43 protein-coding genes and 5 pseudogenes (1 of these 48 running past the window's edge) are annotated in these 57,671 nt (G+C 70.8%); 33 read left to right on the top strand and 15 right to left on the bottom strand.

Annotated features, from left to right (window positions below; translation table 11 throughout):
- The 3 genes in view from ACZ6D7_RS42945 to ACZ6D7_RS42935 are tightly spaced (each overlapping or abutting the next) and all read right to left on the bottom strand, a layout consistent with a single transcriptional unit that may run on beyond the window.
- Positions 1–650, bottom strand: the 5' portion of a protein-coding gene (locus ACZ6D7_RS42945; RefSeq protein ID WP_469503223.1) for an ATP-binding cassette domain-containing protein. It extends 7 nt beyond the left edge of the window; only the first 650 of its 657 coding nucleotides appear in the window; the start codon lies at positions 648–650; the stop codon falls past the left edge of the window.
- On the bottom strand, positions 647–3,325 hold the full coding sequence (locus ACZ6D7_RS42940) for an ABC transporter permease subunit (RefSeq protein WP_469503236.1): 2,679 nt from the start codon (positions 3,323–3,325) through the stop codon (positions 647–649). Before ACZ6D7_RS42940 ends, ACZ6D7_RS42945 begins: the two co-directional genes overlap by 4 nt.
- A complete protein-coding gene (locus ACZ6D7_RS42935; RefSeq protein WP_469503220.1) occupies positions 3,325–3,801 on the bottom strand; it encodes a hypothetical protein in 477 nt (158 codons plus the stop codon). The genes ACZ6D7_RS42940 and ACZ6D7_RS42935 overlap by 1 nt, the downstream gene beginning before the upstream one ends.
- 119 nt (positions 3,802–3,920) lie before the next feature.
- On the opposite strand from ACZ6D7_RS42935, the gene ACZ6D7_RS42930 reads away from it, so the two are divergent.
- The 4 genes and pseudogenes from ACZ6D7_RS42930 to ACZ6D7_RS42915 form a co-directional block, all read left to right on the top strand.
- On the top strand, positions 3,921–4,460 hold the full coding sequence (locus ACZ6D7_RS42930; RefSeq protein WP_469503217.1) for an MTB12 C-terminal domain-containing protein: 540 nt from the start codon (positions 3,921–3,923) through the stop codon (positions 4,458–4,460).
- The gene (locus tag ACZ6D7_RS42925; RefSeq protein ID WP_469503216.1) at positions 4,435–5,709 is read left to right on the top strand and encodes an ABC transporter substrate-binding protein; all 1,275 of its coding nucleotides are present in this window, start codon (positions 4,435–4,437) and stop codon (positions 5,707–5,709) included. Before ACZ6D7_RS42930 ends, ACZ6D7_RS42925 begins: the two co-directional genes overlap by 26 nt.
- A gap of 184 nt (positions 5,710–5,893) precedes the next feature.
- Positions 5,894–6,256: pseudogene (locus tag ACZ6D7_RS42920) on the top strand (helix-turn-helix transcriptional regulator); the annotation flags it as partial.
- A pseudogene (locus tag ACZ6D7_RS42915) lies at positions 6,235–6,564 on the top strand (hypothetical protein); the annotation flags it as partial. The pseudogenes ACZ6D7_RS42920 and ACZ6D7_RS42915, both read left to right, overlap by 22 nt.
- A 52-nt stretch (positions 6,565–6,616) precedes the next feature.
- On the opposite strand, the gene ctaD reads toward ACZ6D7_RS42915, so the two are convergent.
- Positions 6,617–8,308 carry an aa3-type cytochrome oxidase subunit I gene (gene ctaD, locus ACZ6D7_RS42910; RefSeq protein WP_469503213.1) on the bottom strand — a complete coding sequence of 564 codons (1,692 nt, stop codon included), beginning with the start codon at positions 8,306–8,308 and terminating at the stop codon, positions 6,617–6,619.
- A gap of 386 nt (positions 8,309–8,694) precedes the next feature.
- Between ctaD and ACZ6D7_RS42905 the strand changes: the two genes are divergently transcribed.
- Positions 8,695–8,910: an I78 family peptidase inhibitor gene (locus ACZ6D7_RS42905; RefSeq protein WP_469503209.1), complete on the top strand. Its 216-nt coding sequence runs from the start codon at positions 8,695–8,697 to the stop codon at positions 8,908–8,910.
- Between the two features lie 111 nt (positions 8,911–9,021).
- Here the strand turns inward: ACZ6D7_RS42905 and ACZ6D7_RS42900 are convergent, their stop codons facing one another.
- Together ACZ6D7_RS42900 and ACZ6D7_RS42895 are read right to left on the bottom strand one after the other, a co-directional pair.
- Positions 9,022–10,056, bottom strand: coding sequence for a phosphatase PAP2 family protein (locus tag ACZ6D7_RS42900; protein ID WP_469503206.1), 1,035 nt, complete (start codon positions 10,054–10,056; stop codon positions 9,022–9,024).
- Positions 10,057–10,283: 227 nt separating this feature from the next.
- A complete protein-coding gene (locus ACZ6D7_RS42895) occupies positions 10,284–11,558 on the bottom strand; it encodes a mannosyltransferase family protein (RefSeq protein ID WP_469503204.1) in 1,275 nt (424 codons plus the stop codon).
- A gap of 256 nt (positions 11,559–11,814) precedes the next feature.
- Between ACZ6D7_RS42895 and ACZ6D7_RS42890 the strand changes: the two genes are divergently transcribed.
- Positions 11,815–13,416, top strand: coding sequence for an MFS transporter (locus tag ACZ6D7_RS42890; RefSeq protein ID WP_469503201.1), 1,602 nt, complete (start codon positions 11,815–11,817; stop codon positions 13,414–13,416).
- Positions 13,417–13,556: 140 nt separating this feature from the next.
- Positions 13,557–14,747 carry an acyl-CoA dehydrogenase family protein gene (locus ACZ6D7_RS42885; protein WP_469503198.1) on the top strand — a complete coding sequence of 397 codons (1,191 nt, stop codon included), beginning with the start codon at positions 13,557–13,559 and terminating at the stop codon, positions 14,745–14,747.
- Positions 14,748–14,782: 35 nt separating this feature from the next.
- Here ACZ6D7_RS42885 and ACZ6D7_RS42880 read toward each other — a convergent pair whose 3' ends face one another.
- Positions 14,783–15,220 carry a cell division protein SepF gene (locus ACZ6D7_RS42880; protein ID WP_469503196.1) on the bottom strand — a complete coding sequence of 146 codons (438 nt, stop codon included), beginning with the start codon at positions 15,218–15,220 and terminating at the stop codon, positions 14,783–14,785.
- Positions 15,221–15,566: 346 nt separating this feature from the next.
- Between ACZ6D7_RS42880 and ACZ6D7_RS42875 the strand changes: the two genes are divergently transcribed.
- Together ACZ6D7_RS42875 and ACZ6D7_RS42870 are read left to right on the top strand one after the other, a co-directional pair.
- Positions 15,567–16,769 carry a DUF5685 family protein gene (locus ACZ6D7_RS42875; protein WP_469503191.1) on the top strand — a complete coding sequence of 401 codons (1,203 nt, stop codon included), beginning with the start codon at positions 15,567–15,569 and terminating at the stop codon, positions 16,767–16,769.
- Between the two features lie 121 nt (positions 16,770–16,890).
- A complete protein-coding gene (locus tag ACZ6D7_RS42870) occupies positions 16,891–17,487 on the top strand; it encodes a GTP-binding protein (RefSeq protein WP_469503188.1) in 597 nt (198 codons plus the stop codon).
- A 31-nt stretch (positions 17,488–17,518) separates the two neighbouring features.
- Here the strand turns inward: ACZ6D7_RS42870 and ACZ6D7_RS42865 are convergent, their stop codons facing one another.
- The gene (locus ACZ6D7_RS42865; RefSeq protein WP_469503185.1) at positions 17,519–18,475 is read right to left on the bottom strand and encodes an ABC transporter substrate-binding protein; all 957 of its coding nucleotides are present in this window, start codon (positions 18,473–18,475) and stop codon (positions 17,519–17,521) included.
- Positions 18,476–18,924: 449 nt separating this feature from the next.
- Here ACZ6D7_RS42865 and ACZ6D7_RS42860 point away from each other — a divergent pair, with 449 nt between their 5' ends.
- From ACZ6D7_RS42860 to ACZ6D7_RS42825, 8 genes are all read left to right on the top strand, one after another.
- The gene (locus ACZ6D7_RS42860) at positions 18,925–19,782 is read left to right on the top strand and encodes an amino acid ABC transporter permease (protein WP_469503182.1); all 858 of its coding nucleotides are present in this window, start codon (positions 18,925–18,927) and stop codon (positions 19,780–19,782) included.
- The gene (locus tag ACZ6D7_RS42855) at positions 19,779–21,575 is read left to right on the top strand and encodes an FAD/NAD(P)-binding protein (RefSeq protein ID WP_469503180.1); all 1,797 of its coding nucleotides are present in this window, start codon (positions 19,779–19,781) and stop codon (positions 21,573–21,575) included. Before ACZ6D7_RS42860 ends, ACZ6D7_RS42855 begins: the two co-directional genes overlap by 4 nt.
- Positions 21,576–21,609: 34 nt before the next feature.
- Complete coding sequence (locus ACZ6D7_RS42850) at positions 21,610–22,371, top strand: amino acid ABC transporter ATP-binding protein (protein ID WP_469503174.1); 762 nt, start codon at positions 21,610–21,612, stop codon at positions 22,369–22,371.
- A 21-nt stretch (positions 22,372–22,392) separates the two neighbouring features.
- Positions 22,393–23,412: an LLM class flavin-dependent oxidoreductase gene (locus tag ACZ6D7_RS42845; RefSeq protein WP_469503171.1), complete on the top strand. Its 1,020-nt coding sequence runs from the start codon at positions 22,393–22,395 to the stop codon at positions 23,410–23,412.
- A gap of 92 nt (positions 23,413–23,504) precedes the next feature.
- A complete protein-coding gene (locus tag ACZ6D7_RS42840) occupies positions 23,505–24,287 on the top strand; it encodes a DUF1684 domain-containing protein (RefSeq protein ID WP_469503168.1) in 783 nt (260 codons plus the stop codon).
- A 212-nt stretch (positions 24,288–24,499) separates the two neighbouring features.
- On the top strand, positions 24,500–25,402 hold the full coding sequence (locus ACZ6D7_RS42835; RefSeq protein ID WP_469503165.1) for a S1 family peptidase: 903 nt from the start codon (positions 24,500–24,502) through the stop codon (positions 25,400–25,402).
- Positions 25,403–25,544: 142 nt separating this feature from the next.
- A complete protein-coding gene (locus tag ACZ6D7_RS42830) occupies positions 25,545–26,351 on the top strand; it encodes a slipin family protein (RefSeq protein WP_469503162.1) in 807 nt (268 codons plus the stop codon).
- Between the two features lie 265 nt (positions 26,352–26,616).
- Positions 26,617–27,699 (top strand): S1 family peptidase, encoded by a 1,083-nt coding sequence (locus ACZ6D7_RS42825; RefSeq protein ID WP_469503160.1) that lies wholly within the window; start codon positions 26,617–26,619, stop codon positions 27,697–27,699.
- A 400-nt stretch (positions 27,700–28,099) separates the two neighbouring features.
- On the opposite strand, the pseudogene ACZ6D7_RS42820 reads toward ACZ6D7_RS42825, so the two are convergent.
- Positions 28,100–28,291 (bottom strand): annotated as a pseudogene (locus ACZ6D7_RS42820) (beta-galactosidase); the annotation flags it as partial.
- Positions 28,292–28,350: 59 nt separating this feature from the next.
- Here ACZ6D7_RS42820 and ACZ6D7_RS42815 point away from each other — a divergent pair.
- The 12 genes and pseudogenes from ACZ6D7_RS42815 to ACZ6D7_RS42760 form a co-directional block, all read left to right on the top strand.
- Positions 28,351–28,470, top strand: a pseudogene (locus tag ACZ6D7_RS42815) (IS5/IS1182 family transposase); the annotation flags it as partial.
- A 290-nt stretch (positions 28,471–28,760) separates the two neighbouring features.
- Positions 28,761–30,071, top strand: a complete 1,311-nt coding sequence (locus tag ACZ6D7_RS42810) for an ABC transporter substrate-binding protein (protein ID WP_469503158.1) — start codon at positions 28,761–28,763, stop codon at positions 30,069–30,071.
- The gene (locus ACZ6D7_RS42805) at positions 30,068–31,093 is read left to right on the top strand and encodes a carbohydrate ABC transporter permease (RefSeq protein WP_469503156.1); all 1,026 of its coding nucleotides are present in this window, start codon (positions 30,068–30,070) and stop codon (positions 31,091–31,093) included. Before ACZ6D7_RS42810 ends, ACZ6D7_RS42805 begins: the two co-directional genes overlap by 4 nt.
- Entirely contained in the window at positions 31,090–31,980 is an 891-nt protein-coding gene (locus ACZ6D7_RS42800) for a carbohydrate ABC transporter permease (protein WP_469503153.1), read from the top strand. Before ACZ6D7_RS42805 ends, ACZ6D7_RS42800 begins: the two co-directional genes overlap by 4 nt.
- A gap of 636 nt (positions 31,981–32,616) precedes the next feature.
- A complete protein-coding gene (locus ACZ6D7_RS42795; protein ID WP_469503150.1) occupies positions 32,617–34,101 on the top strand; it encodes an RICIN domain-containing protein in 1,485 nt (494 codons plus the stop codon).
- A gap of 192 nt (positions 34,102–34,293) precedes the next feature.
- On the top strand, positions 34,294–34,614 hold the full coding sequence (locus ACZ6D7_RS42790; protein ID WP_469503147.1) for a ricin-type beta-trefoil lectin domain protein: 321 nt from the start codon (positions 34,294–34,296) through the stop codon (positions 34,612–34,614).
- Positions 34,615–35,155: 541 nt separating this feature from the next.
- The gene (locus ACZ6D7_RS42785) at positions 35,156–36,814 is read left to right on the top strand and encodes an RICIN domain-containing protein (protein ID WP_469503145.1); all 1,659 of its coding nucleotides are present in this window, start codon (positions 35,156–35,158) and stop codon (positions 36,812–36,814) included.
- A gap of 39 nt (positions 36,815–36,853) precedes the next feature.
- A complete protein-coding gene (locus ACZ6D7_RS42780) occupies positions 36,854–38,845 on the top strand; it encodes a ricin-type beta-trefoil lectin domain protein (protein WP_469503142.1) in 1,992 nt (663 codons plus the stop codon).
- Positions 38,846–38,955: 110 nt separating this feature from the next.
- Positions 38,956–39,564, top strand: coding sequence for a (2Fe-2S)-binding protein (locus ACZ6D7_RS42775; RefSeq protein WP_469503139.1), 609 nt, complete (start codon positions 38,956–38,958; stop codon positions 39,562–39,564).
- Positions 39,495–40,547, top strand: a complete 1,053-nt coding sequence (locus ACZ6D7_RS42770; protein WP_469503137.1) for an FAD binding domain-containing protein — start codon at positions 39,495–39,497, stop codon at positions 40,545–40,547. The genes ACZ6D7_RS42775 and ACZ6D7_RS42770 overlap by 70 nt, the downstream gene beginning before the upstream one ends.
- Positions 40,544–42,778, top strand: a complete 2,235-nt coding sequence (locus ACZ6D7_RS42765) for a xanthine dehydrogenase family protein molybdopterin-binding subunit (RefSeq protein WP_469503134.1) — start codon at positions 40,544–40,546, stop codon at positions 42,776–42,778. Before ACZ6D7_RS42770 ends, ACZ6D7_RS42765 begins: the two co-directional genes overlap by 4 nt.
- A gap of 4 nt (positions 42,779–42,782) precedes the next feature.
- Complete coding sequence (locus ACZ6D7_RS42760) at positions 42,783–43,865, top strand: XdhC family protein (protein WP_469503133.1); 1,083 nt, start codon at positions 42,783–42,785, stop codon at positions 43,863–43,865.
- Here ACZ6D7_RS42760 and ACZ6D7_RS42755 read toward each other — a convergent pair.
- Entirely contained in the window at positions 43,816–46,554 is a 2,739-nt protein-coding gene (locus ACZ6D7_RS42755; protein ID WP_469503131.1) for a helix-turn-helix transcriptional regulator, read from the bottom strand. The two genes, ACZ6D7_RS42760 and ACZ6D7_RS42755, sit on opposite strands and share 50 nt — an antisense overlap.
- A gap of 597 nt (positions 46,555–47,151) precedes the next feature.
- On the opposite strand from ACZ6D7_RS42755, the gene ACZ6D7_RS42750 reads away from it, so the two are divergent.
- Entirely contained in the window at positions 47,152–49,419 is a 2,268-nt protein-coding gene (locus ACZ6D7_RS42750) for an MMPL family transporter (protein WP_469503129.1), read from the top strand.
- 328 nt (positions 49,420–49,747) lie between these two features.
- Here the strand turns inward: ACZ6D7_RS42750 and ACZ6D7_RS42745 are convergent, their stop codons facing one another.
- From ACZ6D7_RS42745 to ACZ6D7_RS42725, 5 genes are all read right to left on the bottom strand, one after another.
- Positions 49,748–50,122 carry a GntR family transcriptional regulator gene (locus ACZ6D7_RS42745; protein WP_469503126.1) on the bottom strand — a complete coding sequence of 125 codons (375 nt, stop codon included), beginning with the start codon at positions 50,120–50,122 and terminating at the stop codon, positions 49,748–49,750.
- 742 nt (positions 50,123–50,864) lie between these two features.
- Positions 50,865–51,389, bottom strand: coding sequence for a GtrA domain-containing protein (locus tag ACZ6D7_RS42740; protein WP_469503124.1), 525 nt, complete (start codon positions 51,387–51,389; stop codon positions 50,865–50,867).
- A 59-nt stretch (positions 51,390–51,448) separates the two neighbouring features.
- On the bottom strand, positions 51,449–51,829 hold the full coding sequence (locus ACZ6D7_RS42735) for a PPOX class F420-dependent oxidoreductase (protein ID WP_469503233.1): 381 nt from the start codon (positions 51,827–51,829) through the stop codon (positions 51,449–51,451).
- An 88-nt stretch (positions 51,830–51,917) separates the two neighbouring features.
- Positions 51,918–53,270 (bottom strand): aldehyde dehydrogenase family protein, encoded by a 1,353-nt coding sequence (locus ACZ6D7_RS42730; protein WP_469503122.1) that lies wholly within the window; start codon positions 53,268–53,270, stop codon positions 51,918–51,920.
- 77 nt (positions 53,271–53,347) lie between these two features.
- Positions 53,348–54,928 carry an MFS transporter gene (locus ACZ6D7_RS42725; protein WP_469503120.1) on the bottom strand — a complete coding sequence of 527 codons (1,581 nt, stop codon included), beginning with the start codon at positions 54,926–54,928 and terminating at the stop codon, positions 53,348–53,350.
- A gap of 114 nt (positions 54,929–55,042) precedes the next feature.
- On the opposite strand from ACZ6D7_RS42725, the gene ACZ6D7_RS42720 reads away from it, so the two are divergent.
- The 3 genes and pseudogenes from ACZ6D7_RS42720 to ACZ6D7_RS42710 form a co-directional block, all read left to right on the top strand.
- A complete protein-coding gene (locus ACZ6D7_RS42720) occupies positions 55,043–55,459 on the top strand; it encodes a MarR family winged helix-turn-helix transcriptional regulator (protein ID WP_469503118.1) in 417 nt (138 codons plus the stop codon).
- Between the two features lie 195 nt (positions 55,460–55,654).
- Positions 55,655–56,499 (top strand): annotated as a pseudogene (locus ACZ6D7_RS42715) (IS5 family transposase).
- Positions 56,500–56,919: 420 nt separating this feature from the next.
- On the top strand, positions 56,920–57,671 hold a 752-nt coding region (locus tag ACZ6D7_RS42710; RefSeq protein WP_469503116.1), incomplete at its 3' end, for a hypothetical protein.

The raw sequence follows: 57,671 nt of genomic DNA, 5'->3' as shown, positions 1-57,671 counted from the left end.
CCGGACGGGGCGGCGCCGTCCCGGGCCCGGCCCGTCCACTCGGCCGCCTCGCCGCTGAACACCACACCACCGCGCCGCAGTTCGTGCACGAGCACCCGGTGGCCGTGCAGCGCGGGCGGCAGCCGCTGCTCGGCGACGACCACACACGCGTCGAGCCCGGCCAGCAGCTCGTAGGTACGGGCCGCGACCGCCGCGGACAGGCCCTGCGCGGGCTCGTCGACGAGCACCACGCGCGCGTGCGCCAGCAGGGCCCGGGACAGGGCGAGCATGCGCTGCTCACCGCCGGACAGGGTCCCCGCCCGCCGGTCGAGCAGCGGCTCCAGCTGCGGGTACGGCAGCCGGTCCGCCGCGACGAGGTCGAGATGCTCCCGGACCGTCAGCGAGCCGAACACCGCCCGCCGTTCGGGCACCAGGCACAGTCCGCGCCGCGCCCGCTCGAACGCCGGCGTCCGCGTCACGTCCGCCCCGTCCCAGACCACCGCGCCGCCCGACAGCGGCACGATCCCGGCCAGCGCCCGCAGCACCGTCGTCCGCCCGGAGCCGTTGCGGCCCAGCAGGACGGTGAGGCCCGGGGCGGGGGCGGAGAGGGTGACGCCGTGCAGGGCCTCCAGGGGGCCGTAGCGCACGCGCGCATGCCGCAGGGAGATCACGCGGGGGCCTCCCGTGCGGCGAGGGCGTCGAGGACGCGGTCGGGCGGGCCCGAGGCGACGATCCGGCCCGCCGCCATGACGTGCACGACGTCGGCGAGGTCCGCGACCAGGTCGAGGTCGTGCTCGACGACAAGCAGCGCGGTGCCGTCGGCGGCCAGCGCCCCCAGGATCCGGGCCAGCGCGGTCACCTCGGCGGTGTCGAGACCGGCGGCCGGCTCGTCGAGCAGCAGCACACGCGGGTCGCCCGCGAACGCCCGGGCCAGCTCGACCCTGCGCAGCGTGCCCGTGGGCAGCCCGGCGGCGGGCCGCGCCCGGACCGGACCGGCCAGCCCGAACAGCGCCAACGCCCGCTCCACGGCCGCTGGTCCGCCGCCGCGCCCCTGCTCGGCGCCCACCCGGACGTTCTCCTCCACGGTCAGCGACGGGAAGACGGCCAGCTGCTGGAAGGTGCGCGCGATGCCGAGCCGGGTGCGGGTGTGCGCCGGGAGCCGGGTGATGTCCCGCCCGCCGAACCGCACCTCCCCGCGCGCGGGGCGCAGGGTTCCGGCGAGGCAGTGGAACAGGGTGCTCTTCCCCGCCCCGTTGGGCCCGACGACGGCGGTGACCCTCCCGGGACGGACGTCGAGGTCCGCACCGGCGAGCGCGGTGAAGCCGCCGTAGCGGGCGTGCAGACGGCGGGCGGTGAGGACCGAGGGTGTGGTGGCGGAGGGCGGGGTGGTGGCGGAGGGGCGGGGGCGCGCCTCGGACGGCGCGGCCGAGACCCGGGCCCGCCCCGCAGCGGTCACCGGCCGCCGCACGCCCACCGTCCGGTCCTTGTCCGCCCCCAGCCGCGCCCGCACTCGTGCCCCCAGCGGCGTCAGCTCCCCCCTCGGCCACAGCCGCGCCCGCACCCGTTCGCCCAGCTCGCGCACCGCCTCGTACGGCCCCTGCGGGAAGCGGCCCACCAGGATGGCCAGGACGCCCACCAGCGCCGCCGCCACCCCGCCCCGGGCCCCCGCGTCCAACCCGACCAGCAGGGCCGCCGCGGCCAGGGCGCCCAGGGTGCTGTCGGCGCCCAGCACCACCACCGCCGCGAACCACAGCAGGCTGCGCACGGGGTCGTACGCGCTCGCGTCGAAGGCCCGCAGCCCCATGCCGAGCATCGCGCCGCCCAGGGCGGCCAGCGCGGCGCCCGCCAGGAAGGCCACGAGCTTCAGGGCGGGGACGCGGACGCCCGCCGCCGACGCCCCCGCCTCGTGGTCCCGCATCGCCGCCAGGGCCCGCCCGGCACGGCCCCGGCGCAGCGCCCGCGTCGCCAGCAGCGCGGCCCCGAGCAGGACCAGTTCCAGGACGTAGTACGCCCGGTCCCCGTCGAAGCCGGCGGGCCGGTGCAGCGCCAGTCCGGACGTGGCGTACGGCTGGGCGAAGACGAACCGGCTCACGCCGACGCCGACCGCGAAGGTCGCCAGGGCGAGCGCGAGGCCGCGGCGGCCGATCGCCGGCCAGCCGGTCAGCAGGCCGAGCGGGGCCACCAGGAGGACCGCCACGGCCAGCGCCGCCAGTTCCGGCAGGCGCGGCAGGCCCGGGAAGCGGCCCGCCGCCAGCAGCGCGGTGAACAGGGCGCCCAGGCCCGCGTACGCCGCCTGTCCGAGGGAGATCTGGCCGCCGCGGCCGGTGACCACCACCAGGGACAGCAGGATCACGCCGAGCGCGGGGACCTGGACCGACGTGTGCAGGTCCCGGCCCGCGAGGCCGAGCGGCAGCAGGAACAGCACCCCGGCCACGATCCACGCGCCGGGCGGCGTACGCACGCGTGCCCCCGCCGCACGCGGCAGCGCGTCCCGCGTGCCGATGCCGGGCAGCACGAGCGCGGCGACGAGCAGCGCCACCACGAACAGGTTCGCGCCGACCGCCTGGAGCAATGGCGCGCCCCGGCCCGACGGGTGCAGCCGCGTCAGCTGGCTCTGCGCGATCCCGATGCCCAACGCCACCACCACCGCGACCGGCAGACTCCGCATCCGCGCCGCCACCGCGACCGCGAGCACCTCCATCACGAGCAGCGGCAGACCATAGGGATCGAGTCGCACGTACGGCGCCAGCAGCACGCCCGTCAGACCGGCCGTGAACGAGCCGAACGCCCAGCCCGCCGCCGCCACCCGGTCCGCGTCGATCCCGCCGAGCACGGCGAGCTGCCGGTCGTCCACCACCGCCCGCAGCTCCCGCCCGAACCGTGTCCACCGGATCACCGCGCCGACCCCGGCCGCCAGCACCAGCACGACCGCCAACTGCCCCCAGGGATCCTCCGGCACCAGTTCGGGCGCGTCGTCGCGCGCCCCCGGCCCCCACACCAGTTCCGCCCCGCCCACGAGCAGCACGAACACCCCGATCGAGGCGACGAGGGTCTGGGCGGGGTCACCGCCCAGGACGGCCAGGGGCCGGAAGACGAACCGTTCCAGCACCACCCCGATCGCCGGTGCCAGGACCACCAGCGTCACCACCGCGGCCGGCCACAGCGGCCAGCCCCACTCCACCACGCTCTGCCGCAGCGCGTACGCGCACACCATGGCGATCGCCCCGTGCGCGAAGTTGAGCACGCCGGTCGCCCGGTGGGTGACGACCAGACCGATCCCGGAGAGCGCGGCGGCGCTGCCGACCGCGAGGCCGGCCAGGGTGAGGTCGTAGGTCAGGGACGACATCAGGAGTCCGCGGCGTCCGGCTCGCAGATCGGGCACGGGTCCAGCTCACCGCTCGCCAGCAGCCTGCCGTCCACCGGCACCGCCTCCGGCTTCCCGGCGACCAGCGGGCAGTCCGCGCGGTGCCACAGCGTGCCGCCCGGCACCATCCGCAGCTCGCCGCTCACCGCGACCGGCGCGGAGGCGGCCGCCGTGTCGTCCTCCGGCTCGGCCGGCGCGGCGGCCACCAGGAGGCCGTACAGCTCCTCCACGCGCGCGGAGGCGGCCTGACCGCGCCCGTACGTCAGCAGGACCGCGCCGGCCACGATCAGCGCGGCGCCCGGGATCGTGCAGGAGGCGAGGTAGGGCAGCTGCCGTTCGGCGTAGCGCTCGCCCGAGACGCCGTACCAGCCGACCGCGCACAGCACCGCGCCGGCGGCCAGCGCGGCCCAGCCGGCCCACAGGACGGGGCGCGCGGTCCGCTGTCGTCCTGTCCGCATCTCCGGCTCCCCGTGTAGGGCGTCTGGTCATGTCGGCCGATGGCTTGCACTATGCCTTCTGCAAGCTGACCCTGAAAGGACCGGGCGCGCACGCCCGGACCGACACCCGGCGGTGAGCCATGGTTCTCGGGAGCGACCTCGGGCGGCGCGACGCACGACGGGGTACGGCCCTGGCGGCCGCCCTGGTCCTGGTGCTCGCCCCGGCCCTCGCGGCGTGCAGCGACGACGGCGGCGACGGAGCGGAGGCCAGTACGGCCCCGATCACCGCCGGCGCCCCCAGCGCTTCGGCGAGCGCGCCCGCCGACCCGGCGGCGGCCGAGCGGAGCGTCCGGCAGAACTGGCAGACGTTCTTCGACCCGGCCACCTCCACCGCCGACAAGCGGGCCGTCCTGGAGAACGGCGAGCGGATGGGACCCGTCCTCCAGGCGTTCGGCGGCGATCAGCGCGGCGGACAGGTGGCGGCTCAGGTCGAGAAGGTCGAGTTCACCGGGCCGACGCGGGCGACCGTGACGTACACCCTCACCCTCGACGGCGCGACCGCCCTGCCGCACGCGACCGGCACGGCCGTCGAGCAGGACGGCACCTGGAAGGTGTCCGTCACCACGCTGTGCGCGCTGGTCCGGTTGAGCGGCGATGCCTCCTCGGCTCCGGGTTGCTGAGACCGCCGCCGCGGCGCTGCTGCTCCTGTTGGGCACGGGCTGCGGCAGCCGGCTGCCGGAGAGCGACTTCGAGCGCACCACGGCCCCCGCGGCCGCCACGATCAGGGTCGGCATCATCGCCAGCGCCACCAGCCCGGTCGGCGGCGGCGCCTTCACCGGCCCCCGCGACGGCGCCCTCGCCCATTTCGACCGGCTCAACGCGCGCGGGGGCATCGACGGCCGCCGGGTCGAGGTGCGGTTGTGCGACGACGGCGGCAGCGGCGTCGGCAACAACACGTGCGTGCACAAGCTGCTCGACGAGGACAAGGTCGTCGCCCTCGTGGCCACCACCTCCCTCGACTACGCCGGCGCCTCCCGTGTCTCCCACGCGCGCGTGCCCGACATCGGCGGCCAGCCCATCGGGGCCGCCTACGAAACCTGGCCGCACCTGTACGGCATCTACGGCAGCCTCGCACCCCGCGACGGCACGCCGGGCTGGGACGGCACGCTGTACGGCGGCACGGAGGTGTACCGCTACTTCAAGCGCGAACACGGCGCCCGCACCGCAGCCGTCGTCTCCTACAACCAGCCGGCGTCCGCCGCCTACGCCCGGCTCGTGGAACGCGGACTGAAGGCCGAGGGATACAAGGTCGTCGGTGAACAGGTCGACTTCGCGCTGCCCAACTTCCGCGCCGCCGCGGCCGACCTGAAGGCCGAGGGCGCCGACCTGGTCTTCGACGCCCTCGACACCCATGGCAACGCACAGCTGTGCCGGGCCATGGACGAGGTCGGCGCGAAGGTCACCGCCAAGGTGACGAACGTACAGAACTGGACGTCCGCCGTCCCCGAGGACTACAAGGACTCCCCGGACTGCCGCAACGCCCTGTGGGCCACCGGATCCAGCCGCAACCACCAGGACACCTCCGACCCGGCCGTACGGGAGTTCCGGGACGCGACGAAGGGCCTGAAGACGCACTCCCAGTGGCAGCTGGAGGGCTGGGCGGCCGCGATGTGGTTCACCCGGGCGGCCCGGTCGTGCGCGGAGCGCGGCATCACGCGCGCGTGCGTCGACGACCACATGAACCACAGCCAGGACTACGACGCCGACGGACTGCTGCTCCCCGTACGGTTCGAGCGGCTTCCCGCACCGCCGAGCACCCGGCGGATTTGTCTGTCGGTCGCCCGCTGGCAGGACGGCCGGGGCTGGGTCACCCAGGGGGACATGAACACCACCTGCTTCGACGTGCCACAACTGCCCTACACGCCGTGAGCCGGACTGGACGCATGCTGGAGACCTCTGAGGCAGTGGGGGACGCTGGGCGTCACCGCCCGCACGGGCCGCCGGGACGTCGACCGGCTGCGCGAGCTGGGCTATCCCGTCCACGCCAGCCCCGGCGGCGGCTACCAGCTGGGCGTCGGCGCCGAGTTGCCGCCGCTGCTCCTGGACGACGACGGTGGGGGTCCCCCCGCCCGAGCAGGGTTCGAGGGTGGGGGAGGTGGCCGTCGCCGTCGGCCTGCGCACGGCCGCCGGGCAAGGCATCGAGGGCATCGGCGAGACGTCGGTGCGGGCGCTGGCCAAGGTGGAGCAGGTGCTGCCGCACCGGCTGCGCCGCCGGGTGGGCGCCCTGAACGCCTTCACCGTGCCCCTGCTGCGCGGGCCGCGGTCCTCCGCCGTCGACCCGGCGGTCCTCACCGAACTCGCCCACCTCTGCCGGGACACCGAACTCCCGCGCTTCGAGTACCGGGGGCACGACGGCACGGTCAGCCGCCGCACCGTCGAACCGCACCGCCTGGTGTGCACCGAACGCCGCTGGTACGTGGTCGCCTGGGACCGCGACCGCGCGGACTGGCGTACGTTCCGCGCGGACCGCGTCACCCCCGGACCGCCGCACGGTCCCCGCTTCGAGCCGCGCGAACCACCTGCCGAGGACCTCGCCGCCTATGTGTCGAAGGGCGTCTCCACGCGCGTACGCCTCCCACGCGACGGTTCCGGCTGCTGGTGCCCCTGGCACGGGCCGCCGAGCGGATCTCGCCGTCGGCGGGAACGCTGGAAGCCGACGGGCCCGATGCCTGCGTCCTGCGCACCGGGGCCGCGAGCCTGGACGTGTCGGTGATGCACGTGATGATGACGGGCTTCGAGTTCGAGGTGCTGGAGCCCGTGGAGCTGGTCGGGGCGATCAGGACCGCCCGGGACCGGCTGGGCCGGGCTCTCGGGCGGACGACGACTCCAGAGCCGCGTACTCCGGGTGGTGCAGGTCGAACGCCGGGCACTCCGAGCGGATCTTCGGCAGGGACGTGAAGTTGTGCCGGGGCGGCGGGCAGGAGGTCGCCCACTCCAGGGAGCGGCCGTAGCCCCACGGGTCGTCGACGTCGACCTTTTTGCCGTACCTGGCGGTCTTCCAGACGTTGTAGAGGAACGGCAGCGTGGACAGGCCGAGCAGGAACGCGCCGATCGACGAGACCATGTTGAGCGCGGTGAAGCCGTCGGCGGCGAGATAGTCGGCGTACCGGCGCGGCATGCCCTCCGCGCCCAGCCAGTGCTGCACCAGGAACGTGGTGTGGAAGCCCACGAACAGCGTCCAGAAGTGGATCTTGCCCAGCCGTTCGTCGAGCATCCTCCCGGTGAACTTGGGCCACCAGAAGTGGAATCCGCCGAAGACCGCGAAGACGACCGTGCCGAATACGACGTAGTGGAAGTGGGCGACCACGAAGTACGAGTCGGAGACGTGGAAGTCCATCGGCGGGGACGCCAGGATCACCCCGGTCAGGCCGCCGAACAGGAACGTCACCAGGAAGCCCGCGGCCCACAGCATCGGGGTCTCGAAGGACAGCGAGCCCTTGAGCATGGTCCCGGTCCAGTTGAAGAACTTCACGCCGGTGGGGACCGCGATCAGGAAGCTCATGAAGGAGAAGTACGGCAGCAGCACCGCGCCCGTGACGAACATGTGGTGCGCCCACACCACGATCGACAGCCCGGTGATCGCCATCGTCGCGGCGACCAGGGTGAGATAGCCGAAGATCGGCTTGCGGCTGAAGACCGGGATGATCTCGGTGATGATCCCGAAGAACGGCAGCGCGATGATGTAGACCTCGGGATGCCCGAAGAACCAGAACAGGTGCTGCCACAGCAGCGCCCCGCCGTTGGGCGCGTCGAACACCCGCGAACCGAACCGCCGGTCCGACTCCAGCACCAGCAGCGCGGCCGCCAGCACCGGGAACGCCATCAGGATCAGGATCGACGTGAAGAGCGTGTTCCAGGTGAAGACCGGCATCCGGAACATGGTCATGCCGGGGGCGCGCATCCCGATGATCGTGGTGATGAAGTTGACCGCGCCGAGGATCGTGCCGAAGCCGGTCAGCGCCAGCCCCATGATCCACAGGTCGGCGCCGACCCCGGGGGAGAACTGCCGGCTGTTGAGCGGCGCGTAGGCGAACCAGCCGAAGGAGGCGGCACCTCCCGGCGTCAGCAGCGAGCCGAGCACGATCAGCCCGCCGAACAGGAACAGCCAGTACGAGAACATGTTCAGCCGGGGGAAGGCCACGTCCGGGGCGCCGATCTGGAGCGGCATGAGCTCGTTGGCGAAGCCCGCGAAGGACGGGGTCGCGAACAGCAGCAGCATGATCGTGCCGTGCATCGTGAACAGCTGGTTGAACTGGTCGTTGTCCATGATCTGCATGCCGGGCCGGGCCAGCTCGGCCCGCATCAGCAGGGCCATCGCCCCGCCGACCAGGAAGAACCCGAACGACGTGATCAGGTACAGATGGCCGATCTTCTTGTGGTCGGTGGTGGTCAGCCAGTCGACGACCACCCGGCCCGTGCTCCTGGCCGGTGCGGGTGGTGCCGTCGCCGCCGCGGTGTCCGTCCCCATCGCTCGCTCGCCCCTTCGCTTCTCGCGCCCCGGGCCTCCCTACCCGTGCCGCCCGCTCCGGCAGGGTGCGTACGGGGACGTGTGGGGGAGCCGTGTATTTCCTATGGGCCGTCAGCGCGCACGGGCCCTGCGGAATCGGAATGAAACGGATGCCGGGGACGGTTCTCCGGGCACTTTCCGCCGGGTTTATCGAAGGTTCGTGGCGACACGCGGGAATTGCGTTCGAATACGCGCGGAAGGCGTACGCGACGGGTCCCGAACCGCTCATATGTGTGAGGGAGTGGAACTGAAACGCGTGTCGTGATCCTGTGACAGAAGTGTGACCGGAGTGCTCCACATCGCGGTTCCGGGTTCCCCGGGTACGGTCCGCCGCCTAGCGTGGCCGTATGGCACCGAATCCCACTCCGCCAGCGGAGCCCCAGGACAATCCGGACGGATATGTCGGCCTCGATGCCGACCGGGCCGAGCGGCTCGCCCGGGAACGGGGGTGGTCCACGGTCCGCTCGCTCGCGCCGGGGACGATCGTCACCATGGAGTACCTCTTCGGGCGGCTGAACCTCGAGGTCCGGGACGGGCGTGTGGCCCGGGCCTGGAAGGGCTGAGGCGGCACGACGAAGGCCCCGGTCCCTGGCGTCGGATGACGCCGGGGCCGGGGCCTTCGCGGTGCGGGACCGGGGGTGTGTGCGTACCGGTGGTCCCGCCGTTTCGGGAGGTCAGCCGCCGGTCAGCGGGCGGGCCGTGGAGGCCGCGCCGCGCGGCAGGCGGTCGGGATGCGTCAGCCGGTCGGGGTGCGGTGGCCGGCGGCTGCCGGCCGGGGTGACCGGCGTGCGCTCCGAGCGGGTCGTGTGCGGGCCCGGGGCGAGGTAGAGGGGTGGTCGGGCCGCGCGGGCCGCGGTGACCGATTCGCGGGCCGCCGGGACCTCGTCCTGGACCGTGCTGCGCGGCTTGAAGGACACAGGGACGGGGACCGGCGCCGGGACCGTGCCGGTGGCGCGGTCGCGCCAGCGGTCGCGCAGGTCGAGGAGCCAGACCTCGGCGCGGGCGATCAGCGGCTCGCACCAGGGCAGCGCCAGCAGGATCAGCAGGCCCGCGGCCCAGCCGAGCACCACGTCGCTCAGCCAGTGCGTGCCGAGGTAGACGGTGGTGAGGCCGACGCCGAGCGAGACCACCGCGGAGAGCGCGGACAGCCAGCGGCGGGCTCTCGGGGTGGAGGCCAGATAGGCCAGGATTCCCCAGGTCACGACCGCGTTGGCGGTGTGGCCGCTGGGGAATATATCGCCGCCCAGACCCATCTCGTTGGAGCCGATGGTGGTGGCGTAGTGGGGTCCGAGGCGGCCCATGCCGATCTTGGCGGCGCCGACGGTGATGTTCAGCAGCAGGAGCGAGGCGCCCAGGGTGAGCATCGGGCGCAGGGTGTGCTGGCGCCAGGATCTCCAGCCCAGCCAGGCCGCGACCATCACGGCGGTGGGGCCGCGCTGGCCGAGCACGACGTAGTAGTCCAGGAACGCGTGGATCTCGGGCCACTGCTGGTACGGCCGGAAGAACATGACCTGCCAGTCGAGGCGGACCAGCCACGAGGTGATCACCACGAGCCACACGATGGCGAGATAGAAGGCCAGGGTCGCGGTGAACAGCGCGACCCGGTGCCGGCTCATCTTCGGCACATCGATGTGGGCCGGTCGTTCCGGCTCACGGTCGAGCCTTGCGAACACCCGGTCCAGACGGGTGAGGTTTCGTTCGGTACGCACCTAAACGACGTTACAGCGAGTGAGCTCTGAAGCCTGCCGATTCCGCGGCTTTGTGATGACGATGTGATGTGGGATTGCTCTCAGAAGGGCGTTTATTCCTGCGGATTCGGTAATCCTCGAACACTCTTCCCTTCAATTCCTTTGATCATTCAGGGGGATAGTTTTAGGGAACGTATGAATGCGTTCACCAAAAGCTCGGGTTCAATTCCCCGTCCGTATGCCGGCGGTCACGGTGGACCGGAGCCGTTCAGCCACCACGCGCCGTACACGGCCGACGCCACCGCGACACCGCCCGCGACCAGCGCCGACCGGGAGGTCCGCAGCCGGGCCAGGGCCAGTGCGAGGGGGAACAGCAGCGGGAAGGCGGGCAGCAGCAGGCGCGGTTTCGAGCCGAAGTAGCTCGAGGCGCACAGGGCGAGCGCCAGGACCGCACCCGCGTACACCAGCAGCGGGAGCGGCTGGCGCTGACGTACGCCGACGACGTACAGCCAGAGCAGCAGGGCGACGCCGACGGTCAGGCCGAGGCCGGCCAGGGCGGACGGGAATGACGTGAACTTGTCGGCGACGAAGCGGGCGAAGGCGTACCCGCCGTCGAAGCCGTTGCGCCAGCCCGCCTGGACGTCGAGATAGCCGAGCGGGCCCTTGCCCGTGTGGTGGCCGACCCAGAGGACGTACCCGGCGGCGCCGAGGGGGGCGAGGAGCATCCCCAGGGCGCGTGCGGCCGGGTGAGCGCCCTGGGTGGCCGGTTCGCGCGGGGCCGGGGCCCCGGTGGGCGCGTCGGGGGCGCGTCCGGGGGTGTGCGCGCGGGAGTCGGGCGCCGTGCTGCCGCTCCGCCCGAACGGGAACGCCGACCCGGTGCCCCGGTCCCGTAGCAAGGACGCCAGGCCGGCCGCCCAGACCGCCGCGACCACCGCGAGCCCCACCGGCCGGGTCAGCCCGGACAGCGACGCGAGCAGGCCCGCGGTCACCCAGCGGCCGGTGAGCAGCGCGTACAGCGACCAGGCGGCCAGCGCGGTGAACAGGGACTCGCTGTACGCCATCGACTGCACGATCCCGACCGGGAGCAGGGCCCACACGAGCACCGCGCAGACACCGGCCCGGCGCCCGTACACATGGTCGGCGACCGCGAAGATCCCCCAGGCCGCGGCGAGCGAGGCGAGCAGGGAGACCGTGAAGCCGGCGTCGGCGTACGACAGCGGGGTCAGCGTGTGCAGCAGCCTTTCCAGCCACGGCAGCAGCGGGAAGAAGGCGAGATTGGAGTGGACGTCGCCGTTCGGCAGCCGGACCTCGTAGCCGTAGCCCAGCTCGGCCACCCTCGTGTACCACAGGGCGTCCCAGCGGGCGGTGAGCAGCGTGTACGCGCTCTTGTCGCGGGCGGCGCTCCACAGGGCCAGGGTCAGCAGGCCCAGGGCCCGTACGGCCGCGTACCCGAGCAGGGCGGGGGCCGCCCGGCGCAGGGTCGGGGGGCCGGCGGCCGCCACGCGCGTCTCAAGATCGGTCACGGGCTCGATTATCGGTGGGGGCGCGGAAGCGGGGTCCCAGCGGGTCCGGACGGGTCCAGGCGGAGTGGTGTACGCCACATAGTTCCCGGTGGACGGTGAGAGGTCCGCCACGTGGCCCTGGCGCGAACTCGCGTACGCTGCGTTCCACTCGTGTTCGTTTGCGCGGGCCGGAGACCACCGCTCCTCTCCGGCCGAGTCGCGGGGAGTCCCCACCCCGTGAGCCCGCCGGATCGAGGGATACCTGGGAGGTACGTACATGTCCGGGACGACCACGGCCGCCGCTGGGCTGCGCCGTCGGACGGCCGGGGCCGGTGCCAACCGCTGGGTCGTGTTGTTGGTGCTCTGCGTCAGCCTGCTCCTGGTCGCCGTCGACGCGACCGTGCTGCATGTCGCGGTGCCCGCCGTCACCGAGGACCTGCGGCCCGGCGCCATCGAGCTGCTCTGGATCGTCGACACCTATCCACTGGTCTGCGCCGCGCTGCTGATCCTCTTCGGCACGCTCGGCGACAAGATCGGCCGCCGCCGGGTGCTGCTGCTCGGGTACGCCCTGTTCGGCGTCGCCTCCGCGCTGGCGGCCTTCGCCCCGAGCGCCCAGGTGCTGATCGTCGCGCGGGCGCTGCTCGGTGTCGGCGGTGCGATGATCATGCCGGCCACGCTGTCGATCCTGCGGCAGGTCTTTCCCGACCGGCGGGAGCGGGCGCTGGCGATAGGCGTCTGGAGTGCGGTGGCCGCGGTCGGCGCGGCGGTCGGACCGCTGCTCGGCGGCTTCCTCCTCGAACACTTCTGGTGGGGTTCGGTCTTCCTGGTCAACATCCCGTTGATGCTGGTCAGCCTGCCGGTGGGGCGGATGCTCCTGCCGGAGTCGCGCGGGAGCGCGAAGGGCCCCTGGGACGTGATCGGCGCCCTGATGGCGGCGGCCGGTCTGTTCGGAGTCGTCCTCGGCGTGAAGCGGCTGGGCGGCGCGGAACTCGGTGTGTTCACCGTGGTTCCGCTGCTGGTCGGCGCGGCGCTGCTGGTGCTGTTCGTCCGCCGTCAGCGGCGGCGGACGCATCCGCTGGTGGACCTGCGGATGTTCGCGCGGCCGGCGTTCAGTACGTCGGTGGGGTGCATCGTGCTGGCCATGCTGGCGCTGGTCGGACTGGAGCTGATCGCCGCGCAGTATCTCCAGCTGGTGCTGGGGCTGTCACCGCTGGAGACCGGCCTGCGACTGCTGCCGCTGACCTTCGCGGCGATGGCCGCGGGCCTGGCCGGGGCGAAGCTGCTGCGGAGGTTCGGGCCCCGCCGGATGGTGTGCGGGGGGTTCTGTCTCACGGCGGTGGCGGTGCTGACGCTGACCGCGATGGGGCAGTCGGACAACACGGGGCTGCTGCTGTTCGGCTTCGTGCTGCTCGGGTTCGGGCTGGAGACGACGCTGTTCGCGGCCTATGAGTCGATGCTGAGCGAGGCTCCGCCGGAGCAGGCGGGCGGCGCGGCGGCGATCGGGGAGACGTCGTACCAGCTGGGCGCCGGGATCGGGATCGCCCTGTTGGGGAGCGTCATGAACGCGGCGTACGCGCCCGGGCTCAGCTCGGTGCCCGGGGTGCCGGAGTCGGCGTCGGTCTCGGCGGGGCATTCGCTGGGGGAGGCGTACGAGGTCGCCGCGCAGCTGGGCGGGCCGGTCGGGGTGGCCCTGAGGCGGACGGCCCGGGACTGTTTCGTGCACGGGCTGCATGTCACGTTGCTGGTGAGCGCGGGGTTGCTGCTGCTGGGTGCGGTGATGGCGTTGCGGCTGCCGCGGGTGATGCAGTGCGAGGAGCCCGCGGTGGGGGTGGAGCTTCCGTCGCCCCGGGAGGTCGTGGAGTCCCGCGTCTCGGCGTGACGCTCGTCCCCTTCCCGTGACGGAGAGCGGCCGCGGCAGGTCGGCTCGGCGGGTACTGGACGTGTACGGGGAGCGGTCGTTAACGTCGGGCGGGCATCGTGATGAGCGGTGCTAGTTTTTGTGCCATCGGAGGCTGTCGTATGTCCGCGTCCTCGAAGTTGCCCCCGTTCGACCCGGCCGATCCGCTCGGGATCGACGATCTGCTCGAGCCGGAGGATCTCGCGATCCGTGGCACCGTGCGGAGCTGGGCCGCGGACCGGGTGCTGCCGTATGTAGCCGAGTGGTACGAGAAGGGGGAGCTGCCGGAGATCCGGGAGCTGGCCCGGGAACTCGGGGCGATCGGGGCGCTCGGGATGTCACTGAGCGGGTACGGCTGCGCCGGGGCGAGCGCCGTGCAGTACGGGCTCGCCTGTCTGGAGCTGGAGGCCGCCGACTCCGGGATCCGTTCGCTGGTCTCCGTGCAGGGGTCGCTCGCCATGTACGCGATCCACCGGTTCGGGAGCGAGGAGCAGAAGCGGGCGTGGCTGCCGCGGATGGCCTCCGGTGAGGTGATCGGGTGCTTCGGGCTCACCGAGCCCGACCACGGCTCCGACCCCGCCGGCATGCGCACCTTCGCCAAGCGGGACGGCTCGGACTGGGTGCTGAGCGGCCGGAAGATGTGGATCACCAACGGGTCGGTGGCGGGCGTCGCCGTGGTGTGGGCGCAGACCGACGGAGGGATCCGGGGGTTCGTCGTGCCGACCGACCGCCCCGGGTTCTCCGCGCCCGAGATCAAGCACAAGTGGTCGCTGCGGGCCAGTGTGACCAGTGAACTGGTGCTCGACGACGTGCGGCTGCCCGCCGACGCCGTCCTTCCCGAGGTCGTCGGCCTCAAGGGACCCCTCAGCTGTCTGTCCCACGCCCGCTACGGGATCGTCTGGGGAGCCATGGGGGCGGCGCGCGCCTGTTTCGAGGCCGCCGTCGAGTACGCGAAGTCACGGGAGCAGTTCGGGCGGCCCATCGGGGGGTTCCAGCTGACCCAGGCCAAGCTCGCCGACATGGCCGTCGAACTGCACAAGGGGATTCTGCTCGCCCATCATCTGGGGCGGCGCATGGATGCCGGCCGCCTGCGTCCCGAGCAGGTCAGCTTCGGCAAGCTCAACAACGTACGGGAGGCCATCGAGATCTGCCGTACGGCGCGGACGATCCTGGGGGCGAACGGGATCTCGCTGGAGTACCCGGTCATGCGGCACGCGACCAACCTGGAGTCCGTGCTGACCTACGAGGGCACCGTCGAGATGCACCAGCTCGTGCTGGGCAAGGCGCTCACCGGGCTCGACGCCTTCCGCTGACCCCCGAGGGGGCAGGGCCGGTGAGCGGCCCTGCCTCAGCTCTGGTTGAAGAAGCCGTCCGAACGGCGGCCCACCGGGTCGCCGTTCACGATCTCCGTGTTGGACGGGGTCAGCAGGAACACCCGGGTCGAGACGCGCTCGATCGAACCGCGCAGACCGAAGATCAGCCCGGCCGCGAAGTCGACGACCCGCTTGGCGTCGGCGGCCTCCATGGCCGTGAGGTTCATGATGACCGGCACACCCTCACGGAACAGCTCGCCGATCGCCCGCGCGTCCCGGAAGCTGTCCGGGGTGACCGTGCCGATCCGGCGGCCCTTCTCCTCGGCCGTGTCCGAGGCGACCTTCACCCGGGGGTCGGTGACCCAGGCGTCCCCGGAGTCGGTCCCCTCGGAGTAGTCGTCGTCGTAGTAACGCTCGTCATCGTTGTCGTCGACGAGGCCAAGCCAGGCACTCGCTTTGCGCACCGATCCCATGGACGCCTCCTCTCACAGCGGTCTTTCTTGCTTTCCGCATCCCCATGGTCGTCCATGATGCGGATGTCGCGCCAAGTGGATAGACGCCGCGCGGGGGGTTTGTGACGGTACTGGTGCACAGCGAATCCGTCGAGAGCCCGCGTCTCCCAAGGGTCGTACCGTGCACGGCTGCTGACTGAGAGTGAAATATGACTCTTCGTGGCGTACGGGTGAAGGGCGGTGCGTACGGGTGAACAGGACAAGCGGAACCGGCATGACAATCGGTCGATACGATGCGGCAGCCTCACGCACTTGACAGCAGATTGCGGCTACCCGCAATCACATCGTAGAACCCCGGGGGATCGCAGTGTTCGGAATCGTCAGGCCGTGCAGTCACCGTCTCGGAGACCGTCTCAAGGCCCAGTGGATGGCTCATCTGTGCGGGCTCTGCCTCGCGCTGCGCGGCGACCACGGACAGTTCGCACGGATCGTCACCAACTACGACGGCCTGCTCATCTCGGTTCTGACGGAAGCTCAGGCCGAGCCGGCCACGGCCGGCGGCCGGCGGCGTACGGCGGGACCGTGCCCCCTGCGCGGGATGCGCACCGCGTCCGTCGCCCAGGGCGAGGGTGCCCGGCTCGCGGCCGCCGTCTCGCTGGTGCTGGCCTCCGCCAAGGTCCACGACCACGTCGCCGACGGGGACGGGCTGCTGAGGCGCCGTCCGGTCGCCGTCGCCGCGCGCCGGGTCGCCGCGAGCTGGGGACGGGCGGGGGAGCGCGGCGGGGCCGCGGTCGGCTTCGACACCGCGGTCCTCCTCGACGCCGTGGACCGGCAGGTCGGGATCGAGTCCCTCGCCGGACCCGGTACCCCGCTGCTGACCGTCACCGAGCCCACCGAGACCGCCACCGCCGCCGCGTTCGCGCACACCGCGGTCCTGGCGGGCCGGCCCGGCAACGCCGGGCCGCTCGCCGAGGCCGGGCGTCTGTTCGGACGGCTGGCCCATCTGCTGGACGCCGTCGAGGACCGGGAGACGGACGCCGCGTCCGGCGCCTGGAACCCGCTGACGGCGACCGGGACCCCGCTCACCGAGGCCCGGCGGCTCGCCGACGACGCCCTGCACGGGATCCGGCTCGCGCTCAAGGACGTCGAGTTCACGGACGGCAAGCTGGCGCATCTGCTGCTCGCCCATGAGCTGGAGCGGTCGGTGGACCGGGCCTTCGGGACGCGCTCGTGCGGGCACGCGCACGGGCCGGACGGCGCCTTCGGGCCGCCGACCGGGCCTTATGCCCCGCAGGGCCCGGTGGATCCGAACGCGCCCGGCAACCCCTTCGGGGGCGAGCCGCCGCGCCCGGACAAGCGGGGGCTGCTCGCCGGATGCGCCGTCGCGCTCGGGCTGTTCTGCACCTGCCAGGTGTGCTGCGCCGACGAGTTCGAGGGGCCCTGGTCGCGGAAGAAGCGGGACGGCTGGTGCGGCGACTGCTGCAGTTGCTGTGACGGCTGCGGCGACTGCTGCAGTTGCTGTGACGGCTGCGACTGCTGCGACGGCTGCGGCTGCGACTGCTCGTGCTGACGTGACGTCACTTTTTCGGCGGGGTTCCCCGGCCCGGTGAGCGGTCGGCGGCCCGCGGCCGTATCTCTCGTCGAGGAGGCGGACTCCGTGGGGCCGTCGCAGCTCGAAAGGACCAGGGACCATGTCCGGGCGCTCAGACAAAACCGTGCCCCTCGCCCTGAAGATCGTGGTGAGCGGGGGGCTCGGGGTGGGCAAGACGACCTTCATCGGGTCCGTCTCCGAGATCGAGCCCCTCGACACGGAGGCCCCCATCACCCAGGTGTCGGTGGGCGTGGACTCGTTGGCGGGCGTGGAGTCCAAGACGACCACCACGGTCGCCCTCGACTTCGGGCGGATCAGCTTCGACCGTGCCGTCCGCCTCTATCTGTTCGGCACGCCCGGACAGAGCCGGTTCCGGTTCCTCTGGGACGACATGGCGGACGGCGCGCTCGGCACGGTCGTCCTCGTGGACACACGGCGGATCGAGGAGTGTTTCCCGGCGGTCGACTACTTCGAGGCACGGGGTGCGCCGTTCGTCCTCGCGGTCAACCGGTTCGACGGAGCCGATCGGTTCGAACTGGACGAGGTCCGGGCGGCGTTGGGGCTGAGCGCGGAGATCCCCGTGCTGGAGTGCGACGCGCGGGAGGCGGGGTCCGTGCGGGAGGTGCTGGGCGCGTTGGTGGACCGGGTGATCGGCGTCCGGGACGATCCCGGGCGCCGGGCCGTGGTCGTGCGCTGACCGCCGTGGGAGCACGGATACCCGCGCCCGTTCAGGGGGTGCGCACTTCCGGCGGGGAGATCTCCGACCTCGTGATGGCCGAGCCCGCCGTCCCCCACTTCTTCAGGATCCGGGCGTATGTGCCGTCCTCGATCAGCCTGTTCACCGCCGCCTGGAAGGCCGGGGCCAGCTTCGTGCCCTTCTCGAAGGCGAAGCCGACGTCCAGACGGTGGAACTCGTTGAGGAACTTGACGCCCTTCTGGTGGGCCACGGCGTAGCGCAGGCCGTTGATCGTGGACATCACGATGTCGCTGCGGCCCTGCTGGAGCGAGGACCAGATGGCGCCCTGCTCGCTGTAGGTCTGCACGGTGTACGCCTTCTTTCCGGCGTCGGCGCAGACGTGCTTGTTCTCCTCCAGCGTGGCCTCGAACGTGGTGCCGGCGCCGGTGGCGATGTTCAGCCCGCACAGCTGCCCGAGGTCGGTCACCTTGCTCAGCTTGCTGTCCTCGCGGGTGGCGAAGCCCTGGCCGTCGTTGATGTAGGTGACGAAGTCGATCGTCTTCAGGCGTTCGGTGGTGACGCCGAAGTTGCTGACGCCGAGGTCGTACTTGCCGCTGTCGAGGGCGGGCAGGATCGCTTCGAAACTCGCCTGCTCGGTCCTGACCTCGATGCCCAGCACCTTGGCGACGGCGTGGGTGAAGTCGACGTCCTGGCCGGCCAGTGTCTTTCCGTCGTCCAGATAGCTGGTGCCGGGCGGGGTGCCGCCGACGCTGAGGCCGACGGTCACACCGGTCACACCGGACGGCAGCAGCCCGGCGGCCGCCTCGTCCTTGCGGATCCCGGAGACGACGTCCGTGGTGGGGATCGCGTCCGAACGGGCCGCGGCCTCCGCGGTGTCGGTGCCGGTGCCGGCCGAGCCGGTTCCGCACGCGGTGAGCAGCAGGGTCACCGAGGTGATCAGGGCAAAGGGGGTGAAATGCCGATGGCGGGCACGCGAGGGCATGCGCATGGGGTGCGGTCTCCTGGGAGCAAGGGCGAGAGGGGCGCGAGGGGAGGGGTGCGCGTGTGAAGGCGGGAGGAGAGAAGAGAGAAGAGGAGAGAAGGGGGGAGAACGCGAAAGGCGCCCGTCCGCTCAGCGGATCGGGGCGCGCAGGGGGTCAGCTCAACAGGAAGAGGACCACACTCGACCGAAGTCGATGTGGGAGCGCGTGACCAGCCACTGCTGCGGATGCATGGGCCAAGTGGAACAGGTCCCCGGTTGCCCGTCAACCGAGTTGAGATGTACGGCTCACAGTGTGGACGGCCTTGACAGCGACGGGAAACGCCCCCGTAGTCTCGCCGTACGGCCCTGCTGAGGGGCTCGGCCGTGACCGCGCCGTGCCGCGCTTCGGCGCCCGGTGCGCCCGGTGTGTGAAGGCACCACCCCGTGTTCGACCTGACGCATCACGGAGCCTTCGCATGTCTTCCGACACCCTCGCCAAAGTCCCGGCCGCACCGGATCTGCCGCGCCACGCGGACACCCTGCCGATCGTCCCCCGGCGCCGGCTCGGGCAGTGGACGGCCGCCGTCGCCGTCCTCGTCCTCCTCGCGCTCGCCGTCAACTCGGTGCTGCGCAACGAGGCGTTCCAGTGGGACGTCGTCGCCGACCACTTCACCTCCGACGCGGTGCTGCGCGGGCTGTGGCTCACGCTGTGGCTGACGGCGGTGGTGATGGGACTCGGGTTCGCCCTGGGCACCCTGCTCGCCGCCGCCCGGCTGTCCGCCAACCCCGTGCTGCGCACCGTCGCCTGGGGGTACGTCTGGCTGTTCCGGTCGATCCCGATCCTGGTGCAGCTGCTGCTGTGGTTCAACATCGGGGCGCTGTACCCGCAGTTGTTCGGGGTGCGGACCGTGAACCTGTTCACGCCGATCGCCGTCGCGATCATCGGGCTCACCCTGCACGAGGCCGCGTACGCCGCCGAGGTGGTGCGCGGCGGCATCCTCTCCGTCGACCGCGGACAGATCGAGGCCGCCCAGGCGCTCGGGCTGAGCCGGTGGCGCCGCTGGTGGCGGATCGTGCTGCCGCAGGCCATGCGCGCCATCGTGCCGCCGGCCGGGAACATGCTGATCGGCACCCTCAAGGGCACCTCCATCGTCAGCGTCATCGCCGTCCAGGACCTGCTGTTCTCGGTGCAGCTCGTCTACCACCGCACCTATCAGGTCATCCCGCTGCTGATGGTGGCCACCGTCTGGTACACCCTCGTCACCTCGGTGCTCGGCATCGGGCAGTACTACGTGGAGCGGCACTACGCGCGCGGGACGGGGGCCGCGCGATGAGGCACTCCCTGGTGATCGTCGGGGCCGGGCCCCGGGGCACCGGTCTGATCGAGCGGATCGCCGCGAGCGCGCCCGAGCTGTACGACGGTGAGGGCCTCGACATCCATCTCGTCGACCCGTATCCGCCGGGCGCCGGACGCATCTGGCGGGCCGCACAGTCCCCGCTGCTCTGGATGAACTCGCACGCCGAGGACGTCACCATGTTCACCGACGAGACGGTGACCATGGACGGGCCGGTGCGGCCCGGGCCCACCCTGCACGAGTGGGCCGGCGTCGACGGACGGCTCTTCGCCGACCGGCAGCTCCAGGGCGCCTATCTGCGCTGGGTGCACGAGCGGGCCGTCGCCGCGCTGCCCCCGGAGATCACCGTCCGCCACCATCCGCGCCGCGCGCTGCGGGTGAGCGGGCCGCGCGAGGGGCGCCAGCAGGTGTGGCTGGAGGGCCGGCCCCGGCCGCTCCTCGCCGACCTCGTCGTCCTCGCCCTCGGCCACCTCGACGCCGGACTCGACGACGAACAGCGCGCGTTGGCGGCGTACGCCCGCGAGTACGGGCTCACCCATCTGCCGCCCGACTTCACCGCCGACAGCGACCTGTCCGCGCTGCGGCCCGGCGAACCCGTCCTCGTGCGCGGCTTCGGGCTCGCCTTCGTCGACCTGATGGTGCTGCTCACCGAGGGCCGCGGCGGACGCCACGAGGGGGACACCTACCTGCCCTCGGGACGGGAGCCGGTGCTGTACGTCGGGTCGCGGCGCGGAGTGCCGTACCACTCGAAGATCGGCTACGACTGGACGGGGGAGCGGCCGCCGCTGCCCCGGTTCCTGGGGCCCGCCGAGATCGACGGGCTGTCGGCGCGGCCGCCCTGGGGGTCCGCCCGACCGGGCGAGGCCGGGAGCGGGGGAGCGTTCGACTTCCGGCGGGACGCCTGGCCGCTGGTGGAGAAGGAGCTGGGGTTCGCGCACTACCACCGGCTGTTCACCGCCCACCCCGAGCGGACCGCGATGGCCTGGACGGACTTCGAGGAGAAGTACGCGGCCGTCTCCGGGGCGGCCGAGCGGGCGGCCCTGGTGTCCTCCGCCGTGCCCGACCCGCGCGACCGCCTCGACCTCGCCGCGCTCGACCGGCCGCTGGACGGGGTGCGCTACGCCTCCCACGAGGAGTTCCAGGACGGGCTGCGGCGCCGTGTCGAGGACGATCTGAGCCGCCGTCATGATCCGGCGCACAGCGCCGACCTGGGAGTCTTCCTCGGACTGCTGTCCGTCTACGGGCAGGTGGTGCGGCTCGGGGACATCGGGCCCTGGTGGCACGGCTTCTTCAGCCACCTCGCCTCCGGGCCGCCCGGACCCCGGCTGCGGCAGCTGCTCGCGCTGTCCCGGGCGGGGGTGCTGAGGTTCGTCGGCGCCGACATGGCCGTACGGGCCGAGGACGGCGTGTTCCGGGCGTCGAGTCCAACCGTGCCCGGCTTCTCGGTCGAGGCGCGGGCGCTCGTCGAGGCCCGGCTGCCCGAGCCGACCCTGCGGCGCACCCTCGACCCGCTGCTGCGCGAGCTGTACGCCGAGGGCGCCGGCGAGACGGCGGAAGGGCTGCTGCGGGTGGACCGGGCCGACGGGCGGATCCTGGACCGGGCCGGCCGGCCGCACCCACGGCGCTTCGCGCTCGGACCGCACACCGACGCCCGTACCCCCGGCGCGTTCACCCGGCCGCGGACCGGTGGGCCCGCCTTCCGGCAGAACGACGCCACCGCGCGGGCCGCCCTGGTGTTCCTGCGGGACCTCGGCGCCGAAGCCGTCGCGTGACCCGACTCCCCTACCAGCAGAAGGAATTCACGCGATGAGCGTCATGGTCGACATCAGGTCCGTGCACAAGAGCTTCGGCTCGCTGGAGGTCCTCAAGGGCATCGACCTGTCGGTGCGCGCCGGAGAGGTCACCGTCGTCCTCGGGCCGTCCGGCTCCGGCAAGTCGACGCTGCTGCGCACCATCAACCATCTGGAGAAGGTGGACCGGGGCGCGATCAGCGTCGACGGCGAGCTGATCGGCTACCGGCGGTCGGGGGACAAGCTGTACGAGCTGCCCGAGCGCGAGGTGCTGCGACAGCGCACCCGGATCGGGTTCGTCTTCCAGAACTTCCACCTGTTCCCGCACCTCACCGTCCTCGACAACGTCGTCGAGGCACCGGTGTCCGCGCTGCGGCGGCCCCGCGGGGAGGCGGTCGCGGCGGCGCGCCGGCTGCTGGAGCGGGTGGGGCTCGCCGACAAGGCCGACGCCTACCCCCGGCAGTTGTCCGGCGGGCAGCAACAGCGCGTCGCCATCGCGCGGGCGCTCGCGCTGGAGCCGAGGCTGCTGCTGTTCGACGAGCCGACCTCCGCCCTCGACCCCGAGCTGGTGGGCGAGGTCCTCGACGTCATCAGGGACCTGGCCGGGCAGGGCACCACGATGATCGTCGTCACGCACGAGATCGGGTTCGCCCGGGAGGTCGCCGACACGGTGGTGTTCATGGACGACGGGCGGATCGTCGAACAGGGCCCGCCCGGGGACGTCCTGGACCGGCCGCGCGAGGAGCGCACCCGGGCCTTCCTCTCCAAGGTCCTCTGAGCCGGGAAGGGGTTCTCCGAGATGACCTCCTCGTACGGCCGGGGCCTGCTGCACCTCGCCGCCGCCGTCGATCTGCCCGGGGCGCTCGACACCGGCCCGCACGTCGAGCTGGCGCGGCTCGCCGAGCGCGGTGGGCTGGACTTCGTGACGCTGGACGACACGTTCGCCCGCGCCGGGCTCGACGCGGCCGCCGTACTCGCCCGGGTGGCGCCCGCCACGCACCGCGTCGGACTGGTGCCCACCGTCACCACCACCCGCACCGGGCCCCTCCACGTGCCGGCGGCGATCGCCACGCTCGACCGGGTCAGCCGGGGCCGGGCCGGATGGCAGGTCGGCGTCCCCACCGGCGTGGGCGAGGCACGGCCCGACGCGCCGCCGGACGCGGTCGCGGTGGGGGAGGGGGTGGTGGGGCCGGATGCGGTGAGGGAGGAGGTAGGGGAGCCGGATGTAGTGGGTCCGGAGGTGGTGGGTCCGGAGGTGGTGGGGCCGGATGCGGTGAAGGGTGTCTCGGACGGGCCCCGGACCGCGCAGGGGCGCCCGGTGCGGGTCGTCGACGCCACCGAGGAACCCGCCCGCCGCACCGCCGCCCGGTACGCCGACGTGGCGCTCGTGCGCGCGGCGAGTTCCGCGCAGGCCCGTGCCGCATGCGAGCGACTGCGGGCCGAGGCGGCCGGGTCCGGACGGGACCCGGGCACCCTGCGGATCCTGGTGAGCCTGCTCGTCGACCTCGGTGACGGCGAGTACGCGGCCGAGCCGGGCCACGGCGGGGGCGGCCCCCGGCCCACCGCGCGGGGCCCGCTCTACCGCGGCGGCCCCGTCGACCTCGCCGAGCTGATCGCCTCCTGGCACCAGGAGGGCACCGCCGACGGCTTCCACCTCACCCCCGTCGAACCCCGCCGCGACCTGGAACGCCTGGTCAACGGCACGGTCGCGCTCCTCCAGCACCGCGGCCTGTTCCGCACCTTCTACCCGGGCAGCACCCTGCGCGAGCACCTCGGCCTGGCACGACCGGCCGACCTGTACGCGGGAGACCGGACGTGAGCGGGCGGGGCGGATCCACGGCGGGTGCGCCTCGATGCTTCCCTTCGCGCACCCACCCGGGTCGTGCGAACCACCATGGAAAGGCTGATCACATGACGAACGACGCAGCAGACGCCTGGCGGCGGTGGCACGAGCACCGTGCGGACACGGTCACGGCGCCCTACGGCCCGCTCGCGCTCACCGGCACCTACTGGCTGGAGGATCACCCGGGCGGGCGACTTCCGGACATCCCCGGGACCTGGGTGGCCGAAGAGGAGGGAGTGGTGCTCACCGCGGCCGAGGACGACGGGCTGACCGTGGACGGAAAACCGTTCGGCGGAGAGCTGCGGCTCGGCGCCGACCAGGGACCGGCGGGCACCGCCCGGGTCGCGCTCGGCGAGCGACGGCTGGTCGTGCTGGTGCGCGAAGGCGTCTGGGGCGTACGCGACTTCGACCCCGAGGCCGAGGCCAGGCGCCGGTTCCCCGGCATCGAGGCCGGCCCGTACGAGGCCCGCTGGTCGGTGCCGGCGCGCTTCACCCCGTACGCCGCGGACCGCACCGTCCGGGTGCCGAACGCCGACGGGCGGGAACGCGGGCTCGGGCTCGGCGGGGAAGTGGCCTTCACCCTCGACGGGCAGGAACACTCGCTCCAGGTCACCGTGCAGGGCGACGGCTCGCTGTGGGCGGTGTTCGCCGACGCCACCAGCGGTGTGAGCAGCTACCGGTTCCGGTTCCTGCACCCCGGCGCGCCCGACGTGGACGGGCGTACGACCGTCGACTTCAACCGGGCCGTGCTGCCGCCGTGCGCCTTCGCCGACGCCTTCATCTGCCCCTTCCCGCCGCCGGGCAACACCCTGCCCGTCGCGATCGGGGCAGGGGAGCGCAACCTGCGCTGAAACGGGCGGGCGGTGCCCAACTCACCCGGCCCGTCCACAGGTCGGCGGCCGAAAGGCGCCCTTGCGCCTACCGGCCGTTCGGCCGAATACTCCCCCACAGCGCTTGTCAGGGTCACGGCATGTCCGGAATCCGGGCGAACGGCGGTCCTGGCTGCGCCTCACGGGCCCCGACCCCACGCGGGCCCCCGACTTCCCCTGGGAGGGAACGACACGTGAGGATCAAGCGCACCACCCCCACCAGCGGCATCACGAGACGGAGCCGGCTGATCGCCGTCACCACCGGACTTGTGGCCGCGGCCGCCGTAGCCATCCCCCACGCGAACGCGGCGGACACCCCCACCTTCAGCACGGCCCAGCTCAAGAGCGCCGGCAGCGCGGTGCTCGAGGCTGACATCCCGGGCACCGCCTGGGCGATCGACAGCAAGACCAACCGGCTTCTGGTGACCGTCGACAGCACGGTCTCCGACGCCGAGATCGCACAGATCAAGGAGCAGGCCGGCGGCAACGCCGACGCGCTCACGATCAAGCACACGCCGGGCAAGTTCAACAAGCTGATCGGCGGCGGCGACGCCATCTACGGTGGCGGCTACCGCTGTTCGCTCGGCTTCAACGTGGTCAGCGGGAGCACCTACTACTTCCTGACCGCCGGGCACTGCGGCGAGGTCGCCTCGACCTGGTACTCCAACTCCGGTCAGACCACCGTGCTGGGCACGAACAGCGGCTACAGCTTCCCGACCAACGACTACGCGCTGGTCCGCTACACCAACACCTCGGTCGCCAAGGCGGGCACCGCGGGCAACACCGACATCACCCGCGCCGGCAACGCCACCGTCGGCCAGTCGGTCATCCGGGACGGCTCCACGACCGGTATCCACACCGGCCGGGTGACCGCCCTGAACGCCACGGTCAACTACGGCGGCGGCGACGTGGTCTACCAGATGATCCAGACCAACGTCTGTGCCGAGGGCGGCGACTCCGGTGGTGCCCTCTACACCTCCGGCGGCGTCGCGCTCGGTCTGACCTCTGGTGGCAGCGGCAACTGCACCTCGGGCGGCACGACCTTCTTCCAGCCCGTGACCGAGGTCCTGAGCCGCTACGGCGTCAGCGTCTTCTGATCCACCGGCATCCATCAGCACCCTGCGGCCGGCGCAGGCGGTGAGCCCTCGTACACCAACCGGTGTACGGGGGCTCGCCCTTGTCCGGAGGACGGGGCTACCGTCGGGGGACGGGCAGTCCTTCGGACCCCTGGGGGCCGGCATGGTCGAGGAACTGGTGGCGGTGGGAGCGGCGCTCGTCGCCGCCGGGGTGGTGTACGTGACGGCGGCGGCGCGGGTCGTCAAACAGTACGAGCGGGGCGTGGTCTTCCGGCTCGGCCGGCTCCGGCCCGAGGTGCGCGGTCCGGGGCTCACCCTGATCGTTCCGGGCATCGACCGGCTCCGGAAGGTCAACATGCAGATCGTCACGATGCCGGTGCCGGGACAGGAGGGCATCACCCGGGACAACGTCACGGTCCGGGTGGACGCCGTCGTCTACTTCAAGGTGACCTCGCCGGCCGAGGCGGTCGTCCGGGTGGAGGACTACCGGTTCGCGGTCTCGCAGATGGCGCAGACCTCGCTGCGCTCCATCATCGGCAAGAGCGAGCTGGACGATCTGCTCGCCGACCGCGAAAAGCTCAACCAGGGGCTGGAGTTGATGATCGACAGCCCGGCCGTGGAGTGGGGCGTCACCATCGACCGGGTCGAGATCAAGGACGTCTCCCTGCCCGAGACGATGAAGCGGTCCATGGCCCGTCAGGCCGAGGCCGACCGTGAGCGCCGGGCCCGGGTCATCAACGCCGACGCCGAGCTCCAGGCGTCGAAGAAGCTCGCCGAGGCGGCGAAGGAGATGTCCGAGCAGCCCGCCGCGCTCCAACTGCGGCTGCTCCAGACGGTAGTGGCGGTCGCCGCCGAGAAGAACTCCACCCTGGTGCTGCCGTTCCCGGTGGAGTTGCTGAGGTTCCTGGAGCGGGCACAGCAGCAACTGCCCACGGCGCCCGCGCCGGAGACGAGATCGAGCCAGGACTAGACCTCCCGCCCTGTGCATGGTTACTCACGCGTAGCGTTTGCACTGCGAACATCCCGTGAATGTCCTGTGGTTCCTTCCGTCACTTCCACGTCGTGGCCGGGGTGGTGAAGGCGCGGAGGGCGCGCGGTGGTCACCCTGTGCGCGTCCTGAAGTCGACCTTGTGTGCTCCCTGTGCGATTCGGAAGAGTGGCTGCCCGTCAACCAGCCTTCCGGCCCGATCGGTCCCCATAACCGACCGGGCCGACCCCCCACAGGAGGACGCGAGTTGAAGCATCGACGCATATCCCGGCGACGGGCCGCCATGACGGGCGCGGGCATCGCCGCGCTCGTCGCGGCGGGAGTGACCTTCCAGACTGCGAACGCCAGTGAACCCGCGAAGACTTCCGAGCCCACCACCCTCTCGGCCCTCGCGGCCGGAAAGCTCGCCTCGACGCTCGGCGAGGACCTCGGCGCCGACGCGGCGGGCACGTACTACGACGCGAAGAGCCGCAGCCTCGTCGTGAACGTGCTCGACAAGACCGCCGCCCGGGCCGTCGAGGCGGCCGGTGCCCAGGCCAGACTCGTCGAGAACTCCCTCGCCGAGCTGAGGAGCGCCCGGACGACCCTCTCGGACGACGCGGCCGTCCCCGGCACCGCCTGGGTGAGCGACCCGCGCACCAACAAGGTCGTCGTCACCGCCGACCGCACCGTCTCCGACGCCGAGTGGGCCAAGCTCACCAAGGTCGTCGACGGCCTCGGCCAGGTGGCCGAACTCCGGCGCACCAAGGGGGAGTTCAAGCCCTTCGTCGCCGGCGGCGACGCCATCACCGGCGGCACCGGCCGCTGCTCGCTCGGCTTCAACGTGGTCAAGGGCGGCGCGCCGTACTTCCTGACCGCGGGTCACTGCACCGACGCCATCTCCACCTGGTCGGACTCCTCCGGCACCGAGATCGGCACCAACGAGACGTCCAGCTTCCCCGGCGACGACTACGGCCTGGTCAAGTACACCGCCGACGTCGCCCATCCGAGCGAGGTGAACCTCTACAACGGCTCCACGCAGGCCATCACCGGCGCCGCCGAGGCCACCGTGGGCATGAAGGTCACCCGCAGCGGCTCGACCACCCAGGTCCACTCCGGCACGGTCACCGGCCTGGACGCCACGGTGAACTACGGCAACGGCGACGTCGTCGACGGCCTGATCCAGACCGATGTCTGCGCCGAGCCCGGCGACAGCGGCGGCTCGCTCTTCTCGGGCAGCAGCGCGGTCGGCCTGACCTCTGGCGGCAGCGGCGACTGCACCTCGGGCGGGGAGACGTTCTTCCAGCCGGTGACGGAGGCGCTGTCGGCGACGGGGACACAGATCGGCTGAACCGAGCACACCTTTGAACGAACGAGGTCCCGCCCCGCATGCGAGGGGCGGGACCTCGTCCGTTCATGGGCGGGCGCCGAGTCGGCCTGTCGCGGAAAGTGATGTTCGATCTGCGAGCCGTTACTTCGTAGCGGCGATTTCTTGCAACTGCTCCGTCCAGCTGGGGAGCTGACGGGGCGGCGCGTACGATGAACATATCAGGCGTATGGCATAAAAGGGGTGGAGTGATGGAGGTGCGGCATGACGGGCTTCGCCCATCTGCACGTCGCGTCCGGTTACTCCGTCCGCTACGGCGCCTCCCGCCCCGAACAGCTCGTCCGGTCCCGAAGGGCGGGGTCCGACCGCTCTTCGGTGTCGATCTGGCGGTGGAAGCCCTCGCGCCTCCGCCGCCCGGCCCGCGCCTCCGCGCCCCGGCGCGCGGCGGCGCGCACGTCCAGGGGGCGCCGGTCTCCACGGTGTTCAGTCCCATGGCTCGCAGCATCTCCAGCCGATGCCGCACATGCCCCGGATGGACGCGGAAATAGTGCAGCGCTCCCGACAGGGAGCCTTTCCCAACTTGGCGGCCGAGCAGGCCAGTTGGCCTGACAGGCAGGTGAAGCCCCTGGTGGATGGGTTTTCGACCAAGAAATCCGTCTCCGCCAAAGGTTTCGTGTGCTTGTCCACCCGTCCGCCGTCGACGTGTCCGACTCTGCCCTTCGCTTCCTGTCCGCCAAGCTGCGTCGGCACCGCCGGGAACTCAGCACCCGATGGCGGTGCCTGAGCGCCGGCCGCTAGGTCCTGCTCGCTCTCGCCCATCTCGATGTGCGGCGCAGGCGCATTCGCGCCATGGGAGCGCACCCGTCGCGTCGGCCTGCGAGAATCCTGCAACTGACGCCCAGGGAAAGCGATTTCCCCAGGTCAGGGGTTTTCGTACGGGTCACAAAAAGGGGATGCGCACCTCTTGACGTTCGATGGGTCGAACCGCTCTGATGGGCCCACTGTTCGATCTCGTTTGCTTCTGATCGATCTTGTGTCATGCGGTCTGGATTCCGATGACCGCCGCCCTGCCCCAGGAGTCGTTCATGCAGCTTTCTTCCTCTGCTCTCTCCTCTCCCGGCCCCGCTCGCCGCACGCTGCTGCGGGGGGTGGGCGGGGCGGTTGCGCTAGGCGCCGGCCTCCCTCTGCTGAGCGCCTGCGGCGGCAGCGGCACGGCCAGTGACCCGAAGACCGTCACGGTCGGCTCCAACGCGTCGGACGCTGTGCCGAAGAAGGCGTTCGCAGACATCTACGCGGCCTACCAGAACAAGTCCGGCATCACGGTCGACGTGAACACCAAGGACCACAACACCTTCCAGGAGCAGGTCAACTCCTATCTGCAGGGCACGCCGGACGACGTGTTCCACTGGTTCGCCGGCTATCGGATGCAGTTCTTCGCGGCCAAGGGCCTGGCCACCCCGATCGACGACGTGTGGAAGACCATCGGGGGCAACTTCCCCGTCGCGATGAAGGCGCTCAGCCAGAGCGAGGACGGCAAGTACTACTTCGTGCCGCTGTACACCTACCCCTGGGCGATCTTCTACCGAAAGAGCGTCTTCAAGCAGTACGGTTACGAAGTCCCCACCACCTGGGACGACTTCGTAGCCCTGTGCGGGCAGATGAAGAAGGAGGGGCTCGTCCCGATCGCCTTCGGCGACAAGGACGCCTGGCCCGCGATGGGCACCTTCGACCAGATCAACTTCCGCGCCAACGGCTACGACTTCCACGTCGAGCTGATGGCCGGCAGGGCATCCTGGACCGACGCCAAGGTGCGCAAGGCCTTCGACCTGTGGGCGGAGATCCTCCCCTACCACCAGGAGGGCGCCGTCGGCCGTACCTGGCAGGACGCCGCCCAGACGCTGGCGTCGAAGAAGGCGGGCATGTACCTGCTGGGAACCTTCGTGGCCCAGCAGTTCACCGACAAGGCCGCCCTGGACGACCTCGACTTCTTCGCCTTCCCGGAGATCAACTCGGCGTACGGCCAGGAGACCGTCGAGGCGCCGACCGACGGTTTCATGCTCTCCAAGGCCCCGAAGAACAAGGCCGGTGCCGTCAAGCTGCTGGAGTACCTGGGCACGCCGGAGGCCGAGGCGCTCTACCTCAAGTCCGACCCCAGTGTCGTCGCCGCTTCCAGGACGGCGGACACCTCCTCATACACCCCGCTGCAGAAGAAGGCGTACGACATGATCTCCGGTGCCAAGTCCCTGACCCAGTTCATGGACCGCGACTCCCGCCCGGACTTCACCTCGACGGTGATGCAGCCCGCGCTGCAGAAGTTCATCCGTGATCCCAAGGGCGTCGACAGCCTGCTGTCCTCGATCGAACGCCAGAAGAAGACGATCTTCACCGCCTCATGACTGTCACGCGGAACACCGGGACCGGGACCGGAATCACCAGCACTCCGGGGGCGACCAATCCCACGCCCCCGCCCCCGGGGCACTCGGAGACGACATCGGCAAAGCGAAGGGGCGAGCAGGTGCCCCAGGGGCACCGCCGTCTGCTGACCCGCCGTGACCGGCTCACTCTCGGTCTGATGGTGGGTCTGCCGACGATCCTGCACATCGCCCTGGTGTGGGTCACCGCGCTCGCCTCGATCGCGCTGGCCTTCACCACCTGGGACGGCATCGGCTTCGACTCGATCAAGTGGGTCGGGCTGGACAACTTCAGGGAACTGTTCACCAACAACCCGCAGTTCTGGCCCGCCGTCGAGCACAACGTCATCTGGTTCGTCGTGCTCATCCTGATCCCGACCCCGCTCGGGCTCTTCCTGGCGATCCAGCTGGACAAGAAGATCCGGTTCAGCAGGGTCTACCAGACGGCCTTCTTCCTGCCCGTAGTGATGTCGTTCGCCGCTATCGGCTTCGTCTGGCAGCTCGTCTACAACCCCGACACCGGCCTGATCAACAGCCTCATCGGCGCCAACAAGCCCGGCCACTACATCGACTGGATCGGCGACCCCGACCTGAACCTCTGGGCCGTGCTGGTTGCCGCCTCCTGGCGGCACACCGGCTATCTCATGATCCTTTACCTGGCAGGCCTGAAGGGAGTCGACCCCGCGCTGCGGGAAGCCTCCGCGCTCGACGGCGCGAACGAATGGCAGACGTTCAAAAACGTCGTCTTCCCCACCTTGCGGCCCACCAACACCATCGTCCTGGTCGTCACCATCATCGAGGCTCTGCGCGCCTTCGACCTGGTCTTCGTCTTCAACAAGGGCGCCGAGGGCACCGAGTTGCTCTCGATCCTCGTGACCAACAACATCATCGGCGAGTCAAGCCGCATCGGCTACGGCTCCGCCATCGCGGTCGTCCTGCTGTTGATCTCCCTCGTCGTGATCATCCCGTACCTGGTGGCCACCTTCCGGAAGGAGCGGCGCGCATGAGCACCGGCACCCTCGCGCTCGGCAAGAAGCGCGCCCCCGTCCGCCCCGCCCGGATCCTGCTGCACGTCTTCCTCGCCGGCGCGGCGCTGGCCTGGCTCGCGCCGCTGGCCTGGGCGATCTACGCGGCGCTGCGGCCGTACTCGGAGACGAGCGAGAAGGGATACGTGTCCTGGCCGGACACGCTGGGCTTCGACAACTTCACGAACGCGTTCACGCAGTCGGACATGAGCCACTACTTCGTCAACACCATGATCATCGCCGTGCCGGCGGTGCTGGTGACGTTGTTCCTGTCCTCGATGGTCGCCTTCTACGTGAGCCGCTTCGACTTCCGCATCAACCTGGCGCTGCTGCTGGTCTTCACGGCGGGCAACCTGCTCCCGCAGCAGGTCATCATCACCCCGCTGTACCGGCTGTACCTGCTGGTCGACCTGCCCGGCATCACGATGAGCGGCAAGCTCTACGACTCCGCGCTCGGCCTGGTGTTGATTCATGTCGCGTTCCAGTCGGGCTTCTGCGCCTTCGTGCTCAGCAACTACATGCGCTCGCTGCCGCACGAGCTGACCGAGGCCGCGCTCGTGGACGGCGCCTCGGTGTGGCGGCAGTACTGGCAGATCGTGCTGCCGCTGTGCCGCCCGGCGATGGCGGCCCTGGCGACGCTGCTGTCCATCTGGATCTACAACGACTTCTTCTGGGCCCTCGTCCTGATCTCGACCGGCGAGAACATGCCGATCACCTCGGCCTTGAACAACCTCTCCGGGCAGTACTTCACCGACCCCAACCTGATCGCCGCCGGTGCCCTGCTCACCGCGATCCCGGTCCTGATCGTCTACTTCGTGCTGCAACGCCAGTTCGTCAGCGGGCTCACCCTCGGCGCCAACAAGGGCTGATCGCCGGCCCGCGCCGCCCCCGTCCCACCCCCATCCTCCTGGAGCCGGTATTGAGCACAGAGCGGCATCCGTCTCTCCCCAGCACGAACGCACACGCCCCATCACACCCGTCCCGATCAAGAGCAGGAGACTCCGGACCGTTGAATGCCGACCTCTGCTGCAGGTGCAACCGCTGGACGGACGCCCCCATTTCCGTGGGCTTCATCCAGCGGTCGAGCGCCCCCGACCGGGCGCTCTCCGCCTGCCCAGACTGCGTTCCCCGTTTCACCTGAGCCCCTCTCGCAGCCGACGAACCCCAACCGTCCCGCGCCAGCAGCCGCCGGCGGGGCGGGGGGCGATGACGGCCTTGCCGACTGCGATGACGACGGCCTCGCCAGACTCCTGCCGGGCTGCCGTCGAACACCTCGGGGAAGTCCGCTGACCGGGACTCGGCCGAAGGCCGACAGCGGACGCACCTCACTTCCAATCCCTCGATCTTGGCCCCACCCGCACATCATGTGAGCCCCTGACCAGGGTGGGGTCAACCCTCATTCCCGATCAAGCCCAGCACAGATCGACGAGTGGGACCAAGAGCCGCCCGAGGGCGGATTCGACTCGCCTTGCTGAACCCGCCCTCCTGTTCACGAAGGAGCAATGATGCTCAGACGTGTTCTCACGCCATTGCTGGCCGCCTGCGCCGGCTTGCTCGCACTACTGGTGGTCGCGCCGCCCGCCCAGGCAGCCCCGGTCACCCTGGACAACCCCAACGATTTCATCGGGACCAATGGCGACCCCGTCGACGCACACGGCGGCGGGATGATCAAGCACACCGATGGCTACTACTACTGGTTCGGGGAGAACCGCCACCCGAACCACACCTTCAAGGCCGTCTCCGTCTACAAGTCGGCCGACCTGAAGAAGTGGGAGTGGGTAGGCGATGCCCTCAACCAGGCGAGCGATCCCGAGCTGAAGTCCGCCAAGATCGAGCGTCCCAAGGTGATCTACAACAGCACCACCAAGAAATTCGTCATGTGGATGCACAAGGAGAACGCCACGGACTACGTCGAGTCGAGGGCCGCCGTCGCCGTCTCCGACAAGATCGAGGGTCCCTATGACTATCTGAGCAGCTTCCAGCCGCCGAGTGGCAACGACACCACCCAGACCACTGAGTCCCGGGACATGACGCTGTACGTGGACAAGAACGCGGACGGAAGTGAGACCGCCTACCACGTGACGGCCACTAAGGACAACGCCGACCTGCGCATCTACAAGCTCAACGCCGACTTCACCGGGTACGCCGACAATCCGTTGGTCGCCAACCCCTGGCCGGGCCAGAACCGGGAGGCCCCGGCGCTGTTCAAACGTGACGGTGTCTACTTCATGCTGACCTCCGGCCTCAGCGGCTGGAATCCCAACCAGCAGATGTACGCCACCGCCGCCGGCATCGGCGGCCCCTGGTCGGAGATGAAGGAGGTCGGTGACGGCATCGGCTACAACTCCCAGACGACGTTCGTCCTGCCCATCGAGGGCACGTCGGGCAACACCTCGTTCCTGTACATGGGCGACCGGTGGGCCGGCGCCAATATGAACGGGAAGGGCCCGGTCAACGACTCCACGTACGTCTGGCTGCCGTTGACCTTCCCGACCAAGACCACCATGAACCTGCCCTGGTACCCCAAGGTCGAGATCGACGCGGCGGCGGGGACGGTCAAGGGCGTGGGCGGCGGCCCTTACTACAACCTCGTGGCCCGGCACAGCGACAAGTGCGTCGACGTCCAGGACAACTCCGCCGCCGGCAACGGCCACGTCGTCCAATTCGCCTGCAACGGCGGCCTCAACCAGCAGTGGCACCTGGAGGACGCGGGCGGCGGCTACTACCGCATCCTCGCCCAACACAGCGGCAAGTGCCTGGATGTCGAGGATGGGTCCACCGCAAAGGCCTTCGTCAACCAGTACAACTGCGGCAGCGGCCAGAACCAGCAATGGAAGTTCGAGGACCAGGGCAACGGCTACTACCGCCTGGTAGCCCGGCACAGCGGACTCTGCTTGGACGTCACAGAGGGCTCCGCCGAGGATGTCCGCCTCATCCAGTACAAGTGCGGGACCGGCACCCATCAGCAGTTCAAGCGGCTCACCGCTTGACCCTGGACCGACGCGGTTGTGCACACCGCCCGATTCGGGTGCCGGGCCGACCCCGGACCGGCACCCGCGTCGGCCGCCCCCCACCTGCATCGCGCCTTGCGCCTGTCCATGTACGGCTTCGGTTCGTCCATGGTCGAGCCCGCGGGCCGTGTGAACCTTCCCCTTGATCGTGGACACCTTGGAGACTGGGACGTGAGGTTCCAGAGGACCTACCAGTGCAACAACAGTTTCGCGCAGACCTGGACCTACAACCCGGCCGACGACACGATCAGGATCGGCGGCACCTTCTGTCTGGATGTCCCCAGGAAGGCCACGACGAACGGCACCAAGGTCGAGATCTACACCTGCAACGGTGGATACGACCAGAAGTGGACGCAGCTGGCCGACGGCAGCCTCCGCGCCACACAGTCCGGCCGATGCCTGGACGTCCCGGAGTTCGCCACCAGCCCTGTCGAGGTTGAGATCTACACCTGCAACGGCGCTAACAACCAGAAGTGGAAGCTCCCCGTCTAGGAAGCTGGCGGAGATCCCCTGTCATCCAGGAGATCTCCGCCCCACCTCGACACCTCCAACAGCGGCATCCGCCCCTGCCGCTGCCCGGAACCTGGCCGAGGAACGCGCCCGTCTGATCGACACCTTCGGTCTGCGGCTGACGGTCGTCCGCGGCCACGCACCGAAGGCGGCATGGTGGTGAGCGCCCCCGACTCCGTCACTGACCCGCCCCGCACAGCCGACCCCGCTGACCGGATGGAGGAGCGGCACACGACCGTTGGGGACCTGATCGGCGCACCCCACCCGGTCACGGCACGCCCGCCAGGTCGTGCTCGACCAGCTCGCCGAGCACATCAACGATCCGGCCGTTGCGCAGTCCACCCCACCCGCCTCTACTCGATCCCCGCCGACGGCAAGTCCGTTTGGTTCGCCAGCCCCCGCCCTGCCCACTGAACCCCGCTCTTTCGAGCTCCGTGGTCCCAGTGCAAGTGGTGGACTGCCGGACCTTCGGATGCCCCGCGCCGCGCCCCTCACCACGCAAAGACCCAAGAAAGAGGTTCTCATGCGAAGAGCAAGACGTCTCGCGGTCCCGGTCGGCCTGGGCCTCGCGGCATGCGCCCTGACCGGGACCGGCGCTACGGCCCACGCGGCCTCGGCAGCCCCCGTCTCCGGCACCGTCCACACCCTGACGAACGTCGCGAGCAAAAAGCTGATGGACGTCAAACTCGCCTCGACCGCCCCCGGCGCACCCGTCATCCAATACACGTCGAACAACGGGGCCAACCAGCAATGGTTGCTGACCCGGACCAGCTCCGGCGCCTACACCATCAGGAGCGCCAACAGCGGCCTGTGTCTGGACACCCCTGCCCCGCAGAGCGAACCTCCGCAGCTCGTCCAGAACACCTGCGACGGCGCCAGCGACCAGCAATGGAAGCTCCAGCCCGCCGGCGACGCCTACAACCTCGTCAACGCCGCCAACGGCCTGGTCGTCGACAACAAGCAGTTGTCGGACAAAGACGAAAACGAGATCATCCAGTGGACGCCCAATGGCGGCGACAACCAGCGCTGGACCCTCACCCCGGTCTCCGCCCCGCTCACACGGGTCGGCACCTACACCGCCGGCCTGATGAAAAACGGTGAATCGTTCACCGACAAGAGCATCCGCATGGTCGCGCACACCACCGTCGCAGGGTCCGAGCTCCGCGTCCGACTCAGCAACCGCTATGGCACCGGACCGCTGACCATCGACGCCGTCGACCTCGCCAAGGAAGGCAGCACCCCCGGCACCGCCGTCCCCGGCACCCATCGCACCGTCCTCTTCGACAAGAGGGCCTCCGTCACCATCCTCGCCGGGCAGGACGTCGCCAGCGACCCGATCCCGATGGCCGTGGCCGCGGACACGAACCAGCTCGTGAGCCTCCACGTGTCGGGCACGTCCCCCGCCGCCACTTGGCACCATGAGGCACAGCAGCAGGCCTGGGTCGCCTCCGGCAACCACGTCGCCGACGACGGCCTCGGCAACTACCCGACGAACAAGTCGTCCTGGTACTTCCTCGAAGGCCTGGACGTCATCTCCTCGACCGCTACCGGAACCGTGGTGTGCGTCGGGGACTCCATCACCGACGGCGTCGGTTCCACTTGGGGTGCCAACCGCCGCTGGCCCGACTACCTCGCCCGGCGCATGAACTCCGCTTCCGGCGTCCCCACCCTCGGCGTCGTGAACGCCGGCATCGGCTCCAACCGGATACTGACAGACGCCTGGTCGACCAACCCAAGCCTCAAGAGCCGATTCGGCCGGGACGTGCTCGGCCAGCCCAACGTCAAAAGCGTGATCCTGCTGGAGGGCATCAACGACATCGGCAGCAACACCGGCCCGAACGGATCCAGCCCTGTGACCGCCGCGGATCTCCAGAACGGCATGAAGACCGTGATCGACCAAGCCCACGCCGTCGGAGTGAAGATCATCGGCGGCACCATCCTGCCCTACGCGGGGGCCCAGTACTACACGCCCGAGGGCGAGCAGGTCCGCCAAGCCGTCAACCAATGGATCCGCACCAGTGGCGCCTTCGACGGCGTCATCGACTTCGACAAGGCCATGCAGGATCCCCGCAACCCTCAGGCCCTCAATCCCGCCTACGCCAGCCCCGACAAACTGCACCCCAACGACGCCGGCTATCAGGCGATGGCCAACGCCGTGAACCTCGCCCTGCTCACGCCGTAGGTCAGCGTTCCTTCCCCCCTTCCTGCCCTGGAGAACCGCATGTCCCGCATCGCCGCACGAAGTTGGACCAGGCGCGTCACCGTCCAGGTGCTCGCCGCCGTACTCGCCGCCGCCGGCCTGGCCACCCTCGACCGGCCGGAGCCTTCGGCGCCCCTGTCCGCCGAGCCGGCCGCCGTGAGCACCTCTCAGACAGGTGTCACCCCGCCGCCGATGGGCTGGGCGTCGTGGAACAGCTTCTTCAGCAGCATCGACCACAACGTGATCAAGCAGCAGGCCGACGCCCTGGCCTCCTCGGGTATGGCCGCCGCCGGCTACAAATACGTCAACCTCGACGACGGCTGGTGGCAGGGCCAACGCGACGCGAACGGCAACATCGTCGTCGACGAGAACCTCTGGCCCGGCGGCATGAAGGCCATCGCCGACTACATCCACGGCAAGGGCCTCAAGGCCGGCATCTACACCGACGCGGGCAAGAACGGCTGCGGCTACTACTACCCCACCACCCGGCCCAAGGCGCCCAACACCGGTATGGAGGGCCACTACCAACAGGACCTGGAGACCTTCCAGCGATGGGGCTTCGACTACGTCAAGATCGACTTCTGCGGCGGCAAAGAGGAGCGCCTGGACCAGGAGACCACCTACAAGCAGATCGCCGCCGCCAACGAGGCCGCCTCGGCCGTGACCGGTCGAGGGCTGGTGCTGTCGTTCTGCGAGTGGGGCTCCGGACTGCCGTGGAACTGGGCGCCGGGATACGGCGACCTGTGGCGCACCAGCGTCGACATCCTGCAGAAGGACGAGACCCCGCAGCTGACCAAGATGTACTACAACTTCGACGAGGCTCTGCAGCCCGCGGCCCAGCACACCGGCTACTACAACGACCCCGACATGCTGATGGTCGGCCTGAACGGAATGACCGCCGCCCGCAACCGGCTGCACATGAGCCTGTGGTCGATCGCCGGCGCCCCCCTGCTGGCCGGCAACAACGTCGCCACCATGAGCGCGGAGACCCGCGACATCCTCACCAACCCCGAGGCCCTCGCCATCAACCAGGACCCGCGCGGCCTGCAGGGCGTCAAGGTCGCCGAGGACACCCGGGGCCTGCGGGTGTACGGCAAGGTGCTCTCCGGCACCGGCAAGCGCGCGGTCATGCTGCTCAACCGCACCGGCTCCGCCGCGAACATCACCGTCCGCTGGGCCGCCCTCGGCCTGACCCCGGACTCCGCCACCGTGCGCAACGCCTGGACCCGCACCGACGCCGGATCGTTCGCGACCAGCTACACCACCTCTGTCCCCGCGAACGACGCGGTACTGCTGACCGTTTCCGGCACCGAGGCCTCCGGCAGCACCTACGAGGACACCACTACTGCCACCACCCCGACGTTCAGCAATGTCACCGCCTCCACGGCGGGCACCAAGCTCGTCGACGTCACCTACGCCAACGGCGGCAGCACCGCCCGCAAGGCCGCCATCCAGGTCAACAACCAGTACAAGTACGTCGTGGCCTTCCCGCCCACCGGCTCGGCCACCACCTATCGGACCGTCTCCCTGCTCGCGCACCTGGCCAAGGGGGCGAACACAGTCAGATTCGCGGCGGTCTCCGGCAGCACTACCCCCGACATCGACGCCCTCCGCGTCCAGGGCATCCCCGGCACCGACGGCGCGGCCCTCGTCGGCGCCGCATCCGACCGCTGTGTGGACATCGACAAGTACGCCCACATCAACGGCACCAAGCCACAGTTGTGGGACTGCTCCGGCGGACGCAACCAGACCTTCCAGCAGACCTCGCGCGGCGAACTCGTCGTCCACGGCGACAAGTGCCTCGACGCCGTGGACGATAGCGAGGACGACAAGGTGGTCATCTGGGACTGCCACGGCGGCACCAACCAGAAGTGGACCGTCCACGCGGACGGCACCATCACCGACCTCAACGGCAAGTGCCTGGACGCCTCTGGCGCGGCAACCGCCAACGGCACCCAGCTGATCCGATGGCAGTGCAAGGGCCAGGCCAACCAGAAGTGGACCCTCTCTTGACCTCGCCCACCTCAAGGAGCGGCGGGACCACGAGACCAGTCGAAGTGACAGATGCAGACGTAACCACCGGGACGGAGGCTGAAGACCCGAACAGAAAGGCAGGGCACTCCATGCCGGACGAGGTCTCCCCTCATCCCAGTCGCCGCGTCGTGGTCGGCGGTGGGCTGGCCGTCGGAGCCGCCGTGGCGGCGGGTTCGTACCTGTCCGCGACATCGGCGGAGGGCACGCCCGCTGCCGAAGCGAGGCGACAGGTCTTCCTCACCGTCAACGGCGAGCGCCTGAGGCTCGCCGTCGACCCGCGCAGCAGCCTCCTCGACACCCTGCGCGACGAGGTCGGCGTCACCGGCCCCAAGAAGGGTTGCAACCAGGGGGCGTGCGGGGCGTGCACCGTGCTGCTCGACGGACAGCGTGTCCTGTCGTGCCTGACCTTCGCGGTCCTGCACGACGGACAGGAGGTCACCACCGTCGAAGGCATCGCCGACGGCGACCGCCTGCACCCCGTGCAGCAGGCCTTCATGGACCACGACGCGTTCCAGTGCGGCTTCTGCACCTCCGGGCAGATCATGTCGGCTGTCGCGCTGCTCGAGAAGGAGCAACCGGGGATCGCCGAGGACCGCATCCCGGAAGCCATGAGCGGCAACCTGTGCCGGTGCGCGGCCTACTGCAACATCAGGGACGCGATCACGTCGGCCTCGGCCACGATGGCGAAGGGGCGGTAGGCGTGGAGCCGTTCGAGTACGTTCGCGCACGAAGCGTCGGCGAGGCGGTCGGCCTCCTCGCCCGTCACCCCGAGGCAGAGGTGATCGCCGGCGCCACCGATCTGATCACCCTGATGCGCGACGGCGTCCGACAACCGAGCCATCTCATCGACCTCAACGGGCTCGCCCTCGATGAGATCTCCGCCCTGCCGGACGGTGGGCTGCGCATCGGTGCACTGTGCCGCAATGCCATTGACGACCCGCGGATTGTGCGGGGTTTCCCCGTCCTTGTCGAGGCGTTGCGCTCGGGTGCGTCCCCGCAGATCCGCAACCGCGCCACTTTCGGCGGCAATCTCCTGCAGCGGGTGCGCTGCCCCTACTACCGGCAGCCGGAGTTCGCCTGCAGCCGCCGCGAGCCGGACTCCGGCTGCGCGGCACTGGACGGTGACAGCAGCCGACACGCCATCCTGGGCACCAGTGGCTCCTGCATCGCCGTCCATCCGTCCGACTGCGCCGTCGCGCTCCAGGCACTCGATGCCGAGATCGTCGTCCGGGGGCCCCGTGGGCAGCGGCGTGTCCCGATCGACGACTTCCACCGGTTGCCGGGCCGCACACCCGAGCGCGAAGTCATGCTGCGCGACGACGAGATCATCATCGCGGTCGAGCTGCCGGGCCGTGCCTCCTCGGCGCATTCCCACTATGTCAAGTTCCGCGAACGCGCCTCGTACGCCTTCGCGTTGGCGTCCGCCGCCGTCGCCGTGGAGGTGCGCGGCGGCACGGTCCGCTCGGCCAGGATCGCGCTGGGTGGCGTCGCGCCCAAGCCGTGGCGTGCGAGGGCGGCGGAGCACGCCCTGCTCGGCCGGCCATTCGGCAAGGACGCCATCGACGCGGCCGCCCGCGCGGCGACCGGTGGCGCGGCCCCGCGTCCCGACAACAAGTACAAGGTGAGCCTGGCCCAAGCGGTCGTGCGGCGGGCCCTCACCGAACTCGGAGGTGCGCGATGACGTTCAGGGCCGAGGTTCCCGAATCCGGGATCGGCGCTCCGGTCAACCGCGTCGAGGCGCGCGACAAGGTCACGGGCTCGGCCCGCTACACGGCGGATGTGCGCCTGCGGGGCATGGTGCACGCCACCGTCGTCACGAGCACGATCTCCGCGGGCCGGGTGCGCCGCATCGACACCGGACGGGCCCTGTCCGCGCCCGGCGTGCTCACCGTCATCACCCACCGCGACCGGATGCCCTGGCGGGGCACCCCCGCCGACACCGGCTATCTCGAGAATCGCTTCCCGCTCGCCGACGACAAGATCACCTACTACGGGCAGCACCTCGCGATCGTCGTCGCCAGGAGCCTGGAGCAGGCCCAGCACGCGGCGTCACTCGTGGACATCGAGTACGAAGAGCACAAGCCCGTGCCCACGATCGACGAGGCGTTGCCCGACGCCTACACCGCGAGCGGGCGCCTCATCCGCCCGCCGTGGCCGCAGCACGTGGTGCTCCCGCCGGGCGCCGACCCGCAGGCGGCACTGGCCGGTGCGGAGGTGCGTACCGACTCCACCTATCGCGTACCACACTTCAGCCACGTGCCGCTGGAGCCGGGCGCCGTGGTCGCCGAGTGGTCGGGCGGCACGCTCACGCTGCACGACTGCAGCCAGGACGTGCACGGCCACCGGGAGGTCGTCGCCGCCGCGTTGGGGCTGCCGCAGGAACGCGTCCGGGTGCTGTCCCCGCTGGTCGGCGGGGCGTTCGGCAACAAGACCGACGTGTGGGGGCACTCCCTGCTCGCGGCGCACGCGGCCAAGGTGGTCCGGCGCCCCGTCAAACTCGTGCTCAGCCGCAAGCAGGTGTTCACTTCGTCGGGCCACCAGCCGCCGATCGTTCAGCGCATCCGGCTCGGAGCCAGCAGCGAGGGCAGGCTCGCCGTGATCCTCCACGACACCGTGAACGCGACCGAGGTGCGCGGCGACCGGCCCGAGCCCGCCATCATTTCCACAGCGGCCTCCTACGCAGCGCCGGTCCTGGCCATGGACGCGAAGATCGCCAAGGTGAACATCGGCCCGTCCATCAGCCTCCGCTCCCCGGGCGACGCCCCCGGCTCCTTCGCCCTGGAGAGCGCCATGGACGAGCTGTCCTACCGCCTCGGCATGGATCCCCTGGAGCTGCGCCGCCGCAACCACCTGACCACGGATCCGCTGACCGGCAAGCCGTGGAGCGCCAAGAACCTCCTTCAGGCCTACGAGATGGGAGCCGAGCGCTTCGGATGGGCCCGCCGCACGGCCGAGCCCCGCTCGATGCGCGACGCCGGCGAACTCGTCGGCTACGGCATGGCCACCGCCGTACGCGGCGAAATCCCCGACCAGGCGCGGGCCGAGGTGGAGATCCGCGCCGACGGAACGGCCCAAGTGCGCACGGCCACGCAGGAGATCGGCACCGGGGCCCTCACACTCGTCGCCCAGATCACGGCGGCGGGCACCGGCGTGCCTCTGGGCAGGGTGTCCGTCCGCGCGGGCGACACCAACCTGCCCAGGACCGCGGGTAACGCCGGCTCGCGCACGACGGGCTACACCGGCTCCGCGGTCCACCTCGCCGCCGAGAAGGCCCGCAAGGCCGCGGTGCGGATGGCCGTCACCGACCCGGACTCCCCCCTGTACGGGCTGGCGGACGGCGAGGTCGAGGCGGCCGACGGGAGGCTGTTCCACCGGGACGACACCAGGCGCGGGGAGACGTACCGTGCCCTGCTCGCCCGCCACGACGGCAAGCCGGTGCTGGCCGACGCGAGCTACACCCCCCGGACCACCCACTCCGTGGCCACCTTCGGCGCGCACTTCACCGAGGTGCGGATCGACCCCGATCTGCCGAGGGTCCGCGTCACCCGGCACGTGGCGGTCTTCGACGTCGGCCGGATCACCAACCACAAGGCGGCCAGGAACCAGGCCCAGGGCGGCATCGTGTTCGGCATGGGCTGGGCGCTGATGGAGAAGCTGACGCCCGATCCGGTCTCCGGCCGGTACATCGACTCCGCGCTCACCGACTACCACATCCCGGTCAACGCCGATGTCCCCGACATCGAGGTGCTGTTCATCGACGAGCCCGACACCATCGCGCATCCGCACGGCAGCAAGGGCATGGGCGAGGTGGTCTCGGTCGGCGTCGCCGCGGCGATCGCGAATGCCGTTCATCACGCCACTGGCCGGCGGATCACCGACCTGCCCATCACCCCCGACAAGCTGGTGGGGTGACGCCGTGCGCGACATACTTCCGCAGCTCGCGGGGTGGTGGCGCGAGTCCCGGCCGTTCGCCCTGGCCACCCTCGTCGACGCGGCCGGCAGCACGCCGTTCCCGGTCGGCACGGCGATGGCCGTCGACGGCGAGGGCACGGTGCTCGGCGCGATCAGCGGCGGCTGCGTCGACGCCGACGTCGCCGCGACCGCGCAGGAGGTGCTGGGCGATGGCCGCCCCGTGCTGCGCCGCTACGGTCCCGCCGGCCCCGACAGCGGACCGTTCGACGTCGGCCTGACCTGCGGGGGCACGGTCACGGTCTGGATCGAGCCGGTGCCGCCGGACGGCACTCGGTGGCTGCCCGTTCTGGCCGAGGCGGTCGGGGCCGGGCGCCCGGTCGCGCACGCCGTCCGCCTGCACGACACCGGCTCATCGCACCTGGTCGTGCTGCCCGAGGTCGGCCGGGAGGGCAGCCTCGGGGCGGGCGAGGCGGACCGCGATGCCGAGGAGACGGCGCGGCTTCTGCTACCCGAAGGCGGCACCGCGGTTCTCAGCATCGGTCCACATCCGGACGTCTTCGTCGCCGCACACGCCTCCCCGCCGATGCTGGCGATCGTCACCTGGACACCGGTGGCCGGGCCCCTGGCCCGGATCGGTGCCGAACTCGGCTACAGGCCGGTCGTTCTGGAGCACCGCCCGGTGTTCGCGGCGCAGGCACGGGACGCCGGTTTGGAGGTGCTTACCGGGCTGCCGCAGACGGCACTGCGCGCCCTGCGCGGCGACGGCAGGCTCGACAGCCGCTCCGCCGTCGTGGTGCTCACGCACGAGGCGCGGGTCGACGTACCGGCGCTGCTGGAAGCCGCCGAGGCGGGCGTCGGGTACCTGGGCGCGACCGGTTCGGCGGCGACGGTCCGGGACCGGAGCGAACGGCTGCGCGACGCCGGACTCGACGAGGCGGGGCTCTCGGCGATCCACTCGCCGATCGGCCTGCCCCTCGGCGGCCGTGCCCCGGCCGAGGTCGCCACGGCGATCGCGGCCCAACTCGTCGCCGTACGCGTCAGCCAACGGCATCCCAGTCCGCGTCGCGCAGTTGCGAGCGGCTGCTGATGCCCAGCTTCGGGAACACCTTGTACAGGTGGTAGCCGACGGTGCGCGGGCTCAGGGAGAGCCGCGCGCCGATCTCCCGGTTGCTCAGCCCCTCCGCCGCCAGTCGGGCGACCTGCAGCTCCTGGACCGTCAGCCGAGCCGATGGATCCCCGCCACGCCGACGGGGCGCACCTCCCGCCGCGCGCAGCTGGGCGCGGGCGCGCTCCGCCTCGTCCCGCGCCCCGAGGCCCGCCAGTGTCTCCAGTGCCGAGCGGAGCTGTGTTCTGGCCTCGCCCTCGCGCCGGCTCCGACGCAGCCACCCCCCGTACAGCAGCGCCGTATGCCCCCGGGCGAGCGGAGCGTCCGCCGCGCCCGGAGCCGAAAGGGCCGCCTGGAAGTGCTTGTCGGCCGTGTCGCCCTCCGCGAGCAGGGCGCGGATGCCGTGCCGGGACAGCTCCGGCCAGGCCAGAGTGGTCCGCTCCGACCACTCCTCGAACGCCCACGCCGAGTGCTTGGCGGCTTCCCTGCGGTCCGCGCGCACCTGCGCCTCCACCACGTCGAGGACGGCCTGCCGGGCCACCTGGCGGTGGGCGAACGGTGAGCCCGGCTCGCCAAGCGCCGCCAGCCGTTCACAGGCCTCCGCGTAGTCGCCGGCGGCCAGGGACAGCCGCCCCAGCGCCCACTGGGCGGTGCCCGCCGCCGACCTGTTGCCCTGCGGCACCGCCAGAGCTTGTGCGCGCTCGGCGTACCCGCGGCACTCCGCCGCCTCGCCGCGCCCGGCGGACAGCAGGGCCAGCACCGCGAGCAGATCCGCCTCCAGGACGGGCTGCCCGACGTCCCGGGCCATCCGCAACCCCTCCTGGGCGTGCGCCTCGCACTCGGACCACAGCCCGATCCGGTACTCCAGGTCCGCAAGCCACGACAGAAGCAGTCCACGGACCGCGAGCATCCCGGACGTCGCGAAACGGTCGCAGGCTTCGAGGATGAAGGACCGGGCCGTCCGAGGGGAGGACCCGAGATTGCTCAGCGCCGCAGGCCATACGTGGCGGTGGGCGTCGTTGCGGCTGAGGCCCTCCGGCGCGGCCTGGAGGATCTGCCAGGGAGTCAGCCCGTCCCGGGGACGGCCGGCGACCGCGTCCGCCAGCCAACTCCCGTACCGCGCATACCCGGGATCCTCACCGCCGGCGGCCTCGATGAGGCGCGCGGCCCGCAGGGCCTCGTCCGTCCGGTCGGCGCGCAGCGCCCCGTCCACCGCCATGAAAGCCAGGATCACGGCCTGCCCGGGGGAGTGGTCGATGAGCGCGGCCGCACTGTCCAGCAGCCGGGCCGTCGCCGCCTGCTGATCGCCGCCCCACAACTCCATCATGCCCCGCAGCCGGCCCAGTTCCAGCTGAGTCCCGGCGTCCGCGGGCTGGGACAGCGCCTCCCTCAGCAGCGGGTGGGCCAGCTGAGGACTGCCCGACTTCCAGGCTGCTTCGGCCGCGGCGGCGAGTCGCCTGGTGCGCTGCTGCTCCGTGGGGCTCAGCAGCGCGGCCCGGTGCAGTACGGCCGCGGCCACGGCGAGCCCGCCCCTGCGGCGCACGGTGGCCGCGCCGGCTTCCAGTGCTTCGGCCAGTTGCTCGTCGGGGCCGGTGGCCGCGAGCGCGCGATGCCACACGGCCCGTTCGTGCTGCCCGCCCTCCGGATGTCGCGTGGCCAACTCGTCGGCGAGGGCGCGATGCGCGAGCGCACGCCGGCGAGCAGAGGCGTCGGCATACACCGCGGCCCGTACGAGCGGATGCGGGAACCTCAGTCGGCCGCTCGACACTTCCTCCAGGTGCCCCGCGGCCTCCACGACGTCCAGTGCCTGCTCGTCGACCGCCAGCCGCCGGGCTGCGGCGAGCACGGTGCCGGTGTGGCCGCTGTCCTCCGCTGCCGCCACCAGCAGGAGGGTGCGGGCCGATTCGGGCAGTTCGCGGGTGCGTTCGGCGAAGACCTCGCGAAGGCGCAGGCTGAGCGGGGCAGTTCCGGTAAGTACGACCTTCTCCGCGACCTCCGCCGGACTGCCGAGCCGTACCAGTTCCTGGAGCGCCAGCGGGTTGCCTCCCACGGCGTCGGCGACGGCGCGCCTGGCCGGACCCGGAGTCCCCCAGCCGTGCTCGTCGAGGAGGGCGGACGCGGCGTCCGGGGTGAGCCCGCGGAGCGTGAGCTGTGGCAGGTCCCGAGTGTCCTCTCCGGCTTCGCGGACGGCGGCGAGGAAGGCGATGGAGCGGCCCTCGAGGCGGCGGGCGGCGAAGAGCAGCACACCGGCCGTGGCCGGGTCGAGCCAGTGCAGATCGTCCGCGACGAGCAGGAGCGGGGTACGGGCAGCGGCCCGGTCCAACAAGGACAGCACGGCCGTACGGACCATCAGATCAGCGGCCGGCGCGGTGGACAGGCCCAACGCGCTGCGCAGCGCGCCGACTTGATCGTCCGGCAGCTCCGGCAGCCGGTCGAGCAGCGGTGTCAGCAGCCGCTGTAATCCGCCGAAGGCCAGGGCGACTTCGGCCTGGACGCCCGAGCAGGTCAGCACACGCGTGCCGCTGCCGGCGGCGGCAACAGTGCGCCGTAGCAACGCGGTCTTGCCGACCCCGGCAGCCCCCTCCACGATCAGCGCTCCGCCCTGGCCCGCACTGGCCTCCGCGACAAGCCGGCTCAGTGCGTGGAGTTCCTTTTGCCGCCCGTGGAGCATGCGGTGAGGCTACCTCTCTGTGTCAGTGGTGGGGGGTGAGGAACGCCTCAATTGGGTCGATGTGTGTGGCGCGAGGATCCCAGGGAGGCTATGGTCAGATAGTAGAACGACCGGTCTTTCTCTAGGGCGGTCCTCTGGGCTGTCCGGGCGGGTCCGCCTCCAGCTGTAGGACTCTCGCGAAGCGCCGGTGCACGTCGAACAGGGATGAAGAACTTCCATGACACCAATCCGCTCCAGGGCAGACTTACCCGTCGTCGTGGTGGCAGGTCTCACACGAGCCTCTGTCGAACCCGGCTGCCTGATCGGATCAGCCTGATCACCTCAGACAGAGTCTCGTGGGCTGCGCGCCTCCCTCTGCGATCGCCGCCCGCACGCTGATCGACGACGAACAGCCGCCGACGCAGGACTTCCTCCCTACGCATATCGACGCCGTGGTCCTCCCCGAACCCTCGGCTCAACCACCGCCTGACAAGGCCCGCACCCAGCCCTGACGTGACCGCCCACGTCGTAGGGCCGATCAACCCTGCCTCCCCGCCGGGCTGATCACCCCTGCCCCGAAGAACCCACGACCCACGACATGACCGGGAGTACGCCCTCGTGGCCACGTTTCTCTACAGACTCGGCCGACTCGCCTTCAGGCGACGGCATTTCGTCGCCCTCATATGGGTGGCACTGCTGACGCTCGCGGGCTTCGCCGCGGCCAGCGCCCCCGCGGCGAGCAACACGTCCTTCTCCGTCCCCGGCACCGAGGCCCAGAAGGCCTTCGACCTGCTGGAACAGCGCTTCCCCGGGATGAGCGCCGACGGCGGCAACGCCCGCGTCGTCTTCAAGGCACCCGCCGGCGAGAAGATGACGGACGCCGCCAACAGGGACGCCGCGCAGAAGACCGTCGACGAGTTGGGCGAAGGCTCCGAGGTCGCCTCCGTCGCCGATCCGTACAAGGCCGACGCCGTCAGCAAGGACGGCACGATCGCCTACGCGTCGGTCAAGTACAAGGTCCCCGGCATGGAACTGCAGGACGGCACCCGGGAAGCCCTGGAGGATGCCGCGCAGGACGCGCGGGACGCCGGGCTGACCGTGGAGGTCGGCGGAGACGCACTCCAGGCACAGCCGGAGACCGGCGCCGGCGAGATCATCGGTATCGCGGTCGCCGCTGTGGTCCTGGTCATCACCTTCGGCTCACTGCTCGCGGCTGGCCTGCCACTGCTGACGGCGCTCATCGGCGTCGGCATCGGAGTCTCGGCGATCACCGCCCTCGCCAGCGCCCTCGACCTGGGCTCGACGACGTCGACGCTGGCCTCGATGATCGGCTTGGCGGTCGGCATCGACTACGCCCTGTTCGTCCTCTCCCGCTATCGGACCGAACTGGCCGAGGGCCGCGAGCGCGAGGAGGCGGCCGGCCGGGCCGTCGGCACCGCAGGCTCGGCGGTGGTGTTCGCCGGCCTCACGGTCGTGATCGCGCTGGTGGGCCTGTCCGTCGTCAACATGCCGATGCTGACGAAGATGGGCGTCGCGGCCGCGGGCACGGTCGCCATCGCCGTGCTCATCGCACTGACGATGATCCCCGCGCTGCTCGGTTACGCGGGTCGGAGGGTCAAGCCGGCAGGCGAGAAGAGCAGGTTCCTGGGCGGCGCCCGGGCCGCGAGGAAGGGCGCTTCGGCCAAGCCCAAGCCCAACATGGGCACGCGCTGGGCGAGGTTCGTCGTACGCCGTCCGATCGCCGTACTGCTCCTCGGCATCGTCGGCCTCGGCGCCGCCGCCATCCCCGCCACCTCCATGGATCTGGGCATCGGGGACGACAGCTCGCTGCCGACCTCGACGACGCAGCGCCGGGCGTACGACCTGCTGTCCGACGGCTTCGGCCCCGGGTTCAACGGTCCCCTGGTGGTCGTCGTCGACGCGAAGGCGAGCGACGACCCGGACGCGGCCTTCAAGCAGGTCGGAGACGACATCAAGGGCCTCGAGAACGTCGCGACCGTGATGCCGGCCGCCCCCAACAAGGCGGGCGACACGGCCACGATCACCGTGATCCCGGACTCCGAGCCGTCGGCGGTCACCACCGAGGACCTGGTGTACGCGATCCGGGACGCGGGCACGGACATCAAGGCCGACACGGACGCGGACGTGCTGGTCACCGGTACCACAGCCATGAACATCGACGTCGCGCAGAAGCTGAACGACGCGCTGATGCCGTACCTGGCCCTGGTCGTCGGCCTGGCGTTCCTCCTGCTGATCGTGGTCTTCCGCTCGATCCTCGTCCCGCTGAAGGCAGCCCTCGGCTTCCTGCTGAGCGTGATGGCGGCCCTCGGTGCCGTGGTCGCGGTCTTCCAGTGGGGCTGGATGGCCGACCTCGTGGGCGTCGACGAGACCCGCCCCATCGTGGCGATCATGCCGATCTTCCTGATCGGTGTGGTCTTCGGCCTCGCGATGGACTACGAGGTGTTCCTCGTGACCCGGATGCGAGAGGCGTACATCCATGGCGAGAAGCCGAGCCAGGCCGTGGTGACCGGCTTCAACCACGGGGCACGGGTCGTGACGGCCGCGGCGGTGATCATGATCGCGGTGTTCGCGGGATTCGTCGGCTCCAGCGAGGCGATGGTCAAGATGATCGGCTTCGGACTGGCGATCGCGGTCTTCTTCGACGCGTTCATCGTGCGGATGGCGATCGTCCCGGCCGTCCTGGCCCTGCTCGGCAAGAAGGCGTGGTGGCTGCCGAAGTGGCTGGACCGGGTGCTGCCGAACGTGGATGTCGAGGGGGAGGCGCTGCGGACGCAGGCTGACTGGGCCCGCTCGTCGGGCTCGCCCGGCTCGGGCGATGCGAAGGGTGCGGGTCCGGATGAGGAGCGGGAACGGGTGAAGGTCTGAGTGCTCAGACCTCGGCGGCCCCCGGTCTGACGGTGTGCGGTGAGCACATCATCAGACCGGGGGCTTCTGCTCCGTTTCAGTCCCCGCCGCTCCGTGTACGGATCCGGTGATGCGGTAGACCGCGAATCGGGTGATCCGCCCGCAGGTGAATCGGGTGGCCCAGTTCCGGCCCCCGTCCGTGTCTCCGACTGGAGAGGATCGCCGGCCGCTCGTGGACCTTGCCGTCGACCCCGTTGAACATCCGCCCGGAGTTCCCGAAGGGGCGAAGTCGTACCGGATCTCAGTCGTGCCCGTTCCCGCGGCCCGACGGGTGCGGGGCCGGCCATCGTCAGTCCATGGCCTCGCGGATGGCGGCCAGGATGGCTTCGGTGTCGGCGCCCAGGGCGCGGGCAGCTGAGGTGAAGTCCCGGGCCAGTGTGGCGAGTTGGTCCGGGCCGGGGCGGGTTGGTTCGGACGGGGGTGTCGCGACCCGGGTGCCTGCCCCACGGCGGGTGCGGATCAGTTTCGCGGCCTCCAGCTCACGGTAGGCGCGGGCCACGGTGCCCGGTGCCAGGCCGAGGTCGGTGGCGAGCTGACGTACGGTCGGCAGGCGCTCGTCCTCGGTCAGGCGGCCGGTGACAATCAGGGCGGCGAGCTGGGCGCGGATCTGCTCGTACGGCGGTACTGGGCTGGTGGTGTCGACGCGGACGGCGAGTGCGGTCATCGTCGGGCCGTCCGGCGCAGCACACCGCGGTGCGGGTGCAGCGGATGAAGGCCCAGTTGGAGACGGCCCGCCTGGTGGTGCGGGCGCTGGCCGCGGTGCCCCGCTGTGTGCTGCTCGACGACCGCATCAGGCTCTGGGACGGCGTCCCGTCGGCGCTGTGGCGCAAGCGGATCGCGCGGCACGCCCGCGACTGCACGCTTTGCTCGCGCCTGCAGGCCGGCCTGCTGCCCGCCGAGTGGCCGGGGCGCTGTCCGGCCTCGCGGGGCTCGCGCCCGTCGGGGGCGACGGCTTGGCCGCCCAGAAAGCAGCCTTCGAGACCGACGTGCGAACGGGTACAGGTGGTCCTTCGGACCTGGCCGTGCACGCAGATCAGGGCAGTCCCGACGAGTTGGCCCAACACAGCGGGAAGGCCGACCCGGGCGCGGGTGGCCGGTACCCCGCCGTCGGGGCGGACACCATCGTTCTTGGCACACCGGGGAGCGGCAATCCGCCTGGACGCCGCAGCCTGCGAATACAACGCTGCATACCGAGGCGGCGTCGTGCCGCCGCGGCCGCCGCCGTCACACTGATCACAGCCGGAGGTACCGGTGCGGCCATGGCCATCCTGTCGCCGGACACCGGGCACCAGCCGGTGCGGGCTATCACCACCCCCGAGGGGAGCCCGAGTCCGCATCCGAATCCTCGACGCGACCGGTCCATGGCGAGACTGCCCGTCCCGCGCGGCGGGCCGCCGGCGTAACGGTCAGGCTGCGTGGCCCAGCACCACCGGCCCCGCGGGCGCCGCGACGCGGGCCGCGGCCGCGTTCACGGGACGGATGGTGGGGACGGGGGCCGCGACCTGTGAGCGGCTTCGCGCGAAGACAACGAGGCGCAGTACCGCGAACCGCCCGATACCAGCGAGTGCGGAGGCGGACAGGTAGACGACCTGCTCAAGCATCACACCGGGTGCCGCCGCCAGTTGCTGCAGGACAAGCATCGCCACGGAGGTGACCGCATACGCGGCCGCCGCGGAACCGGCCGACTGCGCATGCTGGCGCCGGGTCGCGCGCCCGCCTGCGCCGAAGGTGAAGCGGGCATGCAACTCGGTGGCGAGGAGCGTGGAAACCACGGTGATCAGAGCGTTGGCCAGACCCCAGTACATCCAGGAGGCGAGGGCCGTCACGGCGAAGCTGGAGGCGAGCCCTACTCCGCCGCCGAAGAGTACGAAGCGGGCGAAGGCGGTGAAGGTGCCGGGTTCCGCCTGCTGCTGACTCTGCGCTGTCTCCATGATCCGACCCCCTTGCTCGCTCGTTCTTGTGTGTCGTGACTTGACGGTGCGTCATCCCGTCAGGGGGTGAGCCGCACGCGGATGCCCAGCGTGCTGTCCTTTCCCTGGAGCCGGCTCTGGAGGATCATGAGTCGGCCGAGGACGCCGTACTTGCGGGCGATGAGTTTGCGGTAGCGGGCGCCGGTCGCCTCGTCGGTGATCTCGGCGGTGGCGGGGACGTGTTCGCCGGTCGGGTTGCCGCGCAGGTCGCAGGGGCCGACGAGGATGTCGCCGCGTGCCCGGATCCGCTTGACCTTCCAGGAGTCGGCGGGCGTCCGCACGCCCAGCGTGTCGCCGTCGCGTACCACCCACACCGGGGTGGCGACGGGGGTGCCGTTCTTGCGGTAGCTGGTGATGAGCATGTACTTGCCGGCGCCGAACTGCTCCAGCGTGTCGTCCATGATGCGTTCGTGCTCCTTGCTTTTGTGTTCGAGGTCGTTGGCCACGTGGGCGCCGTACCGCATGGTGATGCCTTCTTTCCGGGCTGGGTCAGCTCAGCGGGACGTCGAGGACGGCCTTGCGGTGGCTGAACGTCTCGATGGAGTAGCGGCCGTGGTAGTTGCCCATGCCGCTTTCGCCGACGCCGCCGAAGGGGAGGGTCGGCACGGCGAGGTGGTGCATCGGCAGGCCGAAGTTGAGGCCGCCCGAGGAGGTCTCGGCGGCGAGGCGGCGCTTGGTGGTGTTGTTCTCGGTGAAGGCGTAGAGGGCGAGCGGCTTGTCGCGCTCGTTGATGAACGCGATCGCCTCGTCCAGGTCCGCCACGGTCAGGATCGGCAGGATGGGGCCGAAGATCTCCTCCTGCATCACGGGCTCGTCGGGCCGGACGTCGGCCAGCACGGTCGGGGCGATGTACGTGTCCGCGCGGTCGGTCCGCCCGCCGGTGACCGTACGGCCGGAGGCCAGCAGCGCGGACAGCCGGTCGAAGTGCCGCTCGTTGATGATCCGGCCGTAGGCGTCGGAGGTCTGCGGGTCCTCACCGAACAGCCCCTTGAGCACGACCACCAGGGCGGCCTGCAGTTCGGTCGCGGTATCGGGGTCGGTCAGGACGTAGTCGGGGGCGACGCAGGTCTGTCCGGCGTTGGCGAACTTCGTCTGCGCCAGGCGCTGCGCGACCGTGGTGATGTCGGCGTCCCGGTCCACGAACACCGGTGACTTGCCGCCGAGTTCGAGGACGACGGGGGTGAGGTTCTTCGCGGCGGCGGTCATCACGATGCGGCCGACGGTGCCGTTGCCGGTGTAGAAGATGTGGTCGAAGTGCTGCTCCAGCAGCGCGGTGGTCTCCGGGGCGCCGCCCTCGACGACGGCGGTCGCGTCGGTGTCGAGATACGCGGGCAGCAGCTCGGCCAGCAGCGCCGAGGTGTGGGCGGCATAGTCGGCGGGCTTGACGACGACCGCGTTCCCGGCGGCGAGCGCGCCCGCGACGGGCACGAGCAGCAGATTGACCGGGTAGTTCCACGCCGCGATGACCAGGGCGACACCCAGGGGGTCGAGCACGGTGCGGGCGGTGCTGCCGGGGACTCCGGGCACCGTCACGGGGGCGGGCTGCGGGGCGGTCCACTCCTCCAGGTGCTCCAGGTAGTCGTCGATCTCGACGATCGTGAGGTCGATCTCCATGGCGTCGGCCTCGGCGCGGTTCTTGCGCAGGTCGGCGTAGAGGGCGTCGGCTATCGCCGCGCGGTTGTCGGTGAGCAGGTCGCGCAGGCGGGTCAGCTGCTGCCGGCGCCAGGCCAGGGGCTTGGTGCGGCCGGTGCGGAAGGTGGCGCGCAGCCGGTCCACCAGCGCGGTGGCTTCGGCGGCGGTGAAGGTGTCGTCGAGGGTGAAGGCTGCCTTGGTGTCAGTCACAGGCGTGTCCTGTTCGGTGAGGGGAAAGCCCGGCGGCATCCGGGCGAAGGAGAATCGCGGCCGTACAGGTGGCGCGGTCAGGCAGTGACGGCCGTGCGGGCCGGCGTGGTCTCGGCTTCGTCCGACGCGGGGGGAGTGGTCTCGTCATCGCTCGACGCGGCGAGTGTGTCCGTGGCCGACGAGGGGGACCTCCGGCGGATCGCCAGGCCGACCATCGCCACGCCGATGACCAGCACGAACGCCATGCCGGCCAGGGCGAAGCTCAGGGTGTACTGGCTCTCGGCGGGCAGCGCGGGGACTCCGGCGGGCAGATTGTCGAGCGTGTTGGAGGCGAGCAGCGAGGTGATGACCGCGCTGCCGATCGCACTGCCGGTGGAGCGGGAGATGGAGTTGATGCCGTTGGCGATGCCGGTCTGGTGGTGGGGGACGCCGGCCACGATCAGGGCGGGCATCGCCGCGTAGCCGAAGCTGATGGCAATGCCGACGACCATGCCGGCCAGGATCACCGACGCGGTGGTGTCGTGGGCGAGGGTCAGCCAGGCGAAACCGATGACACCGAAGGCGGCGCCGACGGCGAGGGTGAGACGCGCACCGATGCGGCGTACCAGCATGCCTCCGAACTGGGCTGCGACGAGCGAGACGAGGGCGGAGGGCAGCAGGTAGAGGACGGAGGCGCGCAGGACGGAGGCGCCGAAGCCGTAGCCGGCGATCTCAGAGGGCGTCTGGACGAGGTAGGAGACGCCGATGAACTGCGCGAACATGGCGAATCCGACGAGCAGTCCGGCGATGTTGGTGAAGAGCACCGGGCGGTGGACGAACATCTTCATGTCGACCAGGGGGTCGCGAACCCTGCGTTCGACGAGGACCCAGATGACGGTCATGACGGCGGCGCCGGCGAAGAGGGCGAGCGTGCGGGCCGAGGTCCAGCCCCAGGTGTGGCCCTGCGAGATGGGCAGCAGGAGCAGGATGAGCACGAGGGCGAGGCCGGCGGCGCCGAGCCAGTCGGTGCGCCCGCCGGTCCGGGTGCGGGGCGCGGGTACGGCGACCGCGACCGCGACGAGGGCGGCGGTGGCCAGCGCGGCGGCCAGCCAGAAGACCTGGTGGTAGTCGGGGTTGGCACCCTGGGAGAGGAGCCCGGCGCTCACCAGCGCGAGGCCGCTGCCGAACCCGAGCGTTCCGCTGACCAGGGCCATGGCGCCGGGCAGCCGCGCGGGTGCGACCTCTGCGCGGAGCACGGACAGCGCGAGCGGGAAGATCGCGGTGGCGGCGCCCTGCATCACGCGGGCCACGATGAGCCACAGCAGGGAACTCGTGGTCGCGGCGAGCACGGATCCGGCGACCATCACCACCAGTACGCCGAGCAGGGTCGGCTTCGTGCCGTGCTGGTCGCCGAGGCGGCCCAGGAGCGGTGTGAAGACCGCGGCCGACAGCAGCGTGGCGGTGGTGACCCAGCTGACCTGGGCCGTGGTGGCGCCGAGGTCGTTCTGGATGATGCCGAGGATCGGGATGACCAGGGTCTGCATCATCGACACGACCATGGCGGCGAGGCCCAGCACCAGGACGAGGCTGAGGCTGCCGGTGCGGCGCTCCGGCGCGGTGGCAAGGGAGGACTTCACGGTCTTCTTTCCGGTGGAAGGGTGCCCGAAGGATGGATGCATCGATGGTCGAGGAATCAGACCATTGAGGTGCTCGATGCTTGATGACATCAAACAATAAGAGCTGGTGGATGTCAAAGGTTGGGAGGTTCAAGCTTTTCGCGGTACGCTCGATGCATGTCCCCCATCCCGTCCAAGGCCCAGCTCATGGAGCTGCTCGCCCATTCGGTCAGTACGCACTACGCCGACTTCACGACAGCCGCCGCCGACATGGGCCTTACCTCCAGCCAGGCGAAGACCCTCACGGTGCTGCGTCGCGCGCCCGCCTCGATGCGCTCGCTCGCACACACCCTCGCCTGTGACGCGTCGAACATGACCGGGATCATCGACCGACTCGAAAAGCGCGATCTGGTCCACCGCGAGGTCAGTACCACCGACCGCCGTGTGAAGAACGTCGCCCTCACCGAGACGGGCCAGAAGGCGATCGACACGATCCGCGAGCGGATGGAGCAGACGCAGACCGGCCTGGACCAGCTGTCCGACGAGGAGCGCGCCGAACTCTTCCGCCTGCTGACGGTCGTCTTCCCGCACTGATGCGTGCTGTGCGGGTGCTGGTCCGCCAAACCATCGAGCAGTAACTGCTGCGCCGACCAGGGCCCCGCAAGTGACTTTCGTTTAGACCGACCGGCGAATGGTGGGCTGCCTGGCGGCTGGATGCTCTGGGCACGAGACAGGCACGGGCCTGAGTGATCATGAAGTTCTCTACGCTCAGTGATCACAGGAGGGCCCGTGCCTGCTGTGCCGTCTTGCCTGCTCGAACCCCTGTGGGACCAGTTCGCCGCCCTGCTGCCCGCACGCGATGACTAGGCACCGACCCACCCGCTGGGCTGTCACCGTCGCAGGGTCCCGGACCGGATCGTCTTCGAGCAGATCGTGCAGGCCCTGGTTCACGGCACAGGATACGAGCGCATCGCCAGTCCGGGCTGCTCCGACCGCACCATCCGACGCCGCGTCAAACTCTGGTCACAGATGGGCATAGCGGAGCAGATCCATGCCCTGGCGCTCCAGGCGTACGACCGGATGATCGGCCTCGGACTGGCCGACGTCTCCGTGGACGGCTGCATCACAAAAGCCCCCTCGGGCGGTGAGAAAGCCGGACGCTCCCCGGTCGACCGGGGCAGGCAGGGACTGAAGCGCTCGGTCGCAACCGACGCGGCCGGGGTCCCTTTGGGGATCCTCTCCACAGGCGCCAACCGGCACGACTCGCCGCTCCTCGGCCCTACCCTGGAAGCAACGAAAGCCCAGGTAGGAGCACTCTCAGAGCGCGTCAACATGAACCTCGACCGCGGCTACGACAGTGCCAGGACCCGTACCCTGCTCGACGAGTTCGGCTTCACCGGCGAGATCGCCCGCAAGGGCGTGCCCGCACCGATCCAGACCGGCAAACGGTGGGTGGTCGAGCGTTCTCTCTCGTGGATGAACGGCTACGGCAAACTGGCCGCTGCACCGAGAAGAACGGCAGCGACGTGGACTTCTGCCTCGCCGCCGCATTCGTCACGCTCCGCATGCTCATCCGACGCTCGACAAGCCGCTATCGCTGGGACGGCCGCCCCACCACCCGACGCCTCCAGTGATCCATTTGCCGGTCGGTCTTAGGCCACGTCTCCTTGAACCAGCCGGTCACTGCGTCCTCGTCGCGTTCGGCGGCCCGGCGCTGCGGGCTGCAACGCATCTCCTGCGCCTCCGCGCTGATCAGCATCCGCACCTGCGGCACACCCAGGAAGTCCTCGCCCCGGCCCGCCGACGCGTGAACGTCCTGTGGGCTCTCATCCGCGACGGGTTCCGCTATTCGCACCCCCCGCATAACGAACGGATAACGCGCCAGGACGGTAGAGCGCGGCCGCGCTCCTCAACGGGTGACAGCTCCCTTTGGGGCGCTCGTGCGATGAGCGTCGCTCGGGAGCCCCGTGCAAGTTCGGAGTTCGCTCGCACCGTGGAGCCGCTCCACCACCGGAAGGACCCCTCCCATGCGTGTGCCTCGCGGCGCCCTGCTCATGTCCGCCGCCTGCACGTCCGTCGCGCTGGCTGCGACGGCACCGTCCACCGCCGCTGCCGCGGACGGCCCCGCCCAGCGGCGGATCCAGATCGCGCTGATCAACTTCAGCGACAGCTCCTTCGCTGACCCCGCGAAGGCCAGGAGCAACGCGCAGAACAGCTACTTCGGCAAGACCCGGTCCCTGAACTCGTACTACAGCGAGGTGACCCGGCAAGCCACCCCGTTCAAGCCGGCCGCGGGGGGTGAGGGCGGAGTGATCGGCCCGATCAATCTCGACCTGCCGGCCGCCGGCTGTGACAAGGACTCGATCTATGGGCTGACGAAGAAGGCGCTGGAGGAACAGGGCTTGACGTGGGTGGACGAATTTGATCACCTGTCGCTGGTCTTCCCCGGCGAGAAGGCGGGCTGCGGCTTCGGGGGACTCGGCTCTCTTGGCGGCGGCGTGACCTGGCTTCCGACCGGCGACGGCACAGTCGACCAGACGGTGATATCCCACGAGTTGGGCCACAACCTCGGCTACGGCCACCAGATGCGGATCCGCTGCGAGGACTCGGACCTGGCGAGCTGCCGGGACACGGAGGATTACAGCTTCAAGACCCCCATGGGGGGAGGCGGCGTGGGCGTGGGCCTGACCGCGCCCGAGCTGATTCACTCGAAGTGGCTGTCGGACAGGGAAGCCGTGAAGGTCACCAAATCCGGGACGTACGCGATGCGTTCTCTGTATGGACCGGGTGACGGCGTGCGCGCGCT

The sequence above is a fragment of the Streptomyces sp. NPDC041784 genome (assembly GCF_055591025.1).
This window is presented reverse-complemented; position numbering and strand designations above follow the sequence as displayed.

Coding starts and splice junctions, on each gene's coding strand:
- ctaD (WP_469503213.1), bottom strand. CDS start 8,308: ATGGGGACGGACACCGCGGCGGCGACGGCACCACCCGCACCGGCCAGG.
- ACZ6D7_RS42740 (WP_469503124.1), bottom strand. CDS start 51,389: ATGGAGACAGCGCAGAGTCAGCAGCAGGCGGAACCCGGCACCTTCACC.
- ACZ6D7_RS42755 (WP_469503131.1), bottom strand. CDS start 46,554: ATGCTCCACGGGCGGCAAAAGGAACTCCACGCACTGAGCCGGCTTGTC.
- ACZ6D7_RS42940 (WP_469503236.1), bottom strand. CDS start 3,325: ATGTCGTCCCTGACCTACGACCTCACCCTGGCCGGCCTCGCGGTCGGC.
- ACZ6D7_RS42745 (WP_469503126.1), bottom strand. CDS start 50,122: ATGACCGCACTCGCCGTCCGCGTCGACACCACCAGCCCAGTACCGCCG.
- ACZ6D7_RS42850 (WP_469503174.1), top strand. CDS start 21,610: ATGAGCGTCATGGTCGACATCAGGTCCGTGCACAAGAGCTTCGGCTCG.
- ACZ6D7_RS42935 (WP_469503220.1), bottom strand. CDS start 3,801: ATGCGGACAGGACGACAGCGGACCGCGCGCCCCGTCCTGTGGGCCGGC.
- ACZ6D7_RS42930 (WP_469503217.1), top strand. CDS start 3,921: ATGGTTCTCGGGAGCGACCTCGGGCGGCGCGACGCACGACGGGGTACG.
- ACZ6D7_RS42735 (WP_469503233.1), bottom strand. CDS start 51,829: ATGGACGACACGCTGGAGCAGTTCGGCGCCGGCAAGTACATGCTCATC.
- ACZ6D7_RS42720 (WP_469503118.1), top strand. CDS start 55,043: ATGTCCCCCATCCCGTCCAAGGCCCAGCTCATGGAGCTGCTCGCCCAT.
- ACZ6D7_RS42800 (WP_469503153.1), top strand. CDS start 31,090: ATGAGCACCGGCACCCTCGCGCTCGGCAAGAAGCGCGCCCCCGTCCGC.
- ACZ6D7_RS42840 (WP_469503168.1), top strand. CDS start 23,505: ATGACGAACGACGCAGCAGACGCCTGGCGGCGGTGGCACGAGCACCGT.
- ACZ6D7_RS42830 (WP_469503162.1), top strand. CDS start 25,545: ATGGTCGAGGAACTGGTGGCGGTGGGAGCGGCGCTCGTCGCCGCCGGG.
- ACZ6D7_RS42845 (WP_469503171.1), top strand. CDS start 22,393: ATGACCTCCTCGTACGGCCGGGGCCTGCTGCACCTCGCCGCCGCCGTC.
- ACZ6D7_RS42855 (WP_469503180.1), top strand. CDS start 19,779: ATGAGGCACTCCCTGGTGATCGTCGGGGCCGGGCCCCGGGGCACCGGT.
- ACZ6D7_RS42890 (WP_469503201.1), top strand. CDS start 11,815: ATGTCCGGGACGACCACGGCCGCCGCTGGGCTGCGCCGTCGGACGGCC.
- ACZ6D7_RS42780 (WP_469503142.1), top strand. CDS start 36,854: ATGTCCCGCATCGCCGCACGAAGTTGGACCAGGCGCGTCACCGTCCAG.
- ACZ6D7_RS42880 (WP_469503196.1), bottom strand. CDS start 15,220: ATGGGATCGGTGCGCAAAGCGAGTGCCTGGCTTGGCCTCGTCGACGAC.
- ACZ6D7_RS42805 (WP_469503156.1), top strand. CDS start 30,068: ATGACTGTCACGCGGAACACCGGGACCGGGACCGGAATCACCAGCACT.
- ACZ6D7_RS42865 (WP_469503185.1), bottom strand. CDS start 18,475: ATGCGCATGCCCTCGCGTGCCCGCCATCGGCATTTCACCCCCTTTGCC.
- ACZ6D7_RS42885 (WP_469503198.1), top strand. CDS start 13,557: ATGTCCGCGTCCTCGAAGTTGCCCCCGTTCGACCCGGCCGATCCGCTC.
- ACZ6D7_RS42905 (WP_469503209.1), top strand. CDS start 8,695: ATGGCACCGAATCCCACTCCGCCAGCGGAGCCCCAGGACAATCCGGAC.
- ACZ6D7_RS42775 (WP_469503139.1), top strand. CDS start 38,956: ATGCCGGACGAGGTCTCCCCTCATCCCAGTCGCCGCGTCGTGGTCGGC.
- ACZ6D7_RS42725 (WP_469503120.1), bottom strand. CDS start 54,928: ATGCATCCATCCTTCGGGCACCCTTCCACCGGAAAGAAGACCGTGAAG.
- ACZ6D7_RS42925 (WP_469503216.1), top strand. CDS start 4,435: ATGCCTCCTCGGCTCCGGGTTGCTGAGACCGCCGCCGCGGCGCTGCTG.
- ACZ6D7_RS42795 (WP_469503150.1), top strand. CDS start 32,617: ATGCTCAGACGTGTTCTCACGCCATTGCTGGCCGCCTGCGCCGGCTTG.
- ACZ6D7_RS42860 (WP_469503182.1), top strand. CDS start 18,925: ATGTCTTCCGACACCCTCGCCAAAGTCCCGGCCGCACCGGATCTGCCG.
- ACZ6D7_RS42810 (WP_469503158.1), top strand. CDS start 28,761: ATGCAGCTTTCTTCCTCTGCTCTCTCCTCTCCCGGCCCCGCTCGCCGC.
- ACZ6D7_RS42765 (WP_469503134.1), top strand. CDS start 40,544: ATGACGTTCAGGGCCGAGGTTCCCGAATCCGGGATCGGCGCTCCGGTC.
- ACZ6D7_RS42785 (WP_469503145.1), top strand. CDS start 35,156: ATGCGAAGAGCAAGACGTCTCGCGGTCCCGGTCGGCCTGGGCCTCGCG.
- ACZ6D7_RS42870 (WP_469503188.1), top strand. CDS start 16,891: ATGTCCGGGCGCTCAGACAAAACCGTGCCCCTCGCCCTGAAGATCGTG.